At 54.9% G+C, this 50,158-nt stretch carries 45 protein-coding genes and 1 pseudogene (1 of these 46 only partly in view); 18 read left to right on the top strand and 28 right to left on the bottom strand.

What is annotated here, in order from left to right; genetic code table 11:
- The first annotated feature begins 145 nt into the window (after window positions 1–145).
- From I9187_RS16690 to I9187_RS16660, 7 genes are all read left to right on the top strand, one after another.
- Window positions 146–796, top strand: a complete 651-nt coding sequence (locus I9187_RS16690; RefSeq protein WP_170682348.1) for an XRE family transcriptional regulator — start codon at window positions 146–148, stop codon at window positions 794–796.
- A 167-nt stretch (window positions 797–963) separates the two neighbouring features.
- A complete protein-coding gene (locus I9187_RS16685) occupies window positions 964–1,860 on the top strand; it encodes a glutamine amidotransferase family protein (RefSeq protein ID WP_170508320.1) in 897 nt (298 codons plus the stop codon).
- A 1-nt stretch (window position 1,861) separates the two neighbouring features.
- Window positions 1,862–2,545 (top strand): GXGXG domain-containing protein, encoded by a 684-nt coding sequence (locus I9187_RS16680; RefSeq protein ID WP_170508319.1) that lies wholly within the window; start codon window positions 1,862–1,864, stop codon window positions 2,543–2,545.
- 20 nt (window positions 2,546–2,565) lie between these two features.
- Window positions 2,566–3,894: an FMN-binding glutamate synthase family protein gene (locus I9187_RS16675; protein WP_171176286.1), complete on the top strand. Its 1,329-nt coding sequence runs from the start codon at window positions 2,566–2,568 to the stop codon at window positions 3,892–3,894.
- A gap of 86 nt (window positions 3,895–3,980) precedes the next feature.
- Window positions 3,981–5,309: a type III glutamate--ammonia ligase gene (glnT, locus tag I9187_RS16670; protein ID WP_209509932.1), complete on the top strand. Its 1,329-nt coding sequence runs from the start codon at window positions 3,981–3,983 to the stop codon at window positions 5,307–5,309.
- Window positions 5,310–6,067: 758 nt separating this feature from the next.
- Window positions 6,068–7,501 (top strand): hypothetical protein, encoded by a 1,434-nt coding sequence (locus I9187_RS16665; RefSeq protein ID WP_170699435.1) that lies wholly within the window; start codon window positions 6,068–6,070, stop codon window positions 7,499–7,501.
- Entirely contained in the window at window positions 7,491–8,432 is a 942-nt protein-coding gene (locus I9187_RS16660; RefSeq protein ID WP_170621296.1) for a metallophosphoesterase, read from the top strand. Before I9187_RS16665 ends, I9187_RS16660 begins: the two co-directional genes overlap by 11 nt.
- Here the strand turns inward: I9187_RS16660 and I9187_RS16655 are convergent, their stop codons facing one another.
- A complete protein-coding gene (locus tag I9187_RS16655) occupies window positions 8,433–9,191 on the bottom strand; it encodes a hypothetical protein (RefSeq protein WP_170418903.1) in 759 nt (252 codons plus the stop codon). It abuts the gene before it with no gap.
- Window positions 9,192–9,360: 169 nt separating this feature from the next.
- Here I9187_RS16655 and I9187_RS16650 point away from each other — a divergent pair, with 169 nt between their 5' ends.
- The 3 genes from I9187_RS16650 to I9187_RS16640 all read left to right on the top strand — a co-directional run bounded on the left by I9187_RS16650 (window position 9,361) and on the right by I9187_RS16640 (window position 15,472).
- Window positions 9,361–10,293: an SdiA-regulated domain-containing protein gene (locus I9187_RS16650; protein WP_170790473.1), complete on the top strand. Its 933-nt coding sequence runs from the start codon at window positions 9,361–9,363 to the stop codon at window positions 10,291–10,293.
- Between the two features lie 219 nt (window positions 10,294–10,512).
- Entirely contained in the window at window positions 10,513–12,057 is a 1,545-nt protein-coding gene (locus tag I9187_RS16645; RefSeq protein WP_171180429.1) for a ShlB/FhaC/HecB family hemolysin secretion/activation protein, read from the top strand.
- Between the two features lie 1,699 nt (window positions 12,058–13,756).
- A complete protein-coding gene (locus I9187_RS16640) occupies window positions 13,757–15,472 on the top strand; it encodes an adenylate/guanylate cyclase domain-containing protein (protein ID WP_253282942.1) in 1,716 nt (571 codons plus the stop codon).
- A 244-nt stretch (window positions 15,473–15,716) separates the two neighbouring features.
- Here the strand turns inward: I9187_RS16640 and I9187_RS16635 are convergent, their stop codons facing one another.
- Both I9187_RS16635 and I9187_RS16630 read right to left on the bottom strand, forming a co-directional pair.
- Complete coding sequence (locus tag I9187_RS16635) at window positions 15,717–15,911, bottom strand: DUF1059 domain-containing protein (RefSeq protein ID WP_170805199.1); 195 nt, start codon at window positions 15,909–15,911, stop codon at window positions 15,717–15,719.
- A gap of 31 nt (window positions 15,912–15,942) precedes the next feature.
- A complete protein-coding gene (locus I9187_RS16630) occupies window positions 15,943–16,353 on the bottom strand; it encodes a GFA family protein (RefSeq protein WP_170805200.1) in 411 nt (136 codons plus the stop codon).
- Window positions 16,354–16,512: 159 nt separating this feature from the next.
- On the opposite strand from I9187_RS16630, the gene I9187_RS16625 reads away from it, so the two are divergent.
- Window positions 16,513–17,409 carry a LysR family transcriptional regulator gene (locus I9187_RS16625; RefSeq protein ID WP_170415292.1) on the top strand — a complete coding sequence of 299 codons (897 nt, stop codon included), beginning with the start codon at window positions 16,513–16,515 and terminating at the stop codon, window positions 17,407–17,409.
- A 53-nt stretch (window positions 17,410–17,462) separates the two neighbouring features.
- Here the strand turns inward: I9187_RS16625 and I9187_RS16620 are convergent, their stop codons facing one another.
- The 3 genes from I9187_RS16620 to I9187_RS16610 all read right to left on the bottom strand — a co-directional run bounded on the left by I9187_RS16620 (window position 17,463) and on the right by I9187_RS16610 (window position 21,355).
- Window positions 17,463–17,837 (bottom strand): rhodanese-like domain-containing protein, encoded by a 375-nt coding sequence (locus tag I9187_RS16620; protein ID WP_171180432.1) that lies wholly within the window; start codon window positions 17,835–17,837, stop codon window positions 17,463–17,465.
- 207 nt (window positions 17,838–18,044) lie between these two features.
- On the bottom strand, window positions 18,045–19,691 hold the full coding sequence (locus tag I9187_RS16615) for a tetratricopeptide repeat protein (RefSeq protein ID WP_171180433.1): 1,647 nt from the start codon (window positions 19,689–19,691) through the stop codon (window positions 18,045–18,047).
- A 383-nt stretch (window positions 19,692–20,074) separates the two neighbouring features.
- Window positions 20,075–21,355 carry a tetratricopeptide repeat protein gene (locus I9187_RS16610; RefSeq protein WP_209940264.1) on the bottom strand — a complete coding sequence of 427 codons (1,281 nt, stop codon included), beginning with the start codon at window positions 21,353–21,355 and terminating at the stop codon, window positions 20,075–20,077.
- 266 nt (window positions 21,356–21,621) lie between these two features.
- On the opposite strand from I9187_RS16610, the gene I9187_RS16605 reads away from it, so the two are divergent.
- From I9187_RS16605 to I9187_RS16595, 3 genes are all read left to right on the top strand, one after another.
- On the top strand, window positions 21,622–22,542 hold the full coding sequence (locus I9187_RS16605; RefSeq protein WP_170805205.1) for a sulfurtransferase: 921 nt from the start codon (window positions 21,622–21,624) through the stop codon (window positions 22,540–22,542).
- 64 nt (window positions 22,543–22,606) lie between these two features.
- A complete protein-coding gene (locus tag I9187_RS16600) occupies window positions 22,607–23,398 on the top strand; it encodes a methyltransferase domain-containing protein (RefSeq protein ID WP_170805206.1) in 792 nt (263 codons plus the stop codon).
- Between the two features lie 126 nt (window positions 23,399–23,524).
- Window positions 23,525–23,974 carry a MaoC family dehydratase gene (locus tag I9187_RS16595; protein ID WP_170787436.1) on the top strand — a complete coding sequence of 150 codons (450 nt, stop codon included), beginning with the start codon at window positions 23,525–23,527 and terminating at the stop codon, window positions 23,972–23,974.
- Window positions 23,975–24,137: 163 nt separating this feature from the next.
- On the opposite strand, the gene I9187_RS16590 is transcribed toward I9187_RS16595, so the two are convergent.
- The 4 genes from I9187_RS16590 to I9187_RS16575 all read right to left on the bottom strand — a co-directional run bounded on the left by I9187_RS16590 (window position 24,138) and on the right by I9187_RS16575 (window position 27,485).
- A complete protein-coding gene (locus I9187_RS16590) occupies window positions 24,138–25,151 on the bottom strand; it encodes a LysR family transcriptional regulator (RefSeq protein ID WP_171180438.1) in 1,014 nt (337 codons plus the stop codon).
- 357 nt (window positions 25,152–25,508) lie between these two features.
- Window positions 25,509–26,288, bottom strand: a complete 780-nt coding sequence (locus I9187_RS16585; protein ID WP_093965079.1) for a methyltransferase domain-containing protein — start codon at window positions 26,286–26,288, stop codon at window positions 25,509–25,511.
- Between the two features lie 223 nt (window positions 26,289–26,511).
- The gene (locus I9187_RS16580) at window positions 26,512–27,084 is read right to left on the bottom strand and encodes a peroxidase-related enzyme (protein WP_093964968.1); all 573 of its coding nucleotides are present in this window, start codon (window positions 27,082–27,084) and stop codon (window positions 26,512–26,514) included.
- A 92-nt stretch (window positions 27,085–27,176) separates the two neighbouring features.
- On the bottom strand, window positions 27,177–27,485 hold the full coding sequence (locus I9187_RS16575; RefSeq protein WP_171238767.1) for a hypothetical protein: 309 nt from the start codon (window positions 27,483–27,485) through the stop codon (window positions 27,177–27,179).
- A gap of 154 nt (window positions 27,486–27,639) precedes the next feature.
- Between I9187_RS16575 and I9187_RS16570 the strand changes: the two genes are divergently transcribed.
- A complete protein-coding gene (locus I9187_RS16570; RefSeq protein ID WP_209940265.1) occupies window positions 27,640–28,272 on the top strand; it encodes a tyrosine-type recombinase/integrase in 633 nt (210 codons plus the stop codon).
- A gap of 729 nt (window positions 28,273–29,001) precedes the next feature.
- Here the strand turns inward: I9187_RS16570 and I9187_RS16565 are convergent.
- The 9 genes and pseudogenes from I9187_RS16565 to I9187_RS16525 form a co-directional block, all read right to left on the bottom strand.
- Window positions 29,002–29,367 (bottom strand): annotated as a pseudogene (locus I9187_RS16565) (pirin-like C-terminal cupin domain-containing protein).
- A 73-nt stretch (window positions 29,368–29,440) separates the two neighbouring features.
- Entirely contained in the window at window positions 29,441–31,621 is a 2,181-nt protein-coding gene (locus I9187_RS16560; protein WP_209940263.1) for a molybdopterin cofactor-binding domain-containing protein, read from the bottom strand.
- Window position 31,622: 1 nt separating this feature from the next.
- Entirely contained in the window at window positions 31,623–32,075 is a 453-nt protein-coding gene (locus tag I9187_RS16555; RefSeq protein WP_209940262.1) for a (2Fe-2S)-binding protein, read from the bottom strand.
- Between the two features lie 55 nt (window positions 32,076–32,130).
- Complete coding sequence (locus I9187_RS16550; protein ID WP_209940261.1) at window positions 32,131–32,973, bottom strand: efflux RND transporter periplasmic adaptor subunit; 843 nt, start codon at window positions 32,971–32,973, stop codon at window positions 32,131–32,133.
- Between the two features lie 56 nt (window positions 32,974–33,029).
- Window positions 33,030–34,640, bottom strand: coding sequence for an MFS transporter (locus I9187_RS16545; RefSeq protein WP_209940260.1), 1,611 nt, complete (start codon window positions 34,638–34,640; stop codon window positions 33,030–33,032).
- Entirely contained in the window at window positions 34,624–34,932 is a 309-nt protein-coding gene (locus I9187_RS16540) for a GNAT family N-acetyltransferase (protein ID WP_209940259.1), read from the bottom strand. Before I9187_RS16540 ends, I9187_RS16545 begins: the two co-directional genes overlap by 17 nt.
- Window positions 34,933–34,956: 24 nt before the next feature.
- Complete coding sequence (locus tag I9187_RS16535) at window positions 34,957–36,690, bottom strand: amidohydrolase (RefSeq protein WP_209940258.1); 1,734 nt, start codon at window positions 36,688–36,690, stop codon at window positions 34,957–34,959.
- 131 nt (window positions 36,691–36,821) lie between these two features.
- The gene (locus tag I9187_RS16530) at window positions 36,822–37,526 is read right to left on the bottom strand and encodes a hydrolase (protein WP_209940257.1); all 705 of its coding nucleotides are present in this window, start codon (window positions 37,524–37,526) and stop codon (window positions 36,822–36,824) included.
- A gap of 30 nt (window positions 37,527–37,556) precedes the next feature.
- Window positions 37,557–37,811 carry a DUF1427 family protein gene (locus I9187_RS16525; protein ID WP_209940256.1) on the bottom strand — a complete coding sequence of 85 codons (255 nt, stop codon included), beginning with the start codon at window positions 37,809–37,811 and terminating at the stop codon, window positions 37,557–37,559.
- Window positions 37,812–38,094: 283 nt separating this feature from the next.
- Here I9187_RS16525 and I9187_RS16520 point away from each other — a divergent pair, with 283 nt between their 5' ends.
- Window positions 38,095–39,069 (top strand): LysR family transcriptional regulator, encoded by a 975-nt coding sequence (locus I9187_RS16520; protein WP_209940255.1) that lies wholly within the window; start codon window positions 38,095–38,097, stop codon window positions 39,067–39,069.
- On the opposite strand, the gene I9187_RS16515 is transcribed toward I9187_RS16520, so the two are convergent.
- Both I9187_RS16515 and I9187_RS16510 read right to left on the bottom strand, forming a co-directional pair.
- Entirely contained in the window at window positions 39,031–39,651 is a 621-nt protein-coding gene (locus I9187_RS16515) for an alpha/beta hydrolase (RefSeq protein WP_209940254.1), read from the bottom strand. The genes I9187_RS16520 and I9187_RS16515 overlap by 39 nt on opposite strands.
- A 14-nt stretch (window positions 39,652–39,665) precedes the next feature.
- A complete protein-coding gene (locus I9187_RS16510; protein ID WP_209940253.1) occupies window positions 39,666–40,601 on the bottom strand; it encodes a VOC family protein in 936 nt (311 codons plus the stop codon).
- A gap of 113 nt (window positions 40,602–40,714) precedes the next feature.
- On the opposite strand from I9187_RS16510, the gene I9187_RS16505 reads away from it, so the two are divergent.
- Entirely contained in the window at window positions 40,715–41,626 is a 912-nt protein-coding gene (locus tag I9187_RS16505) for a LysR family transcriptional regulator (protein ID WP_209940252.1), read from the top strand.
- Window positions 41,627–41,964: 338 nt separating this feature from the next.
- On the opposite strand, the gene tcuB is transcribed toward I9187_RS16505, so the two are convergent.
- From tcuB to I9187_RS16490, 3 genes are read right to left on the bottom strand one after another with little or no spacing between them, the layout of a single operon-like run.
- Window positions 41,965–43,044 (bottom strand): tricarballylate utilization 4Fe-4S protein TcuB, encoded by a 1,080-nt coding sequence (gene tcuB, locus I9187_RS16500; protein WP_171180446.1) that lies wholly within the window; start codon window positions 43,042–43,044, stop codon window positions 41,965–41,967.
- On the bottom strand, window positions 43,034–44,428 hold the full coding sequence (tcuA, locus tag I9187_RS16495; protein WP_171727795.1) for an FAD-dependent tricarballylate dehydrogenase TcuA: 1,395 nt from the start codon (window positions 44,426–44,428) through the stop codon (window positions 43,034–43,036). The genes tcuB and tcuA overlap by 11 nt, the downstream gene beginning before the upstream one ends.
- A gap of 11 nt (window positions 44,429–44,439) precedes the next feature.
- Entirely contained in the window at window positions 44,440–45,120 is a 681-nt protein-coding gene (locus tag I9187_RS16490; protein ID WP_171180450.1) for a GntR family transcriptional regulator, read from the bottom strand.
- Between the two features lie 78 nt (window positions 45,121–45,198).
- Here I9187_RS16490 and I9187_RS16485 point away from each other — a divergent pair, with 78 nt between their 5' ends.
- Complete coding sequence (locus I9187_RS16485) at window positions 45,199–46,263, top strand: AbrB family transcriptional regulator (protein WP_245223253.1); 1,065 nt, start codon at window positions 45,199–45,201, stop codon at window positions 46,261–46,263.
- On the opposite strand, the gene I9187_RS16480 is transcribed toward I9187_RS16485, so the two are convergent.
- From I9187_RS16480 to I9187_RS16465, 4 genes are all read right to left on the bottom strand, one after another.
- On the bottom strand, window positions 46,232–47,212 hold the full coding sequence (locus I9187_RS16480; protein ID WP_171180452.1) for a D-2-hydroxyacid dehydrogenase family protein: 981 nt from the start codon (window positions 47,210–47,212) through the stop codon (window positions 46,232–46,234). The genes I9187_RS16485 and I9187_RS16480 overlap by 32 nt on opposite strands.
- Window positions 47,209–47,445, bottom strand: coding sequence for a hypothetical protein (locus tag I9187_RS16475; protein WP_171180454.1), 237 nt, complete (start codon window positions 47,443–47,445; stop codon window positions 47,209–47,211). Before I9187_RS16475 ends, I9187_RS16480 begins: the two co-directional genes overlap by 4 nt.
- A gap of 51 nt (window positions 47,446–47,496) precedes the next feature.
- Window positions 47,497–48,585 carry a 4-oxalomesaconate tautomerase gene (locus tag I9187_RS16470; protein ID WP_171180456.1) on the bottom strand — a complete coding sequence of 363 codons (1,089 nt, stop codon included), beginning with the start codon at window positions 48,583–48,585 and terminating at the stop codon, window positions 47,497–47,499.
- Window positions 48,586–48,673: 88 nt separating this feature from the next.
- A protein-coding gene (locus tag I9187_RS16465; protein ID WP_209509775.1) for a tripartite tricarboxylate transporter permease crosses the window boundary here: on the bottom strand, window positions 48,674–50,158 show its 3' portion. 546 nt of this gene lie beyond the right edge of the window; the window shows 1,485 of its 2,031 coding nt (coding positions 547–2,031); its start codon lies off the right edge, out of view — the gene reads right to left on this strand; the stop codon is at window positions 48,674–48,676.

Genomic DNA, 50,158 nt, shown 5'->3' with positions numbered 1-50,158 from the left:
GCTATTCACTCTCAGCGTTCTTGAGCGTCAATGGTAAAAAGTTTGCAACAGATCCATAAAAATTTCCTGGCAAGACCAGCTACACAAAACGGTCGCTCTTATGTCATGGTTGGTTCAAACACCACAAGCGATCAAGAGGACCGCGATGGCGCAGGCAGAAACCACCAATGAAAAAGCGATCCTGTCACAGGATCCGCATAAGGTTCGGGACAGTGGTGAGAAGAATCTGGAAACCGCAATCGGACGCGAAATTAGGGCGTTGCGATTGCAGCAGGGGATCACGATAGCCGAATTATCCGCTCTGACTGGCCTGTCGATCAGCATGCTGTCCAAAATCGAGAACGGGGCGACCTCACCGTCGCTGACCACGCTGCAATCTTTAGCAGATGCACTTAGCACGCCGATTACCTCTTTTTTTCGCCGCTATGAAGAAACCCGAAACGCAGTGCATACCAAAGCGGGTGAGGGGGCCGAAACCGAGCGGGCGGGCACACGGGCCGGGCATCAGTATAACCTTCTGGGCCATCTTGGGGCCAATGCCAGTGGCGTGGTGGTCGAGCCCTATCTGATCACGCTAACCGAGGAATCTGACCGGTTCCCGACATTCCAGCATGATGGGATCGAGATGCTTTATATGCTCGAAGGTGAGGTGGACTATCGCCACGGCGACAGCATTTATGCCCTGAAGCCCGGCGACACGCTTTTCTTTGATGCCGACGCGCCGCACGGGCCAGAAGTTCTGGTTAAACTGCCAGCGAGATACCTGTCGATCATTTCTTATCCGCAGACCAGCTAAGTCTTGCTTATTGTTTTTCGAGCCGGGCGGCCATCGTTCCTGGCGGTTGCCGGATTTGAGTGTCTCGCGCGATTGTTTCCCCACATGAATATTTATTTCTTATAGTTGTTTTTCTCGCCTTGCGCTGTTAGCGTCGGGCTCGATGAAATTTCATAGGGCAAAAGCTGATGTGTGGAATTGTCGGCCTGTTTCTCAAGGACAAGACATTGGAGCCCGAGCTGGGCTCGATGCTGACGGATATGCTGGTCACAATGACCGACCGGGGCCCGGACAGCGCAGGGATCGCAATCTATGGGGCCGAGGTAGCCGGGGCCGCGAAGCTGACAGTGCAGTCGGACAAGCCTGAGGAGGACTTCGCCGCGCTTGCCGCTGATCTGGGGGCGGCGATCGAGGCGGAGGTTACTCTGCAGGCCAACGACACGCATGCGATTCTGAAACTGGACAGCACGAAGGTGGAACAGGCCCGCCAAGCGGTGCGCGATCTGCGTCCCGGTCTGCGCGTGATGTCAGACGGTGCCGCGATTGAGATCTACAAAGAGGTTGGCCTGCCTAAAGACGTGGCAGATCGCTTCAACCTGTCGACCATGGGCGGCAGCCACGGGATCGGTCATACGCGCATGGCAACGGAATCCGCTGTGACCACGGAAGGCGCGCACCCGTTCAACACCGGCGCGGATCAGTGTTTGGTTCACAATGGATCGCTGTCGAACCACAATGCACTGCGCCGCGAGCTCAAGCGCGAAGGCGTGCGGGTTGAGTCGATGAACGACACCGAAGTGGGCGCGGCGTACCTGACCTGGAAGATGCAGAACGGCGCGACTCTGGGTGAGGCGCTGGAAAGCAGCTTGGAGGATCTCGACGGGTTCTTCACATTCGTGGTCGGCACCAAGGATGGGTTCGGCGTGGTTCGTGACCCCATTGCTTGCAAACCTGCGGTTATGGCCGAGACTGATCAATACGTGGCCTTTGGCAGCGAATACCGCGCGCTAGTAAACCTGCCGGGCATCGAAGACGCCAAGGTCTGGGAACCCGAACCCGCAACCGTCTATTTCTGGAGCCACTAAGATGCAGACCTATGATGTTGCAGAAAACGGCCTGCGGGGTTTGAACTCGACCCTTCAGGCGCAAAGCGCCGAGACCAACCGGACCAATTGGGAAGTGCAGAACCCCAAGGGCAGCCACGCCATCGCCGTGGGTCTGGACGCGCCGATTGAGGTCACCGTCAAAGGCTCGACTGGATACTACTGTGCGGGCATGAACCAGCAGGCGACCATCAAGATCGAAGGCTCGGTGGGCCCGGGTGTGGCCGAGAACATGATGTCAGGCACCGTGATTGTTGACGGCGATGCTAGCCAATATGCAGGTGCGACCGGGCATGGCGGGTTGCTGGTGATCAAGGGCAATGCCAGTTCGCGCTGCGGGATTTCGATGAAGGGCATCGACATCGTCGTACATGGCAATATTGGTCACATGTCGGCGTTCATGGCGCAGGCGGGCAATCTGGTTGTGTGTGGTGATGCAGGCGACGCGCTTGGCGACTCGCTCTATGAGGCGCGGCTGTTCGTGCGCGGCTCGGTCAAAAGCCTGGGCGCGGATTGCATCGAGAAAGAGATGCGGCCTGAGCACATCGAAACTCTGACCGACCTGCTGGAACGCGCGGGCTCGGACGCCCGGCCGGAAGAGTTCAAGCGTTACGGCTCGGCCCGTCAGCTTTACAACTTCGACGTCGACAACGCAGCCGCTTACTGAGTACGAAGGGTATGAAAGATATGGATCAGACCATCCCCCGCACCATGCCGATTCAGTCGGCAACCTTCACCAACCCGATCAACGCCGAAATTCGGCGGGCTGCGGCCACCGGTACCTATGACATTCGCGGTGGTGGAGCCAAACGCAAGGTGCCCCATTTCGATGACCTGCTGTTTCTGGGCGCCTCGGTCTCACGCTATCCGCTGGAAGGGTACCGTGAGCGTTGCGATACCTCGGTGACGCTGGGCACACGCTTTGCCAAGAAGCCCATCGAGTTAGATATTCCTGTCACCATTGCAGGCATGAGCTTTGGCGCTTTGTCCGGTCCTGCAAAAGAGGCTCTGGGCCGTGGGGCATCGGCGGCTGGAACGTCCACCACCACTGGTGACGGCGGTATGACGCCTGAGGAACGCGGGCACTCGTCCAAGCTGGTCTATCAGTATTTGCCGTCTCGCTACGGTATGAACCCCGATGACCTGCGTAAGGCTGACGCCATCGAGGTCGTTGTCGGCCAGGGCGCGAAGCCCGGCGGTGGTGGTATGCTGTTGGGCCAAAAGATCAGCGATCGTGTTGCGGAGATGCGCACTCTGCCCAAGGGGATCGACCAGCGCTCGGCCTGTCGCCACCCTGATTGGACGGGTCCGGATGATCTTGAGATAAAAATCCTAGAGCTGCGTGAAATCACCGGCTGGCAGGTGCCGATCTATGTGAAGGTCGGCGCAACGCGGCCCTATTATGACACTGCGCTGGCGGTGAAAGCCGGGGCCGATGTCGTGGTGATGGACGGGATGCAGGGCGGCACCGCTGCCACGCAGGACGTGTTCATCGAACATGTCGGCATTCCGACGCTGGCCTGTATCCGCCCTGCTGTTCAGGCGTTGCAGGACCTGGGTGTGCACCGCGAGGTGCAACTGGTGATCTCGGGCGGTATCCGCACCGGGGCCGATGTGGCCAAGGCGATGGCCTTGGGCGCGGATGCGGTGGCCATTGGTACGGCTGCTCTGATCGCTTTGGGTGACAACGACCCCAAATGGGAATCCGAGTATCAGAAGTTGGGCACCACCACCGGGGCCTATGACGATTGGCACGAAGGGCAGGACCCGGCGGGCATCACCACGCAAAACCCGGAACTGGCCGCGCGCCTTGACCCGATCGAGGCGGGTCGTCGGTTGCGCAACTACCTGAAGGTGATGACGCTTGAGGCGCAGACCATCGCGCGCGCCTGTGGTCACAATCACCTGCACAATCTGGAACCCGAGGACCTCTGCGCCTTGACTATGGAAGCCGCTGCGATGGCAAAAGTGCCGCTGGCAGGCACCGACTGGTACCCGGGCAAAACCGGGTTCTGATCGATACATGACACCAGGGCGCGGTCCTAAAAAGGGCGGCGCCTTTCTTCTATTGAGACATATAAACAGGGAAAGGAAGGCCGACCATGACGACAGATCTGGCAGCTTTCGCCAAAGAAAAAGGCGTCAAATACTTCATGATCTCATTCACGGACCTGTTTGGCGGGCAACGGGCCAAGCTGGTGCCCGCGCAGGCCATTGCCGACATGCAGGACGAGGGCGCGGGCTTTGCCGGGTTCGCCACATGGCTGGACATGACGCCCGCCCATCCTGACATGCTGGCGGTGCCCGATCCGTCCTCGGTAATCCAACTGCCGTGGAAGCCCGAGGTTGCATGGGTCGCGGCCAATTGCGTGATCGAGGGCGAAGATGTGGCACAGGCCCCGCGCAACGTGCTGCGTCGCCTGATCGACGAAGCCGCCGCCGAAGCAATGCATGTCAAAACCGGCATCGAGGCCGAGTTCTTCCTGCTGACCCCCGATGGCGAGCAGATCAGCGACCCGTTCGATACGGCAGAAAAGCCCTGTTATGACCAGCAGGCGGTGATGCGCCGCTATGATGTCGTGCGTGAGATCTGCGACTACATGCTGGACCTGGGCTGGGGTCCGTATCAGAACGACCACGAGGATGCCAACGGCCAGTTCGAGATGAACTGGGAATTTGACGATGCACTGCGCACCGCCGACAAGCACTCGTTCTTCAAGTTCATGACCAAATCGGTGGCCGAAAAGCACGGCTTCCGAGCCACCTTCATGCCCAAGCCGGTCGAGGGGCTGACTGGCAATGGCTGTCACGCCCATATCTCGGTCTGGGATGCGCCGGGCGCGGACGCGAAGACCAACGTATTTGCAGGTGAAGGCGACGGTCCGACCGGTGAGGTGGGCCTGAGCGAGAAGGGCAAGCATTTCCTCGGCGGGATCATGAAACATGCAAGCGCGCTGGCAGCGATCACCAATCCGACGGTGAACAGTTACAAGCGCATTAACGCGCCGCGCACCATGTCGGGGGCCACATGGGCGCCCAATACGGTCACATGGACCGGCAACAACCGCACCCATATGGTGCGGGTCCCCGGACCGGGCCGGTTCGAACTGCGTCTACCCGATGGGGCCACCAACCCCTACCTGTTGCAGGCGGTCATCATCGCCGCCGGTCTGTCGGGCATCCGGTCCGAGGCTGATCCGGGCAAACGCTGGGATATCGACATGTATGCCGAAGGGCACACTGTCACCGATGCGCCCAAGCTGCCGCTGAACATGCTGGACGCGCTGCGCGAATATGACAAGGATGCAGGGTTGAAGGCTGCTATGGGCGAGGAATTCTCGGCCGCTTACCTGAAGATGAAGAAGCAGGAGTGGATGTCTTTTACAAACCACTTTTCGCGTTGGGAAAAAGAACACACATTGGATGTCTAACTGTTTGATCCCATCGCGTTGTTTTAGGATGTTCTGGCCCCGCCAAGTGGGAAGAGTTTGAGCATAACAGGCTGAAAAATAGAAAGGAGCTGGCATGCGGTTTTTGACGTCCCTCATATTCATTGGTGTTCTGGCAACCGCGGCGAATTCTGACGTGACCAGTCGAAATGGCGGTCCAAGTAACAGTCAAATGCTGTCAAAGGGTGGTGACGGAGGCGTTGATGGTGTCGCTTTCTTTCGTCCAGTCTTAAGCGGAGTGCTGTATCGATCCGGTTTCAAGGGCGGCGACAAGGATCGAACAGGCCTAAGTGACGGTCAACGCGAAACTCTGTGCGGTGAAGGGTTTTCAACTGGGTTCTATGCCGACTTCGGCAAAAACACTGAATACGGTCGCACCAGCTGCGGAAACGGATCCTTTGACTATCAGAGCGCCAGATCCTCCCGACCCGATGCTGTCATGGCGTCCATACACGAGGTGATTGAAAACCCCGGAAAAGGCCCTGTCTTGGTGCACTGCATGTGGGGCGTTCATTCTTCGGGGGCATTGTCGGCAATGGCACTCGTTCAGTTTTGCGGTTGGACGGAAGGCAGGGCCAAGGAATATTGGAATGATGCCCGAAACGGGGCCCCGTGTTCAGGCGGGTGTGACCAGTGGATTGACTCAAAATTCGCCAACTTCAGTGTTGACCCCAATTTGAAGATCTCCGCCGAACAACAGGCAGCGATTTGTCCCAAATGATATCAGAAGGACTATCCAAATGAAGTTCAATCTTCTGGGGTCACTTGCTTTCATTGCACCCACCGTCTTGTGGGCGAACGACGATGTTCTTGGTGAAGCCACGACATTTGAGAGTCCCAACGGCGTTACTGAACGCTGTATTCGGATCGAAAAAACTCCTACGGGCGAGTATAAGAAAAGCGATCTTGAGGAAGAAACAGCCTATTGCGAGATCGATTTCTATGCACCCGGTATCGCTATTTGCCCAAAAACCTGGAGCACCAGCCCAGGAATGGCCGTCTACGATATTTCGGAAGGGCCCTACGCGGGGAACCGTTCTGAGTTCGAGAGAAACGCTTGCAAAGAGGGGAAGGCGGCGAAAGATCTGGCCAAGGACAGGGTGGCCAAATTCAAATCCACCATGAACCAAAAGGGCACCAGCGGAACCTTTTCCACCTCGTCGCTGCTTTACTATCATTTCTCCAGATATTTCGACACGACTGTAAAAGTTCCAGTCGCTGTTTGGCGCAGCATGGACGCCCAGGCGCATTTTTCCGAGGTTGCCGAACCTGGCCTTGCGATTTCTGGTGGCTCTCATGGCGGGCGCATGAACCATGAAGGCTGGCGGGTCTTCGCAGCTGCGGATTCCGACCCAAATTCATACCAACCCACCGATGATCTGTTCACCTCGGATCGAACGCAAATTTACGGTGTACTGCTTGACAGTCCCGGGCATCGATACGGCTCGGAAATCAACGGCACCCGCAAATCTGGTTGGGGGAAAGGTCAGAACCGCGATTTTCAGGAAACCCCCGCTTTCTTGGCTTTGCGATCTTCAAAACCCTTGCTAGAGGCCATTGCAGAGGGCGTGAAAGAAGGCCGAAAAGACCGGATGATCAACAAGGATCTCGGTCCCGATGTCAGTGACCAACAGATGGCATTTTGGATGCAAGAACTGACCGAGATTGTTCTCCTCGACTTTATCTTTAGCCAGCAGGACCGCGTAGGAAACATAGACTTCACACCCTATTGGTATTGGGTCGAAGACGGAAAGCTGAAGCACAAGAAAGCCAAACACCATGAGCCAAACGATGGAGATATTCCCGCCGACGCATTATTGATCCGTCGCAGCAATCTAAACGACAACGATGCTGGTGGGCGGGTCGAGTATGCCAACTTCGCGAAATCCACTCAAATGCTGGAGAAAATGCGGCACTTCTCTCCAAGCACGTACCGGCGCTTGGTCGCTTTGAATAATGATCTTCAATCTCAAGGTCCCGTCTACGGCTGGTTGTCGCGAAGCCTTGGGTTGTCAGATAGGCAGATTGCACAGGTTGTAAAAAACACCGAGTTGGCAACGTCCATTCTCCAGGACAATTGTTCTAATGGTGATTTGATGTTCGACTTGGATCCTGTCGCATTCTTTTTGAGAAACAACACCGAGGTAGAGACAGTGGATTGTAATGACCCGTAGGCTTTCTACGCTTTTTGCGGCGTTCATTTGGACCGCTCTAATCGCCTGCAAAGCGGCGGCATTGGACGTCATCGTCATATCGGACCTGAACGGCAGTTACGGTTCGGTAAAGTATGCGCCTCGGGTCGATACGGCGATTGAACGGATAATCGAGATTGATCCCGATTTGGTGATTTCGACGGGCGATATGGTCGCGGGACAGCGCATTCCCAACTTGTCAGACAAACAAGTCAGGGAGATGTGGAATGCCTTTCACGAAGCCGTATCAGATCCTTTAGAGGCCGCCGGAATTCCATTTGCGGTCACGCCTGGGAACCACGATGCCTCTGCTTACCGAGGGTTCGAGCGTGAAAGAAAAATATATGCAGAGCAATGGACACCGAGAAAGCCAGACGTCGATTTCCTGATTTCGGATGACTACCCGTTCTTCTACGCATTTGAGATGCAGGGTGTAACATTTGCGTCTTTGGATGCAACAACCCTAGGGCCGCTATCCGGCGACCAGCAGGACCGGCTAAAGGAACTGGGTTCAGATGGAGACCCGATTGTCACTTTCAGTCACCTCCCACTTTGGCCTTTCGCGATCCAGCGCGAACGCGAAATCATCGGTGACCCGACACTTGAGAAAATCTATCTGGAAAGCGGTGTTGTTCTGCATCTGTCAGGCCACCATCATGCCTTCTATCCGGGTTGGAAAGGCGGTGTGGCTTATGTTTCACAGGCTTGTTTGGGCGGTGGCCCGCGGCGGCTTATTGGCGATAGCGCCAGATCACCTCACAGCTTCACGCATGTTACGTTCCAGTCGAACGGAGAGTTTGGGATAGCAGTATATCGAGGGCCTGATTTCGAAAGGTCGGTTAACTTCAAGTCGCTCCCAAAAGAGATCAGATCCCCGAATGCGGTATTGAAACGCTTGGACCTTGTGAAATGACTAGAAGTTGAGTTTCAGCTCAACTTTTTCAGGGACCAGATCATTTATCATCTCTTCGATCCGGGCTTCCGAAAGTCCACCCGAGGTGATGAAAAGCAATGAAACACGAGATTTGCCCGGAACGTGGTGTTTTCTGACCAGCTTCCAGCCAGCGTCTGCGGCCATGGCTTCAATGGCTCCGCTGACTTTTAATGAGTGCTCTTCGTCTGAGGCCTTGAGGGAAATTTCAACACCCTTGTTGCGTCCACCAAGCCAAATGAAACACCAACAAACAACCGCCACCAGCGTGGCCATCAAGGGCAAGCCCAGCCCTACCGCCAGCCCAAGCACGGTGACTATGATCATTTCCACCGTGTCGACCGGGTCATCCATATTTGACCGGAACCGCAGCAGAGCTCCTATTCCAAATATCACGAACCCGATCATCGATCCGTGCTGTACGACCAGAAACCCAACCGCCATGCCAACAAGCGCGTATAGGAAGAACAGTCGCGGCATGACGATATCACTGACACTTCTGCGGGCTCTCCGCCTCACGGGGTGATAGACGATTAGTCCAGTCAGTATGACAGTTACGATGACGTCGAGAGTGAAGAAATACAGTTCCTGTTTGCCCCGAAACTGTAACCAACGTCGTTCGATAAGTATTTCCGACTCCGTAGTACCGGCCAACATGGTCGCGGGGTCGATTTGTGTTACCGCAGCGCCTGGCAACAGCACCATCAATAGCGCGGCCATGAGTGGGAAAGTCTTGTTCAACTTAACTTCCTTCCTGCTTGCTCTGGCAGATTGCGTTCCGCCATCTTGTCCAATTCAATCGCAACAGGCGCGATCAGGTAAAGAGATTACCGTGCATTCTCCGGACATCGCATCCGGACTGTGATACGAACGCTGATACAGGGATGTGGTCCAAGCGCGAGAGAATCCAATGACAGAAAACAGAGTGTTTTCGTCAAAAGCTGAAATTTCACGGTGTTTCTGCAAACTTAGACGACTCGCTTTTACGGCCAGCTCGGTTGCGGCAGCCTTCTTGCCTTGGACCAATTTTGCCTACGCCGAAAGTGCTGGTTTGGTTCTGGTCGATAAATTCAAGGTGGCAGATAAATCGGAAGGCTTCTCAGAGCCTTCCGGTTTGGCAATGTCTAACGCTGAAGGCTTCTTGTGGTCTGTAAGTGATGCCGAACCTAAACTGCACCTACTCAGAGTCGACGGGGTATTAGGAAACTCTTTCAAGTTGCCAGCATTGGCAGGATCAGATTTGGAGGGTGTTGCACCTCGAAAGGATGGGTCTGTTTTGGTGCTTCAGGAAACTGACCGATCAATTCTAGTCGTTCACCCAACCGAACCCATTCAATTGACAACAATACCTCTCACATCTCTTAAAGGTTACTCGGCCGCCGCTGAATTACTCGTTGGCAACCCATTAAACAAGGGACCCGAAGGTATCGCTGTTGACCCGGAATCGGGGCGGGTCTTCATTGGCATTGAAGGACAACCAAGGTTGTTAATGGTCGTATCACCAGCGCTAGACGAAATTGTTGAGATCATTCCTTTAGCCCGCGATGCAGGTTTTATCTCCGAGCGTGTAGATGATGATGAACTGGATTTGAGCGGCCTAGCATGGTCCCCGTCCTCACGTTCTCTTTGGATTGTAAGTGACAAAGGCCGTCAAATCTTCGTCTACAATCCAGAGTCCAAGTCCGTAAAGTCTATCAGTTTGACGTTCACAGAAGATGGCAAACAAAAGGAAGTTAAACATCCCGAAGGAATCGCTCTCGATGAGACCAAAGGGCTTCTCTATGTCCTAACAGACGATGCCAAGAAATCGCGGCTTTATGTTTTTGAGCAACCGGAATTGTGAGGACTGTCCTACTAGTTCTCTACTCTAACTTGTTGAAAAGCCGGTTTATGTAATTCAGCGCCGTCGTATGTGCGGCGTAATAAGTAAATCTGCGTTCTGTTCACTGTGTTTCTTAAAAACATCACCCATCAATACATTCGAGTAGCGTCAGGTTCACACATGCGAACCACATAATAACATTGGACTTCAACATGCTCAGTCACTTTAAGGTTGTCAAAAATGCGCGTATTCAGATCAGTTGTTTTTGCGATCATTTGCACTCTTGTGGCCACTGCATCAGTTCCAAGAAGTAGCATTGCCCAAACCTGGGACATCGCATCCCAGCACTCGGTCAGCGGCGTAACGGTGTATGATGCGGATGAGCTGTTAACTTTTGCCGGTCAGTTGGCCTTTGATCGATCAGGGCGCATTACAGCGGTGGAGGTCGCATCAACGATCACTCAGATCTACCGAGAAGACGGCTACTTCTTAGCTGAGGCGTGGCCTGGTCCCGATGGGCAGAGCATAGTTGTTGATGAAGGGCGCATTCAAACCATCGAAATTGAAGGCGTAGATACTCGCACGTTCAAAACACTAGAGAAGATTTTTCAGCCCCTCACCACCGCATATCCAATAACTCTCAAACGATTTGAGCGGGCGGTTATGCTAGCCGAGGACATACCCGATTTGGACGTGTCGACCGAACTTGATTACCCGGATCAGGCTGGTGCTCGGCTGAGGGTATTGGGAGAACCTCTGCGCAAACAAGCCGGTAGTGCGACACTCGACAACCCTCCGCGTGAGCTTGGAGAAGCGCTCAGCTTCTATGTCGTACAAGAGTTTTATTCAACGCTGACCGTCGGGGATTTGCTGCGATTTGAGGGATCAGGCAATTACAATTGGGACAAAGACGATGAACACTCTTTATGGGGCGCTCTTACCTATCGCACGCCGCTGAACAGCAATGGTCTGTACGGTGAGATCTTCTACGGGAACATAAACGCAAAACGTGACCTCTCGGGGGACTTTGCGAGAACAGATATTGACGGCGAGAACTTCACAGTCGCGATGGGTTACCCCGTGATCCGCGATGTGGCCCGTTATGGGTATCTTCTGTTGGACTATCGCCTTTCAAAAGCGGACTCAGTCAGTGGTGGCGTTCCACTATCCAGTGACGCGAGTGTCGTTGGCCTTACATATCTTTACGGGCAAAACTATCCAAAGGGACAAGCTCTGGAAGCGGGGCTAACCTTATCTTTTGGTGACAATGACAACGACACGACAGACGCGAATTTTGACGACGGGGACTCTTCGTTCTGGCATCTACGAGGCGGCGTCGGATACGAAAGCCCGCTAACGGGCTTGTCTCCCAACACAGCTTGGCGAACCGAGATCTGGGGGCAGTACACAACAGACCGGCTGCCCTCGGTCGAAGAGTACTTCCTTGGTGATCGTTATGCTTTGCGCGGATATCGTTTTGACGAAGTGGATGGCGATTCCGGGATTTCCGCGATTTTCGAAGTGTCTCATTCCTACTTCCCCAGTTCCCAGAGCGTACATCGCTTAACGCCCTTTGCCTTTTTCGACGTGGGTTACATCTCGAACAATGACCCTGCGAGTTTCGAAGTTGATAATGCTACACTGGCGTCGACAGGTCTGGGTTTGGACATTGAGTTTAAGAAAAATCTATTTCTGTCCGGATATGTCGGTGTCCCTTTGAGAGACGGCCCTTTGACCGACTCTGGCGATCCTGGCGCGTATCTTGCTCTGACAACAAGTTGGTGAGAATGTTATGAAACTGAACCGAATTGCTGTACTTACCGCAACTTGTCTAATTACAGAACTGGCCGTTACTCAGGTCTTTGCCCGCGGAAATCACTACGGGTGGTGCCGAGGTGTAGGGAACCCACACCAGTCGAGCCAAGGGTGCGGGCAGGCTGGTGGGCAAGGGGCAGGTAATCAAGTTACTGGCCCAACTCAGCCGGTGGCAAATCAGTTGCCGCCTAAGGGAACGCAGCAAACGCCCACGTCCGTTACTGTTCCAGTCCTTGCGCCGGGCGCGGTCCCGAACGCAATTCCCGGTCAGGTTCCTATTGCGACACCGATAGCGGTTCCTGGTCAGGTTCCCACGCCGGTAGTAGCGCCAACTCTAGCTCCGCCTTTGGCACCAAACGCGACACCAAACCGGGTTCCGACAGCCGTTCCCAATCAGGTTCCACCATTGGTCGCCGGTCCTACCGCGGTGCCGTCGCAAGTTCCGACTGCAACTCCCAATCAAGTTCCGGTCGCTACCCCTGGCCAGGTTCCGCCTCAACCCACCGGCCCAACAGCGGTGCCGCCACTTGTGCCCACCGCAACACCAAACCAAATACCAGTCGCAGTTCCTGGTCAGGTCCCACCTCAGCCCACTGGACAAACTGCTGTGCCACCGCTCGTCCCAACTGCAACACCAAACCAGATTCCGGTCGCAGTGCCCGGCCGTGTTCCGCAACCCAGCGGTACTACGGCGACACCACCGCTTGTCCCAACCGCAACCCCCAATCAGGTTCCCACGGCGGTTCCTGGCCAGGTTCCACAGTTGACACCAAAACCGACGGCAACTCACGTGGCAGTCCCAGGGCATCCGAAGCCACAAGGCGTCGTGACAATCATGCGCCCTAAGCCGAGGCCGACAACCGGTACTGTCCAGCAACCTGGCACAACACAAGTGACCCACCATCTAACGCACCAAAGCAATGCGAAGAAACACGATCACGTCGCAGCAACACCTGGACGACATGACCCGCACGACCTACCGAGATTCCGCAACGCGGCGGCCAAGGAAGACTGGGAATGCGTTGCCAGCGGATTTGGACAGCGCCGTTATGATGCTGGGCGAGGCGTGTTGCTGAACAACGGAGCGTTACGGCACCTGGGAAACGTGGACGCAATGGCACGGGATGTGCCTGCAAGGCATCCAAAACATTCTGGATGCATTATTTCGGTCAAACGAAAGCAGCGCTGAAGCTCGCATGGTAGGTTTTGCTCGGACAATGAGATTAGTCGACCAATAGTTCGTCAATTGTCATCTGGATAATTGGATTTCGTATTGCCCATATTCCCTGGCGTTTACGTTGGCTGACGTAGCCCAAAAATGCTCTGTACCTAAATTTGCCTCAATTAGGACAACAATCTAAAGTGCCGCACTTCCAAGAAGAGCCTCCGACCATCTGGGACGGTCAGGTCGGGCAAGCGAAACGTTGAACGGCAACTTTGCAAAGTCAGCTTTCTGCGCATCGCTGACATTGGTGCTTTCAGCAACATCGGTTGGTTTGGGCTCGAAGCGGCCATTCTCCGCAGCTTGCATGTTTGGCAGGTCCGGCCCGAAGCAGGCATTCACAGTCAAGCTTTTCAGTTTTGCACCAAACCGTTCACTAGGACATGCGCGACGTTCAGGAAATCATGTTGTCTTTTCCAAGCAGCGTAATTTGCGTTACCAATAGACATGAATGGAGACCGCAGACTTTCCGCAGTACTCTCGGCAGATGTAGTAAACTACTCAGGCCAGATTAAGGCAGATGAAAATAGGACTCTCAGCGAACTTCGTGTTCTACGTCGAGAGTTATTTGATCCTTTGGTTAGCGATCATCGAGGTAATGTCGTTAAGAGGATGGGTGATGGATGGATAGTCGAGTTTAACTCGGTATCTGATGCAGTACGATGCGCCCTTGATCTTCAAAGCCAGGTGTCGACTCAGTCCTCATTGAAACTACGAGTGGGTGTGCATCTTGGAGATGTCGTATTCGACGAAGATGACATTTTCGGCGATGGCATCAATCTATCTGCACGTCTACAAGAGGCTTCCAACGAAGGGGCTGTGTTAATTTCAGATGTCGTCCATCGCAGCCTTGACGAGCGCCTCGCTGAGCAATTTTATCGCGCTGGAGAGCGACAGTTTAAGAACGCGCCGTCACCAATAGAAGTTTTCCAATGGTCGCCGCCAGGTTCTGCCCCACCGCGAGTAACTCCGGCTAGCCATACAAAGTCTCTGCTAATCGGCGTCTTACCTTTCGATAATCTTTCTTCTGACCCGGATCAGGAGTTTTTTGCAGATGGAATTACCGAAGAGATCATCACCACTTTATCAAAACTCCCGAATTTACTAGTCGTCGCGCGTAACTCTACATTCGTCTACAAAGGTCGCTCCGTTGACGTGAAACAGGTCGGTCTGGAGCAGGGTGTCGATCTTGTTCTTGAGGGAAGTGTCCGTCAAAGCGGTAACCGGGTGAGGATCACAGCACAGCTAATCGATGCAAAGTCCGGCATGCATATTTGGGCAGACCGCTATGATCGCCTCATTGAAGATGTATTCGAAGTTCAGGATGAAATCGCACTTAGGATTGCAACCGAGCTTCAAGTCGAACTGTTGGCGGGAGAAATGGCTCGTTTCAGAGGATCCGGCACAAATAACCTAGGCGCGTGGACCGCTCAACTAAAGGCCGTTGAGGCTTCGCGCAGAATTACCAGGGAAGCTCAGGCCGACGCTCGCCGATTTGCACAACAGGCAATTGCACTCGACCCGGGTTACTCGGCTCCGTATTGTACTTTGGGATTCATTTGCACTGTCGAAGCACGACATGGATTTGTTGCTGACCGGCGTGCCGCGCTAGCGGAGGCTCGTGACTGCGCTCAGCGGGCTCTGGAAATAGACAGCTACAACCCAGAGGCTCACGCTATTGCGGGTTTTGCGGATGCAATCGATGGCAAGCTGGTTTCGGCTATCGAGAAGTTCAACGAGGCACTAGCGCTGAATCCAAACCACGCTGACGTGGCTGCCAGACTGTCAATCACCCTAGCTTTCAATGGCCAGGCAAATGAAGCGATCCAAGTCGCACAACAAGCCATTACCCTGAACCCTCACTATCCAGGTTGGTATGCAGGCGTTCTGGGTTTAGCCCTTCGACTCGACGGTCAATACGAGGAAGCCAAGAAAGCATTCACCGAATATGGTCAAAGGGTTGAAGGCTTTGGTCACCTCGACCTCGTAATCGTCCATGTAGAGACGGAGAACCTTGAGGCCGCTCGCGATGAAGCACGGAATGTGATGAAATACCGCCCTCAGTTTTCCATATCGGACTGGGCGAATACTCAACTTTTCTCTGACAGAAAAAGGCTGGAGAAAGACTGTGCGTCATTGCGACTAGCCGGTTTGCCTGAATAGGAGCAAGGTTTCGCTGTAGCAGGATGGTTTGTGATGCAAACCAATCTCACACGTTTCCGATTTGGGTTCGTGATGGCCGTGCGCTTCTAGGCGCCTTGGCGGTAGGCCGCAGTCCAAACCCGGATACTCACAAATGGGCCCAGCAATTTCCCAGTAGCAGACGAAAGCTGCCCTTCGCGGTTAAGCAACCAAGTTGATAATTTTGGCCGATTATCCGTAGGAACTTGAAGCTTAATTTATTTGATCAAGCGGGCTTTATTAGTGTTTCCAGATATGCCCGAGTGTCGGCATCCCACGAGCTGGGGTCCTCTCCATGAGCGACCACCGCGTGGAGCTCCATGAGTTTCCATACTTCATCTTTGGTCGCTGCGATCACTTTCCCTGGGCAGGCCTCCATGCCCTCGCAATCCTTGCAGGCATATGAATAAGCAGCGTTCATCGCTTTCTCCTCTGTTCGCTCGGAAAGTTATCTAGAATTCAGGAAACGTCGGCAGCCCGTCGTCGAGTTTTATCCATGGCTGCTGATGTGACACGAAGATGTGGGCCATGGGTTGTGCAATCGATGGGTCGTCCAACGTTACAGCAGAAAACCACGCATCAGCGCTCCAGTCTTGGCCCTCAACTTCATTTAGGGCGGCATAGGTCAACGTCGTTCCACAGTCCCGACAAAACCCGCGGCGAATACCCGAAGTTTTCTCAATGTGTTGGATTTCGCCTTTGATAACTACGAAGTCTTCCGCTGCCACTTTAGCCCAAGTTACAAAGGCACCGCCAAGGGCCATTTGGCATGAACGACAATGGCAATGTCCCGACCAGACAGGTGGTGTCGCGATCTGGTATCGAACAGCACCACAGTAACATCCACCTTGAAGTTTTTCCATCGTATCAAGATCTCCTGGCATGCGGCTAGGTTGACATCAGCACTAAAGCATCCGCTCCAATATTTTATAATAGCAGCGCAGATTTCACTGTGAATAATGTCAAGAATGTCGATATCATGCGACTCAAATAGTCTAACAAAACTTTAGAAAAACTACAGTATGGATTGGTTGCACCTTCCCCCAATGAACGCTTTGCGCGCCTTCTCAGCGGTTGCGAAGGCTGGGAGTTACACTGTAGCGGCTGAACGCTTGAACGTGACCCAAGCGGCTGTCAGCCAGCAGGTGAAATCGTTGGAAAGGCACTTGGGTGTAGCTCTTGTTGCTAAACGTGGGCGCAGCATTGAATTGACAGAGCCAGGCATCATTCTTGCGCGTGAACTGGGTATCGGCTTTGAAATCATTGGAAGGGGTGTCGAACGACTGGCAGAACACACAGCGCAGCGTCCCGTTCAAGTGACAATGTCACCAGCATTCGCGGTGGAGTGGCTGTTGCCGAGAATGGCAGAGTTTCAACGCGAACATCCAGAGATCACTTTGATGCTGAACCCAACTTCGGAACTGGTTCAGATAAGACCAGGTGGTATCGATGTCGCCATTCGGTATCACGACAGACGCATGCCGAGAAAAGAAGAGGATACTGTCCTTGTTTCCGACATGGTCGTGATCGGGACACCTTCACTGGTGGAAGGCCAAGATCTGCGTGACCCGGCCTCTCTGACAAAACTGCCTTGGTTGCAGGAACTGGGCACCAACGAAGCGGCCGACTGGTTCACCTATCATGGGGTCGTACCTCTCGAGCCATTGACGATAAATCACATGCCGGGGAACCTGATCATGACTGCGGTTCGCCGGGGTGACGGTATCACGTATTCTGCCAGAGCTTTTTTCGAGGACGATCTGTCATCTGGTCGGATGATTGAATTGTTCTCTGAGCCTCTCTTCGGCGTCTATTACATCCAGACGCAGGCAGAATTTCAGCGCCCCGAGGCTAAGGTTTTCGTCAATTGGCTAAAATCTCAGTCGCAAGTCGTATCGAGACACAACTCTGCAAGCTGAGAAGCTTCTATTGACCCCTGCGTGTTTGCTCATCACCGTTGGTTTCGCCTTTTTTAAGGCTGCTTTGTAGAGGAGCCCGCTGCGATCAGAGCCGCCATCCCTCCATCGATGAACTGCACGTTTTGAAAACCCATCGCAGTCAATACATTTGCCGCTGCCGCGCCTCGATAGCTCGGAGCTCCGCCACAAGTGGTGAAAATTCGCCTTGCACGATCCTGTAACTCTTGAGATCTGTATTCACTTTCAAGGTCTGCCATCCAAGCGACGGCGCGACCAGGAGCCGGAATTGCTCTTGGGCTGATACCTGTGGCCGCAATTTCAGCGCTATCCCTTACGTCCACCACAAGTGCGTTGGGGTCTTCGATCAGTACTGCCAGCGCGTCAGTTGCTGAAATTGGATTTGCTTTGGATATTTCCTGAGTTTCCATTTGTGCGAATGTTAAGACCATGTTGCCCCCCGACTGCAAATCCTACGCGATGCTACCATGCGGCTGATTTACCGCAAAACGGCATCCAAGCGATGATTGCCGGTCTTGTGGTCGCCCAGACGGTTGCCATCAACGAAGTTAAACAAGTCCCGATCAACGGCAGAAGCGGGCCTCGCAATTGCCCCAGCCATTGCTGTTGATCCGAGATTACTCGGCGGCCAACGCCTTCTGCCTGCAATAACACGACGCCTTTATCGGCACCTCGGCGCGGGCAGCGGCCTTGTCCAGTTGTAGCTTAATGTGGGCGGCTTCGACCGTTTCACCGCGCCGGGCGAGACATTCGTGCAAGCCATGCAGGCTCCAGACGTTGCCCGGATGCTGACAGGCCCGGCTAAGCGTTGCATCCAGGCCAAGGTCTGCACGGTAAACAGCTTCGGCTTCCTCCATCTGGCCCTGTTCAAGAAGAAGAGCACCCAGCGCATGACGGGTGGGTTGCATCCAGCCCCAGGGCTCGTCGTATGGCAAGTTGTCGTCGATCTCGACTGACTTTCGCAGGTGGTCAAAGGCCGTTTCGTGCTCTCCTGTGTGATAGGCCAACTCACCCAGCATCATTTGCTCAGCGACCTTCAGAATGTCCCGGCATGTGTTGTTGAACAGCATTCGGGTCTCAGGAACTCTGGCTAGAGCATCATAGAACTTGGCTTTTTCACTCTCGGCTTCAGCGACCCTGTGTAGGTTGGCCAAGGCGACCGTCCTTGCATACCGCATCATGGCGATAGTGACGCTGTAGAGCTCCGCATCTTCAGGTAAATCCTGATCAAGGATAGCCTGCCAGCGTCCAAACCTGATCAATACATGTTGTTTCATAGGAATGAACGCCTCGAACCAATCAGCCATTGGCCGAAGTGTCTCTGAAGGTAAAGTTTCGACAAGCTCATCAGCAGCTTCCAGTGCCGCCGTTGGCTGCCCCAAAAACATCGCTCCGTAGATTTTGAAGTGGTAGTTATGACACCTGTAAACGGAATAGAAGTTGTCAGGGCCTTCGCGTTCCAGGAACTTTCGATCTGACAAGATGGCTTTGTGATTACGCAACACAACGTTCATGTAATCTCCACACAAGACGTCAATATGGGTGGGCATGTGAAGCAAATGCCCGGCCTCGGGCACCAGCGTGCTGAGCACATCGCCGTGACGCAGTGCCCGTTCGGGGTGGGGCGACATTTCCATCAGGTGAATGTACATGTGCAGGAGCCCTGCGTGTTCCCATGCTCCGAGGAGTGTATCAAATGCAGTTTCGAGGACTGCTATGGCTTCAAGTGTATCGGCTCCATCCGCTGGTTTCCCAGTCGGCAAATCCCAAAGCTGCCAAGGTGTCCGGTTCATGAGCGACTCGGCCAGAATCGCAGACACGTCCAGATCCTGATCGAATTCAGAGTGAACCTTTCGCATCGCATCAGCGAATGCATCATTCCATGGGCTAAAATCCTCGATATCCGATGAGGATGGATAACGAGCCGGAATGGCTTCGATGAGCGCGCGCTCAACAGGCGTCAGTTTGTCCTTTAACGACGCAGCAGCCTCGATTGACGCTTTTGCCAAGGCGATACAGTCAGGCTTCTCGTCTTCTTCGAATGTTTCCCAGGGCTTGTTGTAGTTCGGCCCAATGCAATACGCGATGCCCCAATGCGCCATTGCGCAATTTGGATCCGCAGCCACGGCATTCTGAAAGCATACAATCGCTTCTTCGTGGTTGTACGCGTAAGTCCAAGCCAAACCACGATCAAACCAAAGCTGGGCTTCGTCCGACGAGGTTGTGATCTTTCGGCTGTAGCTACCGAGATCATAGTATTCCATCACAATAACCCCCTAATTAAAGGTAGGAGGTTACCACAATGGGCTGTTTCTCGATACTGGCGACATCAAAGCCGACCCAAGGCATAGACCCGACTTATATGAGCCCCATTTGATCGAAGCACTCTCCTTGGCGACTGATCAACTTATCGGCTACGTGCGTGAGGCACCGTCCAATCCCTCCACACTAGCCCACCGACAAGACCACAAACACCGCTCGCACACCTAAGACGGTCTTTTGAGAAAGCTGATGTCGGCAGTCAGGTTGGTCTTTTCCGCCAACCAACACTTTCGGGGCCTGGTAACGTCGTGCGACAGCTTCTGTTCTAACTGGCGTTGAAAACGTGTAATTTGGGCTCATTGCGGGCGTCAAAAATACGGGCACCCTACCCTTCTAGCGTGGCAACTGCATGGTCGTGAGAGGTATGCGGTCGATGCATGTTGAGGATACGTCGAGCTTCATTCGATTGTCCCGATATTGCCAGCGCATGCGCCAATGAAAACTCAACAATGTCGCGTTGCGCCCGGCTACCACCAAGGCGTTCGTGCTCAGACATGACACTTACGAATTTCTCAATCGCTTCGTCCGCATTTCCATCCGCCAACGCACGGAATGCGCCTGCTACCGAAGCAACGGTGGGGCCTGCGGGTCCCTTTGCGCCGTCAATGGTTGCTTCCAGACGCTCTCTGTTTCCAGCCATCGCATGCGCAAGAGCAGCGTGAACATCCGCAAAAGCCAAACCAGGTGAAGGAAAGAACTGAACAGCATAGTCGCTGAGTTGTTGCCAACGCTCCTGAGTAATTTGCTCGCCAGCCAAAAAGGCGCGGTGAACAATTGCCACACTATCAGTCAGAACGTTCAGTGGTGGCGCAGGTGGTCGGTCGGGGGAAACATAATCATCGAACAGCTTCCACATACCTGCCACATCGCCGCTCTCAAGCGCCCAAAGAGCGACGTGCCAGCTGAGATGGCAGTGCAGATACGCTGTGAAGGGATAGTCTTGCCAGAACTCGCGAAGATAAGCGTAGCCAGCGTCCGTCTCCCCGTTCTCATAGTAGAGATGGGCCCTGACATGTGCACTGTGTGCGCTGTCAGGCTTCAATTCAAGCGCGCGCTCGATGTTTTCCGCGGCCGGGCCAATCTGTCCGGCCTCCATCTGGGCAAATGCATGCTGGCAGAGAAACCACCAGTCGTCGCCATAGTGTGGCTTTAACATGGTTGTGTACGCAAGCTGCTCTGCCTCGCGTCCAGCCTGACCTGAAAACCCTATTAAGCCAAATACGCTGGTACATGTCTGAGCAAGCAAAATATCTCGCGGATGGTCTGCGACGTGATCTCGGATGCGCCTGTAGGCCTGCGGTGCACGCCCCTCAATGAGATCGCTGATAATGTCGATCTGGGCGGCTTCGCGCGGGCTGACGCCATGCGAAAGTTCTTTTGCGACGGCTATTTCACGCTTTGCATCTTGTCCACGCCCGACAGTAACAAGGTAGCGCGCAAGCCCAACATGCGGCATAGCAAAACCATCATCTGCCCGCATTGCTGATCGGTAGGCTTCTTCAACATCATCAAAAGCACCCAGAAAACGGTCGATGCCTTCAACGTACGCGTCTCGCGCAGTTTGTGATGTGGTCGTTAGCGGGCTTCCGTATCGATCTTCAAGCATCCAAACCTTCCACTATCTGTACCAAACCTGTCCGTCAGTTAGCTATATGAGCATGCCTAGCCATAAACGAGTCAAAGGAAATCGACGGTACGAGGCGCCATGATTTCAGCATCCGTTTCTTTCAGAAGTCTCATGAAATCATCTAAAAGCCGTTCAAACCATAGTTGCTTCATCAAATATCGATTTTCCAAAATTGGACTCCGAAACCAAATTTGGGGATTATTGCATACGGCTCGACCCGCGTCCGGTTAGAGGAGAACGTAGGTATGACTACCCAAACTCGCCCGCTCATTGATACGGCTTGGTTGGCAGATAACCTGACTGACCCGAAACTACGCATCATTGATGTTCGCTGGAAGTTTAGGGAGGAAAACGGCAAGGGCGTGGCCTATGATGATAGGAGCGAATTCCAAGCCGAGCACATTCCTGGCGCAGTGTATGTTGGCATGTCGACAGAGCTTGCAGACAGCACTCAGAACACTCCCGATATGATGCTCGGGCCAGAGGATTTTGGGGAAAAGATGCGAGAGTTGGGTGTTTCCAACGACAGTCATGTCGTGGTCTACGATGACTCTGGGCTTCCGTTGGCGTCTGCGCGTCTTTGGTGGGCACTTTCGCACTATGGCCATAACAACGTGCGGGTCTTGGACGGCGGCTTGCAGCAATGGAAACTCGAAGGTCGGACCACTGAAACTGGCGATCTAGCCGTTGAGCATGGTGACTTTGAACCAACAGTGCAGAGCAATTGGATTGCCCGCAAAGCTGATGTCTTGGATGCGATAGGTAAACCCAGAGTCAGAATTGTGGACTTTCTACCAAACGACCTCTTCCGAGGCGACGGAGTTCACACATGGGGAGGTCGCTCGGGACATATCCCCAGTGCGGTCAACATACCGGCGATATCGAACATCGATCCGGACTTGGCACACACACCCATATCCGAACGTGCAGCTAAACTAAAGGAACGTGGGTCATTCAAGTTGGCGGATCATTCCAAGCTCCTCAAGCACTATCAGGACAAGGGAATTCAAACTGACGATGAGGTCATCGCTTATTGCGGCCGTGGCATAGCTGCTTCTTGTGGGCTCCTTGCGCTGCGCCAAATGGGGTTCGAAAAGTCCCGCCTGTATGATGGTTCATGGGCTGAGTGGAGCGCCGATGAGAGCCTTCCAGTTGAAGCCTCGTGAGACTACGATTTTGGGTCACTTTGGGTGGTCCAATTATTAACGCTTTGCTAGGAGGATATTTTTGATGACGGACAAATTCCGGCTGACCAAAGAAGCTGCGCAGAAGTACAACAACCATAGTGTGCCTGCGATGTTCGGTCCATTGGCTGAAGCAACAATGCAGAAGGTTCAGCTTCGAAGCGGCACTTGTGTTATCGACATTGCATGCGGCACCGGGGCTTTGACGCGAGAGATTGCAAGGAAACTGACGGGCGAAGGCCGGGTTGTTGGCGTAGATCTGAACGAAACCATGATTGAGGTCGCGCAATCCAATCAGCCGGATTGTCGTCATGTGCTCGAGTGGTATGCAGAGGATGTAACCGAGTTACCTTTCGAAAATGCTACGTTTGACTATGCCTTCATACAACAGGGGCTTCAGTTCTTCCCCGACAAATCCGCGGCTTTGCAGGAAGTTCATCGGATCTTGCGCAATGACGGTCAGCTATTTTTGACATGTTGGCGTGCAGTGTCGCCCTTCAATGGAGCGCTTGCAAAAGCTCTCGAGCGCCATGTTGGAACAGATGCCGCAATCAAGGCCAGAGCGCCTTTTTCGTTTCGAGATGGGGACCTCATTTCTAAGTTGTTGGTCGATGCAGGCTTCAAGATAGCTCGTCACGAGCCATTGGTACTTGAGCGAAGATTTATTGATCTTCGCGCGCAAATCATGGCGCTGCCAATCGAAACCGATCTTAAGGATGCAGGTGCTGACGTCACCAACAAGGTCGTGGAAGAGGTTGCAGACGCTTTGTCTAGATATGACAAAGAAGGCGTATTGCACGTACCGCAAGAAGCGCACCTATTTGTCGCCGCGGCATAGGTCAACGACCACTGACTTAGTTCTCCATTACGATCTTTGCCATGGTCGAAAGACAATGCAGCATTAGTGGCGGCCGAGCCTGGCTCCGCGTTGACGGTTGAGTCTGCATCAAACTATACTTTTGCCATGGCTAGCGGAAAATACATCGACGATTTGTCGGTTGGCGAAACCTTCGAAACCGGTGGCGTCACGCTGACCGAGGGAGCGATTATTGACTTCGCACTGGTTCATGACCCGCAGCCCTTCCACGTTAACAAAGTGGCTGCCGCAGAGTCGATGTTCGGCGGTCTCATTGCCAGTGGATTTCAGACAATAGCGCTTACTTTCAGGTTGTTTCGCGACACTGGTGTACTTACCGGAACCAATCTGGGTGGACATGGAATGGACGAGGTACGGTGGCTGGCTCCGGTGTATTCCGGTGACACGATCAGCGTGCGCGTCACGGTTGAGGCGATTACACCGTCACGTTCGAAGCCAGACCGGGGAACGGTCAAATTCCGATACCAGACATTTAACCAGAACGATGTTGAAGTTCTTAACCTGGTTATGCACCACGTGATGGCATATCGGAGTTAAGGCAGTTTGCAGCGACTTGGGCGCGGCGATCAATTTGAACTCCCATTGTCATCTTCAAGAGTATCCTTGGGCTTGCTACATAAGGCTTCTATTCGCAATTGCGGTCGTGGCGTACATGCAAACTAGCTTGTTCGCGTGTTATCAATCCTTTTTGCCTAAATAACTACTTGTAGATTGCCGCATAGCGAGGTGCGAAGAACTTAACGAAGGCTCTAACCTCTGGCCGGCGATAAGCTTCCGGCGAAATGAGCATTAGGTGCGGCACCGCAAGTTCGGGGATTTCGTCGAAACATCGGATAAAAGACATGTCTGTTTCCACCAGCTTGACATTGCTGATCCCAAGGCCTTGCCCTGACCTGATCGCCGCATGCATTAGCTCCAGTTCAGTGAAAGACATGACGATCTGGTCCGGCTCCACGTGATTGGTCAACCATTCGTGGAATACATTGGGCACATCGTCCCGCTGAAAGGTAACAAACTGATGCCCGGCCAGATCATTCGTTGACCCCGGTAAGCCAAATTTGTCCGCGTAATTTTTGCTGCCGAACAAAGACCAGCGGGCCGTGCTGATCTTACGACAGATCAGGTCAGGATCGGGATCGGTTCTTGCAAGGCGCAAAGCAATGTCGGCCTCGCCCGCCATCAGGTCCAGCGCCCGAACGCTGGACAAAAACTCGAATGCGACATCCTGATTGTCGGCGGAAAACTCGTTTACGATTTCAATCATGCGTGCGGAGAAGTTTGCCGAATAAGCGGTGATACGGATGGGTTGTGTCGACGTCAATTCCTTCGCGCAATCGGTAAATTCGAGGACTGAAGCCTCGATTGCTTCGGCGAGGGGAACGAGGCGAAGGGCTTCTGGGGTCGGTTTGAACCCGTGCGTACCACGCTCAAACAGCGTCAAGCCTGTTTCTCTTTCGAGAACATCAATGCGTCGGGCGACCGTTGGTTGGGAGACCTTTAGCTTTCTGGAGGCCGCAAGCGTCGATCCTTCTCTCAAGACAGAGAGGAACACACGAATATCCGACCAATTTCGGAACCCGTTCTTCATTTTTTTAGAACAGCACAATTTTGTGCCGGATACCAGAAAAACAGGTGAACAGTTACTGTTGTTGCGACAGCGCAAGCAACTCGGAAAGGACCATGAGATGGCTTCCCATACAATGTCACCCAGCATCTGGACCGTATTTGGTGGACTGTTCGGTAGGACCAAGAGAGGCTTCCCCGAAGCCCGGAAGCCGCGGCCTACAGCTGACGATTTTCACGCTGAACGCGACTATATTAATGACGTGATCTGGAGTAATCCCGATGCGTTTTCGAGTGAGCTTGACGTGCAGAACATGGTGAGTCTGTATCCAGGAAGGTTCTGACGACACTTGGTGACAATCGGCCGAATAAGGCGATTAGATCACGCCAAATGCAGCTGCAAGCTGGAAGTGGCAGCCACGCACCTGTGTTGTAGCCATTGAGTAAGTACCAATACGAGACTTTCATGAAGCCCGCGAAAGAACCCAGGCCGATTTACTTAGCTCAATCACCCCTTTTTGCGCACCACGACAACAAATTGGGTCATCGAAAAGAAGAAGCGTCCAGTCCTTGCAAGGCTGAGCTGCTCATCAAACCACGATTGCGCAACTGCGGGATCAACATGGTCATTTGCGACAGTGTATTGCTTCATGAGGTGCATCATCATGATTGCGAGGCCATCAGGCTTCAACTGGTGATCCGTCATTGTGAACGACAAGACATCTTCCACACGGTCGCCGCGAGCCTTTATCAGCGCGGGCAGTCTTTCCGGGACGGAACCACTCACAAAGTGCTGGTTCCAGGATGTCAGCATCTTTTGCATTCTGTCGGGCTCATCGCTGAACCAGATCAAGCTGCCAAAGTGTAGATCGCTGATGACGAGGCGCCCGCCGGGTTTGACGCACCGCAGCGTGTCAGCCAACGCACCGTCTACGTCTTCGATGTACTCAAAGACCTGTACCGAGACGGCCTTGTCAGCACTCTCATCCTCAATGGGCAAGCTATTTGCGGCACCAGCACGAAACTCCACGTTTGCGTAGTCGCTGCACCGTTCTCTAGCAGCTGCCGTCATGTCAGCGCTTGGGTCGATCCCGATGACATAGCCATCCGAGCCAACTGCCCGGGCCAACTCAACTGTCAACATCCCGTTGCCACAACCGATGTCCAAAATAGTTTCACCAGGAGCCGGGCACAGCGCATCGAATGAAGCCTGTCTTCGCCGCGTCAGTTCTGCGCCTTGATAGGCGATTTCAAGTAATTTCGTTGTTTCAGCGTCAAATTTAAGCAACTCTCCACCCTTACAAAGCCCACATGCCCCCAAAACCTTATCAGAAATTGAGTTATCTACGAAAAGCAGGACGGATCGTTGAGGCTTGAACATGGATCCACCAACAATAAATGAATGCGCCGACTTGATCCGACGAATGATTTAACCCCGAGAGCGAAGGACGCATCTGCCGCTCTATCGGACCAGCTTTTCGTGGCGTTTCGAACGTTAGAACAACATCAATTCAAGGGATGTCGAGGCCGTTCTCTCGTCCGAAATCGGTATAGAAGCTGTCACTGCGGCATCGGTTTAAAGTGGCTTCGTCCGCTTCTCTTGGGTCGGTGCCAGGGCTTTGGACACCTGTTCCTTCTATGAAGCGGTTCACGAGATTAAAGACACCGCAAACTTGGATAGCATCGAACAGCGCACTCTCCGACCAGCCTGCCGCGTAGACTGCTCTAGCGTCGGCTTCTGTCATTCGGGATGGTGAGACAGTGAGCTTTTCAATGTATGCCAGCAACGGTTTGAGGTGATCCTCGACGGGCGCCGTATCGCGGTCTTCCATCAGTGCCTCGATTGTCTCGACTTCAATACCGTAGGCTTTGGCGAAAACGATGTGCGCCCCATGGCAATACGCACAAGCATTCAATCCCGAGACATAGGCCGCAATGAGTTCACGTTCAGCAACCGAGAGGTCGCTCTCGCCCCTCATCACAAGGCTTTCGTACGCACAAAGCGGAGAAAGTTTATCTGGAAAGGCTTGATAGACACTTCCAAGTGTCGCGTTCTCCGGCAGAGATGGAAACAGGCGTTTCATTTAATTCTCTTTCAATCTTGCTATGGATTACGTTTTCTCAAAGTGAGGAACCAACGTTGTTTACGCAACCTTGAAGCAATTTCGGGTTCCGCTCAGAGATTCTGTTGGGATACTGCGAACGGTAAGTTTGCCAGACGACACCCCCAACTTGTTGCTGCTTGGTTAAAGGCAATTTCATTTGAGCCGTTCTCGTAAATTTGCAAAGTCAGCATTCTGCGCATTGCCGGCATTGATGCACGGTGCAGAAATTTGCACTTTGGGCTCGGAGCCGCCCTGCGGCGGTGCAGAACAGAGCCCGGAAATTGCGCCGATTGAATGGCGGCTTCGATCATTGCAGCCAGGTTTGCTCGCGGCTGCAGCGAACTTCCGCTTCCCGCCCAAACGACAAATGCTGCGCCCATAGCCTAAGTCTCCTTTGGGCTCGATGCGGTCATACGCTGCGCTGCTAACGAACGTCGAGTACTCTGATGAAACCTGTCTTTAGCTCTCTGATAGATTCAGTTGGTCGACACGGTGTCGGTGCCTGGAGAGGGAGGGAAGGATGGAGGACAAACGATGTCCATCATTCAACTTCCTGCCATCAAACCGAAGAGCCCGCCGTGGAACAAAGGTCGCCATATAGGCCAGAAACGCCCGCTTCTCGCGAAGCAGGTTTGGGCCATCCGCGCCCGGCTTGAACTCTCGGACAATCTCAGGGACTTGGCACTCTTCAATCTTGCGATCGATAGCAAGCTGCGAGGCTGCGATCTCGTTCGTTTGAACGTAGCCGATCTTGTTGCTGGTGATCGTGTCCGCGAACGCGTGACAGTTGTCCAGAGCAAAACAAAGCGGCCAGTCAAATTCGAGGTTTCGGAAAATACCCGCCAGTCCATCTGGACCTGGGTAAGTCGCCCGGAGATGCTTGGACGCAATTTCCTTTTCCCAAGCCGCTTCCACGAAAGGCCGCATATATCGACGCGACAGTACGCGCGTTTGGTCCGCGATTGGGTGTCGGCGATTGGTTTGGAGCCAAACGGTTACGGCACGCATTCGCTGAGACGCACAAAAGCGGCACTGATCTACCGGAAAACGGGCAATCTACGCGCGGTGCAGCTCTTGCTTGGCCACACCAAGGTTGACAGCACAGTTCGATATCTTGGCGCTGAATTGGAAGACGCGCTGAGTATCGCAGAAAAGATCGAAGTGTGAAGATTAAGCGGGCGGCAAGAGTCGCCCGCTTTTCGTGACTGGCAATTGTCGCATGAGTGTCGACCATCCACGGGGCTTCTGAGCCGAAACGAGCGTCACCATCGTCGTCTATTGAGTTGAATCTCCCGCCCGGATCGCTGGGCTCAGGTCAGTAGCTGGGGCGTCATCACTCCCAAGTAACTGCTTGTGCGAAGTAAGCAGTCACTCATGAAAAGTGCGGCGAACATCCTCTTCGAGCCCATTATTCCGAATGCTGCGCCTTGCACGAGTAGCCGCAATGCGTTGACTGCCGACATTGGCATGCGAATCCACGATTTTGGTTCTTCGTAAGGCGAAAAAAGCGAACTGATTTTTAACAGCAACTGATCTCAGTCTGGCAACTATTTTTGCGGTGGAAAGCAGGTTTGACTTGGGGTGCCATCTGAATGCGGACATTCACATTATTTTTGGTCCAACTGTGACGGTTGGGTCAGGTTTGTGCGACGCTCAGCAGAAAATGTGGAACATCACTAAAATTTGACTCAACCGGCTGTCAAAACCTCATCAAATTGGTCGATCGCGTCATCCAATTCTGACTCGAACGTCAAGCATTTCTGACCCAAAACAAATGAAACACTCAGATGACCATCAAATACTATCGCCCAATTGCAACAGCGGACCAGGCACGAAATATCTGGGCTTCTAGACCGGGTTTGCGGGCTTCAGAAACCCGTAAACCCGGTCAAAAAATCAGGCCGAAGGCTCGGTTATTCTATTGGTCAAGGTTTGCTCAAGTTCTGGCGTGATCGGGATATGCTCAGCTTCGTCACCCGGCGGCAGTTTGAATGGACCATTGGCCCAATCCGCCGCTTTCCAAGCCTCTTTGGCCTCTTCAATCCTGTCTCGGGACGATGAAACGAAGTTCCACCAGATATAACGCTCCTCGCTCATCTGGTCGAAAAAGATGAACGATCCGACCATCTAGCGTTCGGGGGCAGGCAATGCGCGCCTGACTTCAAAGCCTCCAAGATCACGGGCGCGCGGTATGATCAACGTTTCAACACTTTCCGCCGAGCTAATTGGGCATTCGGCGGTAAACGTGGGGTTCCAACTCATGCAGAAGGTCCTTTTTTACCGACATTGGCAAACGCGCCGGTCACAGGAAATGACCGGCAGCATCCTTAGGCCCTTACGTTTCCAGCGTGGCGGTGACGCGATCCGGCGTAAATGGCATGTGGCGCAGACGCTTGCCTTGCGCGGCGTAGAACGCGTTGGCAATGGCCGCAGGTACCATCGGAGTGCCAACTTCACCGACACCAACAGGCGGCGCATCGACCTCTGCAACGTAGATCTCGATTTCCGGCATCTGCGACGCGCGTGTGATCTCGTAGTCCCAGAAGTTGCTCTGCACCACCTCGCCGTTTTCGATGTCGATCTTTTCAGAAAGAGCCATCGAGATACCAAATACGATGCCACCTTCGATCTGATTGAGAGCGTTGTCCGGCGTGACAATCAGGCCCGCATCTATCGCGGCCCAGAAGTTGGTAATCTGGATCTCTCCGCTGTCCGCGTAGACTTCAACTTCCGCAACACCTGCGGCCATGGACGAGCTGTAGCCCGCAAAAGAAATCCCTAAGTTTCGATCGCCCCGGTTTTGCCAATCAGACATCTGGGCCACCTTCTCAAGCAAGCGCCGCCCGCGTGGGTTTTCTGAAACAAGATCTAGCCGGAACTCCAATGGGTCCCGCCCGGCTTGTTCTGCCAGTTCGTCCATGAAACACTCTGCAGCAAAGGCCGTGTAGGACGCACCAATGCCGCGATAGGGGGCAAGGCGGGCGTGCCGGTCCATGATCAGATGATCGGCGCGGAAATCCTTGATCCCATAGAACTTGCTCTCGGCACCCCGCATTGAAATCACATCGTTCGGGTTCACCGCATCCCAACGCACGGGATTGAAAAACCCAATGACTGTTGGTGTGGCGACCTTGTGATACCACCCGTCGAGTTTTCCATCCGCAGTCAGACCCGCCTCAAGCTTTTGGGCCGCAGCGGGGCGGAATGTCCCTTGCTTCACGTCGTCTTCACGCGGCCAGATCACTTTGACAGGGCGTCCAACGGCCTTCGAACACAACACCGCATCACGCACATAGTTTTGCATCAGGGCTGTGCGTCGACCAAAGCCTCCGCCCATTGTCATCATGTTCAGACGAACGTTTTCGACGGGGATACCCAACACCTCGGACACAGTGCGCGCGGTCCAAGACTGCGTTTGCGTGCCCGCCCAAACCTCAGCACCTTGCCCGTCCGCATCTACGTCGGCAACGGCCGCCATCGGTTCAATCTGAGCATGGTAGGCATAGTCCGAAAGATAAAGCTGCGAATACTGACGGTCAGCGTTGCCAATGGCTGCAGGGGCGTCGCCTTTTTCGGCCCAGGTAACACCCGAAGCTTCAGGATCACTGACAGCAGCGGCGTATTCGGCCAGCGTCTCTTCGCTGTTTGAGGTGCGGAACGGTGAAGTGGTGGACCATTCGACCTCAAGCAAGCCCCGTGCCCCCAAGGCAGACCACAGGCTTTCCGCAACTACGGCGACTCCGTCCGGTACCGTCACGATGTCTATGACGCCCGGTACTTCGCGTGCGGCAGATTCGTTGATGGAGAGCGGTACTTCGTCTTCAACAGGCGCGCGCAAAACAGCTGCATAGGCCATATTGGGAACATCCACATCGATCGCATATTCGGCCTGACCTGTGCTTTTGGCCGGAACGTCGCGACGTGGTAGATCTTGCCCGATAATCCGAAACGCGGATGGGTCTTTCAGAGGCACGGATTCAGCGTCTGGTACCGTCACATCCCTTGAACCGAGCGCCGCCAGTTCACCATACCCTGCCTGTTGGCCATCCGGGCCCAAAACAACGCTTGGTTCGGTCCTGAGGCTGGCTTTTTCCACACCCCATTCACGCGCTGCGATTTGCAGCAACACGTCGCGGGCCTGCGCGCCTGCCTTGCGCATCGGGTCAAAGTAGAACTGCGTTCCAGTGCTGCCAGCCGTATACAAAACACCGCCAAACAGCTGATTTCCAAAGCGTCGATCATCAGCGTTTAGCTTTTCGATCTCAACGTCGTCCCATGCTGCATCCAGTTCCTCAGCAAGGATTTGTGGCAGCGTGGAATAGCTGCTTTGCCCCATTTCAGTCGAAGGGAAGACGATACGGATGCTTCCATCAGCCCGGATCGTCAACCAGTGATTGACATCCAGAGTGCCAACAGCTGCCTCAGCCCGGACTGATGAGATCCCTCCCGCACCGATAAAAAACGTCAGGCCAGCGGCGCCTTTTAGAAAACCTCGGCGGTTCATGGTCATAGTCATCTCAAACCTCCTTGGCTGCGCGTTCGATGGCTTTGAAAATGCGGTTGTACGTTCCGCAGCGACAAAGGTTTGCGCTCATCTCATCGACGATTTCCTGTCGTGTCGGGGATGGATTGCCCGCCAGAAGTGCCGCTGCGCGCATGATTTGGCCCGACTGGCAATAGCCGCATTGTGCGACCTCTTCAGTAATCCAAGCCTTTTGAACAGGATGCGAGCCGTCTTCGGACAATCCTTCGATGGTCGTGACTTGCGCATCCTCCACGTCGCTAACCGACATCTGGCACGCGAAGCTCGCAACACCATCCACATGCACCGTACAGGCCCCACACATGGCAGCACCGCACCCGTATTTCGTGCCCTGCAGTTTGAGTGTGTCCCGAAGGACCAGCAGCAGCATTTCGTCGGGAGGGTTATTTACCTCTACGGGTCGGCCGTTCAATTCGAATTTGATCATTTGGAACCGTCCTTGTGATGCCTGATGTTGATGGGGTCGTGTGGAGTGGGTTTCGTCATGGCCTGACCATGGAGTGGTTCTGCCGGACCCCGGTGCCCGAAGGGACCACAGGCGTGACACGAACTTTCAATCCCGGCAGCAAAGCCGGGTCGGGGTTCTCCAAATCCGCCCACACCCGAATTTTGCCGTTTTTGTCGTCCACCCAGACGGCCGAACCAGTTTGCGTGAAGGGCTTTTGCAATACCACGCCAGTTTCCGACACAATGCGAAACTGGGCCAAATCCGAAGATGCGCTTGGACGCGCGTCATTCCCGTTCATCTTCTCGACCCAGTGGGCGTAAGGGATCTCAAAAATAACGCGCAGGCGGTCAAGGTTCACGATCTGAAACAAGGGCGGGTCACCAGAACTGAACTCAACCAGTGACCCCGGCCCGACCTGTGGATCTTCAACATGGCCAGAGATCGGCGCGCGGATGAGCGTGTCGTCGTAATTCGTTTGCGCGATCTTCAACTCCGTTTCCACCAACGCGGTTTCCGCCTCAGCCAATTTCAGGTTGGTTTCCGCTTCGAACAAGGCGACCTCTGTTGCGGTTCCTCGCGTGGACAACTGAGCGGCGCGTTCCATTTTATCGCGCGCTTGATCCAGCAAAGCCTCGGCCTTGGCCAGCTCTGAAATTGCGGCATCAACCGCCAGTTTTTCGAGATCATTTCGCAGCCAAAGCAGTGGAGTGCCTGCCTCCACATAATCGCCTTGGGCGACAAGTACCTCTTCGACAATGCCTTCTGCGCGGCTGTACACGTCCGACCGTTCAACTGCTTCGATACGGCCTTCAAATCCTAGGTCTCCAGCTGACGCGCAGTCAGGCCCGTGAAATCCGAATAAAGCTGCAAGAAGCATGACCGGCAAACCGCACCATTTTGAGGTGGATGGGCAAAGCATTTCAAACACTCTCATCATGGCGCAATCAGATGGCGGACGACGGGTCCGCTTTCTCTGGTGTCGAAAGCAGCGACGGTCTTTTGAACATCCTGATCCTGCCGCGACACCCGAGCGTGCTGAGCCTCATGTTCTTCCCAGGACGAAACCATGAAGGCCTCGACCCATAGCTCGGGGTCTTCGGCACTTTGGAAGACACGCCAATCATAGGCGCCATCGCGCCAGCGCTCGCCTGACCATTCCTGGATCGCGGACAGGAATGCGGCTTCGTCTTCGGGGCGGATGCGATACTCGACTTCGACCATGACAGGTCCACGGAATCCCAAACCGTCTTCTTCCAAAGCAACTTGTGGCGCGGGCCAATGCATCGAGGGTGTCAGGTCCAGATCTTCCCCTTGTCCCAGCTGGCATTTGCGCGTTGCTATTAAGCCAACGATCAGACCGCTTGCTGCGATCAGCAGCGTTGCTGACACAGAGGTCGCGGTGGCAACCTGCCCCCACAGTGCCGATCCGAACGCCATGGACCCGAAGAATACCATCAGGTTTACGGCCAACCCGCGCGCCCTGACCCAATTGGGCAGCGCGGTTTGTGCCGACACGTTGAATGTCGTCAGAACCGCGATCCAGCTAAAGCCACCCAAAAGCGCGGCGACATAGGCCATCGGCGGCGTTGATGTCGTAGCCAAAACTGCCATTGCGACCGCAGTACCAACAGTGCCCACTGCGGCAGTGGTACTGGCATCAAGCTGCGCCCGAAACTTCGGCAGGGTCAATGCGCCCGCAACCGCCCCGGTGCCGATCAAGGTCAGCAACAGGCCATAAAGCGTGGCTCCACCACCTTCGATGGTCCGCACGACCAGTGGCAGCAGCGCCCAATAGGCCGAAGCAAAGATGAAAAAGGCGAAGGACCGGATCAGCGTCGCTTTCAGCGCTACATTATGCGCGACATGCCTCATGCCGGTCATCATCGCGTTCAAAACAGGCTGAGATGTCTTTGAAACGCCGCCTTCATGCTTCCAAAGCAACAGAGCGCCGATGATCACAAGGTAGCTGACCGCGTTGACCGCAAACGGGGCCGCCAGACTGACCGATGCAATCAGAACGCCCGCCAAGGCCGGGCCGATCGCGCGGCTGATGTTGATGCCCATTGAATTCAGCGCAATGGCTGGCTGCAACGCATCACGCGGCACCAGGGTTGGCACGATTGCTTGCCAGGCAGGAGCCATGAAAGCTGTGCCAGTTCCGATGGCCAACGTGAACAGGATCAGCAGCGTAGGTGTTACCAGTTCAAGCTGAACCAACACGGTTAGCACCGACACCAGTGCCAGAAGCACCACGTTCACTGTGATTAGCAATTTGCGTTTATCAAGCCGATCCGCCAGCGTTCCGGCGTACAAGGCAAAGACAAAAACCGGCAGGGTTGTTGCCGCCTGCACCAACGAGACCACAGCAGGGGATGAGTTGAGCGTTGTCATCAACCAACCCGCGCCCACATCATGCATCCACGTGCCGACGTTAGAGATGAGTGTCGCAACCCACAGAAGCGCGAACGCCCGATGTTTGAACGGGGCCCAAGCTGAGTTTGATGCCGCAGGTGCAGACTTTGCTACACTACCACTGGATGACATCTGCCAACTCCTCGCGGTTTTTTTCGGCGTAGGACCGCACAAACGGGCAAAGAGGCACTATGCGGAAACCCTTGTCGCGCGCGTCTGCCACAAGCTGTGCAGCCAAGGCCCTCGCCAGGCCACGGCCACGCAGCTCATCCGGGACAAACGTATGATCGGCGATGACAAGGCTGGGCGTGACCTTAGACAGTGTCAGTTCCGCCTCGCTCGCGATCCCGGACACCGAAGCGCCGTACCGAGCCTTTGTGTCGCTTTCGCTGTAAGTGATTTTTAGCTTTTGGTCATCCAACATGGGAAATCTCCTGAGGTCTTTCCGCTATTCCGCGGCAAGGCTGCCTTGGTTTTGCACCGTAGCGCCGGGGGCACCGAAAATAGGAATGGGTGACCAATCGGGAAGTTCCGGCAGTGGGGCCGGTGCATGCGCCGCAAATCTCGCCTTGGCATGCACGATCTTGCCGCCTGTAAGCGTCAGTTCGGCCTCGATCTCGGTGATCTCGTCCTCGGCGATTGCGAAGTAATCCCGGTCGAGCACAGCGATATCCGCCCATTGTCCGGCCTTGATCTGACCTTTCTTTCCCGCTTCTCGGCTGAACCAAGCCCCGGCGGCAGTCCAATGGCGCAGCGCTTCGTGCCGATCCAAACGGTTCGCCGCACTCCAAATTACATCACCACCACGGCCCTTGCCCGATACCGCCCAATGAATGGCCAACCATGGATTGTATGAGGATACTCGCGTGGCGTCCGTGCCAGCGGCCAGCGGCACACCAGATGCCATCATCTTCTTGACCGGCATAACCTCGCGCAGGGCGTCGTCACCGTATCGGTCGCGATAGGCCGTCGTCTGAAAAGCGATGCGGTTTTGGTAGCTGATACCGCCGCCAAGCCGGGCAACCCATTCCATGGTGGATTCCGAAATCGTCTCACCGTGATCGAAAATCCAATTCAGCTCTTCCAACCCTTTGTCGCGGCCTACCTCCTCAATAAGGCTCAGCAAACGGTGGGCGCTTTCCTCGTAAGTGCAGTGGAAACGGATCGGCCAGCGGTTTTCGAATAGAAATTCGAGTACCGGCCTGAGGTCCCCCTCCATCCGCTTGGGCAGATCGGGGCGCGGGTAGCTAAAGTCTTCGAAATCATAGGCAGACGCGACCAGCATCTCGCCCGCACCTACGCATTTCAGGTAGTCGTTGCCTTCATCCGGTTTGACGATGTCATTCCAGCGTTTGAAATCGTCCAGCTCAAGCATCGGACGCTGCGCAAAAAGCTGGTAACCAATGCGCACGGTTTGCTCGCCGCGCTTGTTCAACTCGGTGATGACACCGTAGTCGTCGGGATAGTTCAGAAAGCCACCCGCGCAATCCAAAGCCGAGGTCAACCCAAGGCCATTCAGCGCTTTGAAGTAGTGTTTGGTCGAGGTGACTTGCTGTTCGAAATCCAGCTTGGGGGCCATATCCAGAAGGGCGTAAAGCGGTTGCGCATTCGGGCGCGCCATTGCCAGCCCGGTTGGGTTTCCCTGTTCATCGCGCTCCAGGCGACCCGAAACAAAGGGCTCATAAAAGTGTTTGTCGATGCCGATCGCACGCAGGGCGGCCTTGTTCAGCCACGCACGATCATAAAGATGCAACACATAGACAGGCACATCCGGCGCCACTGCATTGATCTCATCAATGGTTGGCAGCCGCTTTTCGGCGAATTGATCGATGGACCAGCCGCCAACCACGCGGATCCACTGCCCTGCCGGAGTACGCTCTGCCTGAGCCTTCAGCATACGCAGGCCGTCAGCAAGCGACGGAACGTGGTCCCACCGCAGCTCCATGGCGAAGTTGTTGCCTTGTCGGATGATGTGCGTATGGCTGTCGATCAGACCGGGGATCACACGTTGGCCGCCCAGATCGATTGTCTCGGTCTCGGGGCCCGCAAGCCTGAGTGTCTCCTTGTCATTACCAACAGCCGTGATCTGGTTCCGTGAAATTGCCACAGCTGTAGCTTCGGGCATGTCGGGATCCATTGTCGTGATCTTGCCGTTGAAGAGTATCTTGTCTGGGGCGGCCATGATTTGCATCCTTTGGCAAAGCGGGACAGGTCGGTGCCCGCCGGTCGGGCACAGATGAGAATGGTTTGGGAAATTGCCCGCTCGGTTTCACGGGGAGGGATGAAGGGACCGAGCGAGCGCGGCGCGGCAGATTATTCTGCGGCGACCTTGCTGGCGGGCACTGCTTCCAACGTCGGGCCGGCGTGGCGGGTGCGCGATGGGGCCTTGTGGACCATCGTATAGGCGTAATCCACGCCCATGCCGTAGGCACCCGAGTGTTCGCGCACCAGCTCTATAACAGCATCATAAGTGTCGCGGCGCGCCCAATCTCGCTGCCATTCCAGCAGAACCTGCTGCCAGGTCACCGGAACAACTCCGGCCTGAACCATCCGGTCCATTGCGTATTTGTGGGCATCAACCGACGTACCACCCGACGCGTCCGCAACCATGTAGATTTCGTAATCCGTATCGGCCATGCAGCTCAGCGCGAAGGTGATATTGCAGACCTCAGTCCACAATCCCGAGACCACGATTTTCTTGCGGCCTTCCACTGCCCCTCGTGCCAGCGCGTCGCGGACTTTCTGGTCGTCCCAAGAGTTCATGGACGTGCGTTCCAGCAAAGGCGCCTGCGGATCAACGTCCAGAAGTTCAGGATAGGTGTGCCCCGAAAAGCTGTCTGTTTCGACGGTGGTTATGGTTGTGGGCACGTCAAAGATCTTGGCGGCTTTAGCCAGGGCAACGGTGTTGTTCTTCAGCGTCTGACGATCGATCGATTGCACACCAAACGCCATCTGCGGCTGATGGTCGATGAAGATGATCTGGCTGTTCTCTGGGGTCAGGACATCAAGTTTGGACATTGTTCGTTCCTTGGTTGAGGTTGGATGGGGTCAAAGGGGTTCGGTTTTGCTGGGTTCTGTGACTTGGTCCGCCTTCGTCACGGCGAAAGACTTCAGATGCAGGGCCTGCGACACGGCGTCGGAATGGCCCCTGATCCATTGCACGGCGGCTTCTCCGGCAAGCATTCCAAGAAGACCTAAAAGGGCGATGATTGGCGGGGCCGGGCTGCGGACTGCGATCAGGCCGTAGATCACACCGATCCCCAGACCTGCGCCCAACGAAATAAGGTAGGGTTGCCAAGTCACGTCGGGTCTCCTTGCAATACAGGTTCGATTGAATTGACAGCATTGCTATCTGAGCGTGCGAGCCCCGTATGGGTTCGGTGCTGAAACCGGCAACACGACTTTTCGTGGTACCTATCCAGCAATCTGCTTTGAGTTCGCCCCCGCGATGTTTTTTCGTGGTTCTTGATCATTTCACTCAGTTCCAAGCTCTGTTGTTCTTCGATGTGGGGCGTAGTTTGAACTCGACAAAGCAGAAGTTCTGCGGGTATGCATTAGCTAGGCTAAACTGTAGTTTTGAAATGCCATGCCCCTGTCCAGATTGCCTTCCTTGCTGAGTTTGCGCGCCTTTGAGGCGGCGGCCCGGCGTGGATCGATCAAAGAAGCGGCCTATGAGCTTTCGGTCACCCCGGGCGCAGTCAGTCAACAGATCAAAGCGCTCGAGGCGGACCTTGGGATACCCTTGTTTGTGCGAAAGACCCGCGCGATCCATCTGACACCCGAAGGACAGCGCTTGCAGCCAACGATCAGCGAAGCGTTTCTGCAGATCCGCCAAGTGGTCGATGAGGTCCGACCCAAGAAAACCCCCAAACTGCGCATCAGTTCCAGCAATGCGCTGATCAGCAAGTGGCTTTTGCCAAGGCTGCACAAGTTCACCAAGAACCACCCCGACGTTCAGGTCCACATTGAGTCCGAAAATCCTTCGGACCACAAAACTCACGCGACCGCTGATATCGAAATCCGATATGCGAGTGAGCCGCCCGACGACCGTTATACAGAGTTGCTTCACCGCGAATTGATGCTGGTCGTCGCCAGCCCAAGCGTGCTGGACACGTTCGGCGTAAAGTCCCCCGCCGACATCAAGGCAACGCAGGTTCTGTACGACACAACGCCTATGTTGGCCGGATCGGTTCCCAGTTGGGTTCTTTGGAGCCAACATGCCGGGCTTTCGAATGCGGTTGATCCTTCGAAAGCCATGCGGTTCGAAAGGCCACCGGGCGGCCAGATTGTGGATGCGGCGATCGCGGGCGCGGGTATCGCGCTTTGTGGCTCGCTGCTGGTGTATTCCGCACTTTCGGACGGACGGCTTGTTTGCCCGTTTGGCCCGGTGGTTGAAACCGGGTTCAGCTATTTCATTTGTTGCCACCCGGGCCGGGAACGTGAAGAGCATATTCATGAGTTCATGTCTTGGGCGCGCAAGGAAGCCGCCGTCTTGTCTACGTTGAATGCGATGCGTGAACCTTCAACCGGGGTCGACATCCCCGTTGAAGTGGGAGGCTAGAGCCGTCAGTTCAGAGTTTCGCAGCTCGTGTCCGCCTTCATGAACATCCGAAGTGACCTCGGCACCATGTTCAGAAAACCAACTGATAAGGCGTTCCGTCATTGGCCATGGCGTGATTGGGTCCCGTCGTCCGGCGGTCACCAGAACCTTCCGCCCCACCAGCTTAGGATGTGCGTTCGGCTCCCAAGTGACCATCGGATGCAAAAGGCCGACCCGCTCGAACAAATCCGGGCGATTGAGAAACACTGCCGCCAAGATGTTTGCCCCATTCGAATAGCCGAAGCCATAGACCGGATGGCCCGGATGCGATGCGCGATGGGCTTCGATGAACGCAATCATCTTGTCAGTCGCACGGGCAAGGTCCTCCATGTCATAGACTCCCTCGGCAGTGCGGCGGAAGAACCGCGCGGCCCCCATTTCAGAGACATCGCCGCGTGGTGACACGATCCCGGCGCCCGCAACAAGATTGCCGGCCAGTTCAACAAGCTGGTGCTCATCCCCTCCGGTGCCATGAAAGGCAAAAACCAACGGACGGGCGGGTTGAGGCGCATGCACAAGCGCCTGATAGAGATCTTTGGACATTTCAACCTCTGAGATCATGATGCAAGTGAGGGTAAGAGACTTTCGATCTTGCTGCGATGTGGCTCGTAACGGGTGGGCAGCTTGAGCGCCTCGCCCAGATGGGCCGTGTCTTCGTCGCGGTCAAAACCTGGCTCATTCGTAGCGATCTCAAACAGCACACCACCTGGCGTGCGGAAATAGATCGCCCAGAAATAGTCACGGTCGATAACCGGCGTGACCTGATAGCCTGTATCCAGCAAGGCCTGCCGAACACGCAATTGTGCGGCGCGGTCCTCGACGGCAAAAGCGATATGATGAACGGACCCAGCGCCCTGACCAGCGATCGGGGTGTTTGACGGTAGCTGCTGCAGATCAATCGTGTCCGCAGCATTGCCCCCTTCGATCACATAGCGAGTCACGTCATCTTCGGTTTCGGCCTTCTGGTATCCCATGAATGTCAGCAGTTCACCCGTCGCGTCGACATCCTTCAGAGCGAACCGAGCGCCCCGGAACCCAAGAATCCCCGCCTCTTCGGGAATACCGCCCGGGGTCCAGGCGGCCCGGCCTCGCGCATCAGACTCGACCAAGGCAAAGCTGTCGCCATCGGGACCGTCAAAGGACAAACGCTTTTCTCCGAAGAGGGTGTTTTCGGTCAGCCCGGTCACACCGCCAGATGCAAGATGCTGTTTCCAGAATGCGATACCACCTGTGGGGACGGCAAACTCCGTTACGCCAACCTCTCCGGCACCACGACGCCCCCGAGGCATCTGACCGAATGGAAAGTAGGTCATGACCGAGCCCGGCGTGCCGATCTCATCCCCGTAATAAAGGTGATAAACCTCAGGCGCGTCGAAATTGACCGTCTTTTTCACCCGGCGCAGACCTAGGGTATTGGTGAAGAAAGCGTTGTTGATGCTGGCGTCTGCAGCCATCAATGTGACGTGGTGCAGCCCTTTGATGTCTCTGATCATGTTCTGCTCCTTGGCGAGTGTTCAACTTGCAACACAGATGGCGCATCGATTATTAAAGTGAATAGACAATAATATGGCTTTATTATTGACAAAAACGGAATTATTAAGCTGACATGATCGAGCTTAAGCCCATCCGCGTTCTGCGCGCCGTATCAGACCTGAAAAGCTTTTCCTTGGCCGCGCGCGAACTGGGCATCGCGCCGGCATCAGCAACGCGCATCATAGCGCAGCTTGAGAAAGACCTCGGCACTCAGCTTCTGGTTCGTACGACTCGGCAAGTTTCACTAACCAGCGCCGGCGCAACTGTCCTTGCGCAGTACAGACCGCTATTGGAGGGGTTTGAAGAGGTCACACGAAATCTTCGACGGGCCAATCAACCTGATAAGGGCCATCTGCGTCTGACCGCGCCGGTATCACTGGGTGTCACGTTGCTGCCGCAAGTGATCTCAGGGTTTCGTCTCGCCTATCCGAATATTTCAGTCGAGATCAACTTCACCGATACTCTACTCGATGTGATCGAGGAAAACTGCGACCTTGCTGTACGCGTATCCGGCCCGCCGACCGATAAATCGACAATTTGGCGCAAATTATGCGAAGTTCCGCGGCATATGATTGCTGCGCCATCTCTGTTTGAACGCATACCCCGGCCTGATCATCCGCGCGACCTGAACCCAGACTTTCTGATGTCATACAGCGCGCAAGGCCGCTCTGAAACTTGGGATTTTTCTCATGCAGGTGGCAACGTTTCAATTCAAGCAGGCAGAAAGATAATTTCCAACAATGGAGACTTCCTCTACGCTCTTGCGGTCGCAGGAGAGGGCATTTGTGTTCTACCGGATTTCATTACTGACAAGGGATTAGCTAGCGGGCAAGTCGTGCAGGTGATGCCAATCTGGTCTATCACGTCGTTATGGTTGACGCTGTACTACCCCCCGTACGAACAACTCCCACCGATCGTCGGAACGTTTGCAGAGTACTTTGAAAAATTCGTGCAGAACCATCCGAACCTGGAAACAAAAGTTTAAAGCAGCTTGGGCTGCAAATTTGAATGAAATCTGTTTGCCGAAAGCCACGAACTCCAGCCGTTTCAAACAGACTTTCACAGTACAAACTGTCTTCGCTTTGAGCAGACATTCAACATAAGGAGGTGAATGGCAGCAGTGTCCGCAGTGCAGACGTTCCAGCAAGTTGCAACGAACGACCGCTAAGCGGACAAAGCTGCCTTTCGTGTCGATGTTGTCAATCACAGTAAACAGACCCAATCCGGAAGTTGACCGCCACCCGGGGTGCTGGAACGAAGCGAGAAAGGGCATCAAAATGCGCTTGAATTGCGACTTTTTACTCCCTCGGCGTTGGACGTTTGCTAGCAACCAACTGACAATTCTCTCTTACGCTGCGCGTCTCTGATCAAAGCTGCAAGTCGATAGAAGCCATGAACCATCTTGGTGTATGGCATGAGCAGGAAGAACGTCAGAACCGATCCAAGGTGGATGGCAAGCAGCGCGGGCATCAGATCAGTTGAACCGAGGACGTAAAGGACCAGCCCGCTCAGCCCGACAAATCCGAGCAACAGGACAAACCCGATTTCGCCGCCCCATGCGGACGGGTCACCAAGCTCGCGATCAGACTTTTGCTTGAGAAAAACCATAGCTCCGCAACCCACTGTCAGCAGAATACCGCCTGAAACCCCAAAGAGTTTTGGCAGGGACCAGAACCCGTAGGGCGCGTGTAACGCGAACCCATAGTGCATAATCGTCGCCACCGAGGTCGAGGCAAAGCACAGCAGGAAGCCGTACATGATGGCGTGGTGAATGTGGCGTCGGCCCTGACTGAACCGGTCTTCGTCCTCGAAGTTGCAACCCTCGCCGTGGCCTGCGGCCAAGTCCTGCATCTTGCCAGCGCGTTTGAACGCAGCAGTCAGATCAGACAATTGGATGGGTTTGCCACCTACCTCCGCCCAATAGCGCCTCAGGCTGATAGCCAAGCTAAAGAGTGGCAACAAGAATGCCGGCGCGAAAATTGCGACCATCGCATTATGGGACAGGACGGCATAGAACCCTTCACCTCCGCTGGAACCAACAGCGCGAATTGCCCAGAACATCACGGCAAAACCGATGACGAGGGCCAGCGCGATCGCGCCACCGTGAGTATGGAACCGCCGCGCCAGAGGTTGGGGCCAGGCGAAGCTCTCCCAAGTGTCCCGCCGCACTTCGGCCAGAGCTTTCGGCAGGTTCAGATCGAACTCGTGCGGTGCCGTGTACTGACACGCATAGTAGCAACCTCGACAGTTGTGGCACAAATTAGCCAGTTGCGTGATGTCTCCATCCGAGAACGCGCGTTCCGCGTGCAGCGACGGGAAGACTGAGCAGTAGCCCTCGCAGTACCGGCAGGCGTTGCATATCTCAGCCTGTCGGCGAGCTTCTTGAAAAAGATCAGTTTGCATAGGCTGCAGCCTCACGTCCTGCGATGCGTCCAAAAACGGTCCCGATGGTCATGCCGAAACCGGCCAGATACCCCTGCCCAAGGATCGAACCCGCCATCGTCTCGCCCGCGGCCCACAGGTTTTTGATCTTGCCGTCTGGTGTCGAACACTGGGCCGTATCGTCGACCTTTAGCCCCAGATAGGTGAAGGTCACGCCAGTACGCAGCGAGTAGCCATAGAAGGGCGGATCGGTGATCGGACGAGCCCAGTTGGTTTTGGGTGGCGTCAGACCCGAGGTTGTGACCCCGTCCAACTCGGTTGGATGAAATCCGCTGGTGTCGCCGCAAGCTTCGTTGAATTCACTAACGGTTGCCTTCAACTTGTCGGCGGGTAGGTCCATCATGCCAGCCAGTTCCTCCAAGGTGTCCGCCTTTAGCGGAGGGAACACCGAGGGCATGAACAGGTTCAGCGACTTCGCATCGATGATCACATAGCCCACCTGATCCGGCTGCGCGGCGACCAGACGCCCCCAAATCGCATAGCGTTTGGGCCAGACGTCTTCGCCCTCGTCATAAAACCGCTCGGCATTTTTGTTCACGACGATCGAAAACGGCACGCAATCCAAACGAGTGACGATACCGCCGTCAAACTTCGGCGCGCGCCCGTCGATGGCAACGGCGTGACACTGGGTCGGGTCCCCAACACTTTCGACGCTTTGATCCAGCAGATCAGCCAGCACCACGCCCCGGTTATAGGGCGTTCCCCGGATCAGGAAGTTCTTCGCAGGCGCGCCCCATGCGCGAGTGAGCCAATCGGTATCTGCCTGAAACCCGCCCGCAGCAACGATGACGGCCTTGGGCGTGATGCGATGAGACTGGCCTTCATAGGTATAGTCTACCCACTCAATCTGATCGCCGTTCAGTTCAAGATGCGTCACGGCAGCTTCGTATAGCACGTCAACGCCCAAAGCTGCCGCGGTGCGGTAGTAGGCGTTCACCAGAGACTTCCCGCCCCCCATGAAGAAGGCGTTGGTCCGCGCCAGTGACAGTGTCCCGGACAGGGATGGTTGAAACCTCACGCCGTGTTCTTCCATCCACGTAAGGCATTCCTCGGAGGTTCGGATCGCGAGGCGAGCAAGACGTTCGTCGGTTTTGCCGCCAGTGACCTTGAGCAGATCTTCAAGATACTCATCTTCGCTGTATTTTTCGATCAGCGGACCCAGAGGTGCACCATGCATACAACGAAAATTGCGCGTATGACGGGAGTTTCCACCACGATAGGGTTTTGGCGCTGTCTCGAGAATCAGAACACGGGCGCCTGCCTCGGCAGCAGTCATTGCAGCGCATAGAGCAGCATTCCCGCCGCCGATCACAGCGATGTCATAAGCTTCCTTTTGGGTGGTCATATCCTGTCTACCTAATGGTTTTCGTCGGTTGTCCGGTCGCGTTCTTGCAACGCTCGAATACGCATCCGTTGTGCGGCCTGAATATGCGCGCGCATTTCTTTTTCAGCCGCAGCGCCATCGCGGGCCTTTAAGGCAGCCATGACGCGCTTATGCTCGGCCACTGCTGTCTCGGCCCGGTCACCCTCCAGCAATTGTGATGGCCCAAGGATCAACAGCGCTTTTTGCAAAGACAACATAGACTTGGAAAGAAACCGATTCTTTGCTGCGTCCAAAAGTGTGGCGTGAAAAATCCGGTTGATCCGAGCCGCTTCCGAGCCTGTGCCAGCCTCGGCCAAGCGATCATTCAAAACGCACAGCTCGTCCAATTCGACATCCGACGCTGCACGTGCCGCTAGTCGTGCCGCGGTTCCCTCGAGCACCGCGCGCATCTCATAAAGCTCCATTACTTCGGCATAATCGAGGCTGCGTACGGTTGCGCCCTGCCGTGGCACATGAGTTACCAGCCCGTCGGACTCCAACTGCCGGATAGCTTCGCGCACAGGGGTGCGACTGACGCCTAATCGTTCTGACAACTCAATCTCGCGTAGGCGTTCGCCAGGCTGAAGTGTGCCATCCCGAATCTCATCCAGCAGGTGTTGATACGCTGAATTGCCTTGTGGGCCAGTCTGATAGGGGTCGTCTTGAATGGTCATCGAGCGCTCACTTGTATTCTTGCGTCCACTTGTATACATTTGGATACGATATGAGTCAATATTATCGAAAGCCGTGCCTTGTCCACCCAAAACAAAACACCCTCTTTCCTGACAAAGCGGGCCGTAACACTGGTCCTTGCGCTGCTGGGCACCGGAGTATTTTGGGCGTTGAACCTGCCACTGCCCTTTCTATTCGGCCCAATGAGTGCGTGTCTGATCGCCGCCCTAGCGCATGCCCCTATGGAAGGTTTTGGTCAGATATCGGTTGCAGCGCGCACCATACTCGGCGTTGCAGTTGGGGCTTCGATTACCCCTGCACTTTTTGTCGGATTGCCGAAGATGGCCGCGTCTATAGCACTGGTCCCGTTCTTCATCCTGCTGATCGCGCTGGTAGGCGTACCATTCTTTCGTAAGATTTGGGGTTTTGACTCCACGACCGCGTTTTATGCTGCCATGCCAGGCGGATTGCAGGACATGATCATCTTTGGCGCCGAAGCAGGCGCCAACTCGCGTACGCTATCCCTGATCCACGGTACGCGCGTGCTGATCATCGTGGCACTGGCCCCACTGTTTCTGACAGTGTTCTACGATGCCCAGCTCACCAACCCAATCGGAGAGCCTGCGCGCGACCTGCCAATACATGAGTTGGCGCTGATGGTACTGGCCGCCCTTGTAGGCTGGAAAGGCGGTGAGAGGATCGGCCTGTTCGGAGCATCTATCCTCGGTCCAATGATCCTGACAGCGGCTCTGTCACTGGGTGATTTTATTCATACTCGACCGCCTCGCGAGGCCATACTTGCAGCGCAATTCTTTATTGGTTGCGGGATCGGCGTGAAATTCGTGGGCGTCACTTGGGTCGAACTCCGCCGGGTGGTTGCAGCGGGCTTCGCCTATGTCATCGTCCTTGCGATCCTCGCAGCCGCTTTCACCGCCGTTGTCACTACGTTGGGCTTCGGTCAGCCGGTTGAGGCTTTCTTGGCCTTTGCCCCCGGCGGACAGGCAGAGATGACGGTCTTGGCCATCGTTTCTGGCGCGGATCTGGGCTTTGTGATCACGCACCACCTGACAAGGATCGTGCTGGTAATCATCGGCGCGCCCATAGCAGCCAACCTTATTCTGCGCTGGTCCAAACCTCGGAGTTGATCATGTGAATAGGGGCACCTTCAGCAAAGGCATTCACCTGATCGAAAATGTCTGCAAATTGCAGGTCGAATTCGTCCTCAGTCACAAAACCTATATGTGGTGTCGCAATCAGGTTTGGGTGCGATAGCAAGGGGTCATTCGGGTCGGTGAGCGGCTCGGTATCGAAGACATCAATTGCGGCCTTCCCAGGGCGACCAGCGTTCAGCGCGTCCAACAAAGCACCCGGAGCGATCAGCCCGGCCCGGGAGGTGTTCACAAACATCGCGCCCGGTTGCATCTGCGAAAAATCTGACGCTGTGATGATACCGTTCGTGTTGGGCTTCAGGCGAACATGGACCGAGACAACATCACTGTTGGCAAAGAACGCTTCGCGGCTTGTAGCAATCTGCACGCCGTCGGCCTGCGCGCGTGCCCGACCTTCATCCGAAGACCACCAAACCACATTCATCTTGAATGCCTCGGCATAGCCAGCAACAGCGCGGGCGATACGCCCATATCCATACAGTCCCAACTGTCGCCCTCTCAGAGTCTTGCCAACTCCGGCCTGCCAACGCCCCGTTTTGACCGAAGCCATCTGCGCAGGCAAATCGCGCATCCCGACCATGATCAGTGCCCATGTCAGTTCGGCTGCGGCATATGAAGGCGTCCCACCATGCATGTTCGAACACAGCAGCACGCCATTATCCGAGCATGCCTGCAAATCGACATGCGGATACACGCTGCGCTGACTGATCAATTTCAGGTTTGGAAGTTTTTCAATCAAATCCCGGGTGATCTTGGTGCGCTCGCGAAACAAAACCAGCGCCTCAGCCTCCTGCAAGCGTGCGGCCAATTCGCCGGTATCCTCGACATGATCTGTCCAGACCTTCACGTGATGGTCGGACAGTTTTCCGAAGCAGGGAAGGTCCTGCAGTGTATCGAACCAATCATCCAGAATGTGAACTTTCATCGACTTTCTATACCCTGACTTTTGTTCAGTTTTCTTGGCGTCGGCACAAAATCAAGTTTATCGAGTGCTTCAAGCGCATTGCGAACCCGTTCGCGTTGATCCAACAGATGGTTGAATTGCTCATCGCAACCGGCAATCGGTGTTGGGTATTCCGCGATATCCTTCCGCAGAGCCGACTGCGCCAGCCTGAGTTCCTGACGCGCGATATCAAGGCATTCGGAATAGTCGTCCATCGTGGTATCCTCATTAGGTATACCATAGTATACTTAATGAGGATTGCTACTTCAACTGCCGTTCCACTCAGATTCCGGTACATAAACATGTCCATCTGCCAATTTACGCGCAGTCCTCACCAGACCGGCAGAAATAACGTTGAACTCCCCGACGTTCGAGAAGTCCACCAGAACGTCGATCTTGCCTGAAGCGTGCTCCAACACAACTTCAGCCGGGCTTGAATTCGGGCGATCAAGCAAACCGTCGGCGACGGTACCGGGCGTCAAAGCGCAAGACGCCATGCATTGCGCACCTGTAACGGCCAGTGTCGGGTGAGTTTTCCATGGCATGAAATACCGAACCGCAAGAGTTCCACCCTCTCTGGCGGGTGCGATCAACCCGAATTTCGGAGTTACCGATTTCGAGACGTCCCCCATACCCATCAGTTCTCCGGCTTCGATCCGCACGGCCTCCATCCGATCAAAAAAAGCACGGTTGGCATCCAGCTCTTCGACGCTTTCATATCCTGTCAGTCCGAAATCCTCAGCTCGGGCTATCGCCATCGGCACAGCGACATCCATGCAAGTTAGCTCGACCCCCTGCACTGTATCGCGCAAATTTCCAGTGGGTAGAAATGCACCAGTTGCCGAACCCACAACGCCCATGAAACTCAGCTGCACCGGTGCAGAATGGCCGGGGACTCCGGCGATTTCCACATCGCCGTCGTACACCAACTCACCGCCCGGGGTCTGCACTTTGGTAACGACACGGGCGCCTGTATTGACAGCGCGAATACGGATTTCGGTTTCATCGCCGTTGGGCTGGAACAATCCCATTTCGATCGCAGCTGGACCAACTCCTGAGAGGATGTTCCCGCAGGTGGGTTTGAAATCGACCCGCTTTTCATCAACAGAAACCTGCGCGAAGAAATAGTCGATATCGGCCCATTCGTCCTCGCTGACTGAAAGCATCGCCACTTTGGTCGTCACTGCGTTACCACCACCGATCCCGTCGATGTTGAGCGCTTGTCCAGCCCCGATGGCAGCGACCAGAACATCGGCCAAAGTGTCCAAATCTTCGGGCAGATCAGAGCGTCGAAAATAAGGTCCTCGGGAAGTGCCGCCGCGCATGAAAACATATGGGATTGCTGTCTGGGTCATCGCGAACCCTCCTTTACAAACCGTTGATATTTCGAATTTCAGCGCTGCCCAGCCCGCCAGATTGGCCGGCCGGGCAACCGTGGAGCGCTTAATTGAGCGGCCATGGCAGGTTCACCATGTCTTGCAGCAGACCCGGCGGGAAATCCCTGTTCAAAGCGCCGGCCATGAAGCACATGAAACCGATGCCACAAGCCGTCAGGAGCAGCGTCATCTGCCAGCTGGACCCGGCGCGAATGCGGAAAAATGCGATCAGGAACCCGATCAGGGCTAGGATAAAACCCACTACCCAAGTGGCCGCGATCAAACCTGCAAACCAGGCGAGCGTTGACCAAAGTCCATGTGGCGCGCTCGCATCTTCGCCGGCGAGTTCCTTGTCAGCAAAGATCGCATCCCCCTCGGGTCGCCGCATCATCTGGATCAACAGAATGACGCAGCAGAACAGCGACACGCTGCCGATCACAAGCGGGATGATCTTGTCGGTCATGTTGTAGTCAGGGATCATGTTGGCATTGACCAACGCCACGATCAGATAGGCCATGATCACTAGCAAAAAGATCAGCGGCGCGCGCTTGCTTCCGGATTTGACCTCACCTTCGGCCATGATCATCTTGGCCTGCCGAATGCCCAGAATGACCGAAACCACAGTGACCACGATCAGGACGATCACGATCGGGCTAAAGACATATTCCATGCCTTCTGCAAAGCTTTTGCGGAAGCGGAACGAAGCGATCTGGAACGCCTGGTTGGTGAATTTCTCAACCGAGTTCGACAGAACGAAGCCGATCAGAAAGGCCGGGCGCGACCAGTCAAAGCGGCGCAGGAAGATACCGATCAAGCCGATGACAAACAGGGCCAGAAGGTCTTCGAAGTTTTGTCCGGACTGGAACGCTGCGAAGCTGATCAGCATGAATAGGAATGGCGCCAGATAAGTGAAGCGGATCGTCGTGAGCTTGGCGATACCGCCGGAGGCCGCGATGCATAGGATGGTGCCGACCACGTTGGCCAATGCCAGCAGCCAGACGATCGAATACGTAATATCGAGGTTGTCCTTGAGCATGCTTGGGCCGACCTCGATATCGCCGGACCCCAACAGGGCGACCGCACCGATGAAGATTGCCATAGAGCCGGAACCGGGAATGCCGAACAGCAGGGTTGGAACCAGCCCTCCACCTTCTTTGGCGTTGTTCGAACTTTCCGGTCCAATGACACCCCGCACTTCACCCTTGCCGAAGTTGCTTTTATCTTTAGTCGATTGAACCGAATGGCCATAAGCGATCCAGTCAACAACCGAGCCACCAAGGCCGGGAATGACACCGACAACCACGCCAATGATTGAACAGCGGACTGACAACCAGATGTTTGCAGCCCAGTCTTTGACGCCATCAAGCCAGCCCGCGCCCAGTGAGGCACCCTTAGCAATGGATCGGTCTTGACGCAGCAGCGAGACGATTTCCGGCACCGCAAAAATACCCAAGCCAACGATGACCAACTTCAAACCATCGGTCAGGTAGGGAATGTCATAAGTCGCCATACGCAGCGACCCGCCTGCGTCCGCCTCGCCAATCGTACCGAC

The organism is Ruegeria sp. HKCCE4148, assembly GCF_017872495.1.
Lineage (GTDB): Bacteria > Pseudomonadota > Alphaproteobacteria > Rhodobacterales > Rhodobacteraceae > Ruegeria.
This window is presented reverse-complemented; position numbering and strand designations above follow the sequence as displayed.

Coding starts and splice junctions, on each gene's coding strand:
- I9187_RS16690 (WP_170682348.1), top strand. CDS start 146: ATGGCGCAGGCAGAAACCACCAATGAAAAAGCGATCCTGTCACAGGAT.
- I9187_RS16685 (WP_170508320.1), top strand. CDS start 964: ATGTGTGGAATTGTCGGCCTGTTTCTCAAGGACAAGACATTGGAGCCC.
- I9187_RS16680 (WP_170508319.1), top strand. CDS start 1,862: ATGCAGACCTATGATGTTGCAGAAAACGGCCTGCGGGGTTTGAACTCG.
- I9187_RS16675 (WP_171176286.1), top strand. CDS start 2,566: ATGGATCAGACCATCCCCCGCACCATGCCGATTCAGTCGGCAACCTTC.
- glnT (WP_209509932.1), top strand. CDS start 3,981: ATGACGACAGATCTGGCAGCTTTCGCCAAAGAAAAAGGCGTCAAATAC.
- I9187_RS16665 (WP_170699435.1), top strand. CDS start 6,068: ATGAAGTTCAATCTTCTGGGGTCACTTGCTTTCATTGCACCCACCGTC.
- I9187_RS16660 (WP_170621296.1), top strand. CDS start 7,491: ATGACCCGTAGGCTTTCTACGCTTTTTGCGGCGTTCATTTGGACCGCT.
- I9187_RS16650 (WP_170790473.1), top strand. CDS start 9,361: ATGACAGAAAACAGAGTGTTTTCGTCAAAAGCTGAAATTTCACGGTGT.
- I9187_RS16645 (WP_171180429.1), top strand. CDS start 10,513: ATGCGCGTATTCAGATCAGTTGTTTTTGCGATCATTTGCACTCTTGTG.
- I9187_RS16640 (WP_253282942.1), top strand. CDS start 13,757: ATGAATGGAGACCGCAGACTTTCCGCAGTACTCTCGGCAGATGTAGTA.
- I9187_RS16635 (WP_170805199.1), bottom strand. CDS start 15,911: ATGAACGCTGCTTATTCATATGCCTGCAAGGATTGCGAGGGCATGGAG.
- I9187_RS16630 (WP_170805200.1), bottom strand. CDS start 16,353: ATGGAAAAACTTCAAGGTGGATGTTACTGTGGTGCTGTTCGATACCAG.
- I9187_RS16625 (WP_170415292.1), top strand. CDS start 16,513: ATGGATTGGTTGCACCTTCCCCCAATGAACGCTTTGCGCGCCTTCTCA.
- I9187_RS16620 (WP_171180432.1), bottom strand. CDS start 17,837: ATGGAAACTCAGGAAATATCCAAAGCAAATCCAATTTCAGCAACTGAC.
- I9187_RS16615 (WP_171180433.1), bottom strand. CDS start 19,691: ATGGAATACTATGATCTCGGTAGCTACAGCCGAAAGATCACAACCTCG.
- I9187_RS16610 (WP_209940264.1), bottom strand. CDS start 21,355: ATGCTTGAAGATCGATACGGAAGCCCGCTAACGACCACATCACAAACT.
- I9187_RS16605 (WP_170805205.1), top strand. CDS start 21,622: ATGACTACCCAAACTCGCCCGCTCATTGATACGGCTTGGTTGGCAGAT.
- I9187_RS16600 (WP_170805206.1), top strand. CDS start 22,607: ATGACGGACAAATTCCGGCTGACCAAAGAAGCTGCGCAGAAGTACAAC.
- I9187_RS16595 (WP_170787436.1), top strand. CDS start 23,525: ATGGCTAGCGGAAAATACATCGACGATTTGTCGGTTGGCGAAACCTTC.
- I9187_RS16590 (WP_171180438.1), bottom strand. CDS start 25,151: ATGCTGGGTGACATTGTATGGGAAGCCATCTCATGGTCCTTTCCGAGT.
- I9187_RS16580 (WP_093964968.1), bottom strand. CDS start 27,084: ATGAAACGCCTGTTTCCATCTCTGCCGGAGAACGCGACACTTGGAAGT.
- I9187_RS16575 (WP_171238767.1), bottom strand. CDS start 27,485: ATGGGCGCAGCATTTGTCGTTTGGGCGGGAAGCGGAAGTTCGCTGCAG.
- I9187_RS16570 (WP_209940265.1), top strand. CDS start 27,640: ATGTCCATCATTCAACTTCCTGCCATCAAACCGAAGAGCCCGCCGTGG.
- I9187_RS16560 (WP_209940263.1), bottom strand. CDS start 31,621: ATGACTATGACCATGAACCGCCGAGGTTTTCTAAAAGGCGCCGCTGGC.
- I9187_RS16555 (WP_209940262.1), bottom strand. CDS start 32,075: ATGATCAAATTCGAATTGAACGGCCGACCCGTAGAGGTAAATAACCCT.
- I9187_RS16550 (WP_209940261.1), bottom strand. CDS start 32,973: ATGCTTCTTGCAGCTTTATTCGGATTTCACGGGCCTGACTGCGCGTCA.
- I9187_RS16545 (WP_209940260.1), bottom strand. CDS start 34,640: ATGTCATCCAGTGGTAGTGTAGCAAAGTCTGCACCTGCGGCATCAAAC.
- I9187_RS16540 (WP_209940259.1), bottom strand. CDS start 34,932: ATGTTGGATGACCAAAAGCTAAAAATCACTTACAGCGAAAGCGACACA.
- I9187_RS16535 (WP_209940258.1), bottom strand. CDS start 36,690: ATGGCCGCCCCAGACAAGATACTCTTCAACGGCAAGATCACGACAATG.
- I9187_RS16530 (WP_209940257.1), bottom strand. CDS start 37,526: ATGTCCAAACTTGATGTCCTGACCCCAGAGAACAGCCAGATCATCTTC.
- I9187_RS16520 (WP_209940255.1), top strand. CDS start 38,095: ATGCCCCTGTCCAGATTGCCTTCCTTGCTGAGTTTGCGCGCCTTTGAG.
- I9187_RS16515 (WP_209940254.1), bottom strand. CDS start 39,651: ATGTCCAAAGATCTCTATCAGGCGCTTGTGCATGCGCCTCAACCCGCC.
- I9187_RS16510 (WP_209940253.1), bottom strand. CDS start 40,601: ATGATCAGAGACATCAAAGGGCTGCACCACGTCACATTGATGGCTGCA.
- I9187_RS16505 (WP_209940252.1), top strand. CDS start 40,715: ATGATCGAGCTTAAGCCCATCCGCGTTCTGCGCGCCGTATCAGACCTG.
- tcuB (WP_171180446.1), bottom strand. CDS start 43,044: ATGCAAACTGATCTTTTTCAAGAAGCTCGCCGACAGGCTGAGATATGC.
- tcuA (WP_171727795.1), bottom strand. CDS start 44,428: ATGACCACCCAAAAGGAAGCTTATGACATCGCTGTGATCGGCGGCGGG.
- I9187_RS16490 (WP_171180450.1), bottom strand. CDS start 45,120: ATGACCATTCAAGACGACCCCTATCAGACTGGCCCACAAGGCAATTCA.
- I9187_RS16480 (WP_171180452.1), bottom strand. CDS start 47,212: ATGAAAGTTCACATTCTGGATGATTGGTTCGATACACTGCAGGACCTT.
- I9187_RS16475 (WP_171180454.1), bottom strand. CDS start 47,445: ATGGACGACTATTCCGAATGCCTTGATATCGCGCGTCAGGAACTCAGG.
- I9187_RS16470 (WP_171180456.1), bottom strand. CDS start 48,585: ATGACCCAGACAGCAATCCCATATGTTTTCATGCGCGGCGGCACTTCC.